The 57671-nt window shown below is 51.4% G+C and carries 52 protein-coding genes and 2 riboswitches; of the genes, 9 read left to right on the forward strand and 43 right to left on the reverse strand.

Going from position 1 to position 57671, the window contains the following annotated elements; translation table 11 throughout:
* Nucleotides 1–89: 89 nt before the first annotated feature.
* From ACFSDB_RS09535 to ACFSDB_RS09570, 8 genes are all read right to left on the reverse strand, one after another.
* Nucleotides 90–707 (reverse strand): TetR/AcrR family transcriptional regulator, encoded by a 618-nt coding sequence (locus ACFSDB_RS09535; RefSeq protein ID WP_204892068.1) that lies wholly within the window; start codon nt 705–707, stop codon nt 90–92.
* Nucleotides 708–852: 145 nt separating this feature from the next.
* On the reverse strand, nt 853–1377 hold the full coding sequence (locus ACFSDB_RS09540) for a FixH family protein (protein ID WP_204892069.1): 525 nt from the start codon (nt 1375–1377) through the stop codon (nt 853–855).
* A gap of 168 nt (nt 1378–1545) precedes the next feature.
* Complete coding sequence (locus tag ACFSDB_RS09545) at nt 1546–2934, reverse strand: sensor histidine kinase (RefSeq protein WP_204892070.1); 1389 nt, start codon at nt 2932–2934, stop codon at nt 1546–1548.
* On the reverse strand, nt 2931–3605 hold the full coding sequence (locus ACFSDB_RS09550) for a response regulator transcription factor (protein WP_204892071.1): 675 nt from the start codon (nt 3603–3605) through the stop codon (nt 2931–2933). The genes ACFSDB_RS09545 and ACFSDB_RS09550 overlap by 4 nt, the downstream gene beginning before the upstream one ends.
* Entirely contained in the window at nt 3583–4551 is a 969-nt protein-coding gene (locus ACFSDB_RS09555; protein ID WP_204892072.1) for a YncE family protein, read from the reverse strand. Before ACFSDB_RS09555 ends, ACFSDB_RS09550 begins: the two co-directional genes overlap by 23 nt.
* A 351-nt stretch (nt 4552–4902) precedes the next feature.
* The gene (locus ACFSDB_RS09560; RefSeq protein WP_377339881.1) at nt 4903–5592 is read right to left on the reverse strand and encodes a response regulator transcription factor; all 690 of its coding nucleotides are present in this window, start codon (nt 5590–5592) and stop codon (nt 4903–4905) included.
* The gene (locus ACFSDB_RS09565) at nt 5561–6967 is read right to left on the reverse strand and encodes a sensor histidine kinase (RefSeq protein WP_204892074.1); all 1407 of its coding nucleotides are present in this window, start codon (nt 6965–6967) and stop codon (nt 5561–5563) included. Before ACFSDB_RS09565 ends, ACFSDB_RS09560 begins: the two co-directional genes overlap by 32 nt.
* A 36-nt stretch (nt 6968–7003) precedes the next feature.
* A complete protein-coding gene (locus ACFSDB_RS09570) occupies nt 7004–7975 on the reverse strand; it encodes a F510_1955 family glycosylhydrolase (protein ID WP_377339884.1) in 972 nt (323 codons plus the stop codon).
* A gap of 139 nt (nt 7976–8114) precedes the next feature.
* Here ACFSDB_RS09570 and ACFSDB_RS09575 point away from each other — a divergent pair, with 139 nt between their 5' ends.
* The gene (locus tag ACFSDB_RS09575; RefSeq protein WP_204892075.1) at nt 8115–8705 is read left to right on the forward strand and encodes a YdhK family protein; all 591 of its coding nucleotides are present in this window, start codon (nt 8115–8117) and stop codon (nt 8703–8705) included.
* A gap of 252 nt (nt 8706–8957) precedes the next feature.
* Here ACFSDB_RS09575 and nagB read toward each other — a convergent pair whose 3' ends face one another.
* From nagB to ACFSDB_RS09595, 4 genes are all read right to left on the reverse strand, one after another.
* Entirely contained in the window at nt 8958–9704 is a 747-nt protein-coding gene (nagB, locus tag ACFSDB_RS09580) for a glucosamine-6-phosphate deaminase (RefSeq protein ID WP_204892076.1), read from the reverse strand.
* Nucleotides 9701–10870 carry an N-acetylglucosamine-6-phosphate deacetylase gene (nagA, locus tag ACFSDB_RS09585; RefSeq protein ID WP_204892077.1) on the reverse strand — a complete coding sequence of 390 codons (1170 nt, stop codon included), beginning with the start codon at nt 10868–10870 and terminating at the stop codon, nt 9701–9703. Before nagA ends, nagB begins: the two co-directional genes overlap by 4 nt.
* A gap of 249 nt (nt 10871–11119) precedes the next feature.
* A complete protein-coding gene (locus ACFSDB_RS09590) occupies nt 11120–12253 on the reverse strand; it encodes a M20 family metallopeptidase (protein WP_204892078.1) in 1134 nt (377 codons plus the stop codon).
* 114 nt (nt 12254–12367) lie between these two features.
* Entirely contained in the window at nt 12368–13105 is a 738-nt protein-coding gene (locus ACFSDB_RS09595) for an SDR family oxidoreductase (RefSeq protein WP_204892079.1), read from the reverse strand.
* A 137-nt stretch (nt 13106–13242) separates the two neighbouring features.
* On the opposite strand from ACFSDB_RS09595, the gene ACFSDB_RS09600 reads away from it, so the two are divergent.
* Nucleotides 13243–14130, forward strand: a complete 888-nt coding sequence (locus tag ACFSDB_RS09600) for a DNA-3-methyladenine glycosylase 2 (protein ID WP_377339890.1) — start codon at nt 13243–13245, stop codon at nt 14128–14130.
* Between the two features lie 295 nt (nt 14131–14425).
* Here ACFSDB_RS09600 and ACFSDB_RS09605 read toward each other — a convergent pair whose 3' ends face one another.
* Nucleotides 14426–15547, reverse strand: coding sequence for an NADH-dependent flavin oxidoreductase (locus ACFSDB_RS09605; protein WP_204892080.1), 1122 nt, complete (start codon nt 15545–15547; stop codon nt 14426–14428).
* Between the two features lie 150 nt (nt 15548–15697).
* Between ACFSDB_RS09605 and ACFSDB_RS09610 the strand changes: the two genes are divergently transcribed.
* Nucleotides 15698–16726, forward strand: coding sequence for an NADP-dependent oxidoreductase (locus tag ACFSDB_RS09610; RefSeq protein WP_204892081.1), 1029 nt, complete (start codon nt 15698–15700; stop codon nt 16724–16726).
* Nucleotides 16727–16795: 69 nt separating this feature from the next.
* On the opposite strand, the gene ACFSDB_RS09615 is transcribed toward ACFSDB_RS09610, so the two are convergent.
* From ACFSDB_RS09615 to ACFSDB_RS09670, 12 genes are all read right to left on the reverse strand, one after another.
* On the reverse strand, nt 16796–16918 hold the full coding sequence (locus ACFSDB_RS09615) for a hypothetical protein (RefSeq protein ID WP_377339894.1): 123 nt from the start codon (nt 16916–16918) through the stop codon (nt 16796–16798).
* Between the two features lie 48 nt (nt 16919–16966).
* Nucleotides 16967–17974, reverse strand: coding sequence for an LLM class flavin-dependent oxidoreductase (locus ACFSDB_RS09620; RefSeq protein ID WP_204892082.1), 1008 nt, complete (start codon nt 17972–17974; stop codon nt 16967–16969).
* Between the two features lie 202 nt (nt 17975–18176).
* Nucleotides 18177–21617: a methionine synthase gene (gene metH, locus ACFSDB_RS09625; RefSeq protein ID WP_204892083.1), complete on the reverse strand. Its 3441-nt coding sequence runs from the start codon at nt 21615–21617 to the stop codon at nt 18177–18179.
* Nucleotides 21598–23454 (reverse strand): bifunctional homocysteine S-methyltransferase/methylenetetrahydrofolate reductase, encoded by a 1857-nt coding sequence (locus tag ACFSDB_RS09630; RefSeq protein WP_204892084.1) that lies wholly within the window; start codon nt 23452–23454, stop codon nt 21598–21600. The genes metH and ACFSDB_RS09630 overlap by 20 nt, the downstream gene beginning before the upstream one ends.
* Nucleotides 23455–23526: 72 nt before the next feature.
* Nucleotides 23527–23633: riboswitch (SAM riboswitch) on the reverse strand.
* 228 nt (nt 23634–23861) lie between these two features.
* Nucleotides 23862–24707, reverse strand: a complete 846-nt coding sequence (locus ACFSDB_RS09635; RefSeq protein ID WP_204892085.1) for a DUF6544 family protein — start codon at nt 24705–24707, stop codon at nt 23862–23864.
* 810 nt (nt 24708–25517) lie between these two features.
* Nucleotides 25518–26573 (reverse strand): D-xylose ABC transporter substrate-binding protein, encoded by a 1056-nt coding sequence (gene xylF / locus ACFSDB_RS09640; protein ID WP_204892086.1) that lies wholly within the window; start codon nt 26571–26573, stop codon nt 25518–25520.
* Nucleotides 26570–28129 (reverse strand): response regulator, encoded by a 1560-nt coding sequence (locus tag ACFSDB_RS09645; RefSeq protein WP_204892087.1) that lies wholly within the window; start codon nt 28127–28129, stop codon nt 26570–26572. Before ACFSDB_RS09645 ends, xylF begins: the two co-directional genes overlap by 4 nt.
* Nucleotides 28122–29570 (reverse strand): sensor histidine kinase, encoded by a 1449-nt coding sequence (locus ACFSDB_RS09650; protein ID WP_204892088.1) that lies wholly within the window; start codon nt 29568–29570, stop codon nt 28122–28124. Before ACFSDB_RS09650 ends, ACFSDB_RS09645 begins: the two co-directional genes overlap by 8 nt.
* Nucleotides 29567–30547 (reverse strand): sugar ABC transporter substrate-binding protein, encoded by a 981-nt coding sequence (locus tag ACFSDB_RS09655; protein ID WP_204892089.1) that lies wholly within the window; start codon nt 30545–30547, stop codon nt 29567–29569. The genes ACFSDB_RS09650 and ACFSDB_RS09655 overlap by 4 nt, the downstream gene beginning before the upstream one ends.
* A gap of 285 nt (nt 30548–30832) precedes the next feature.
* Entirely contained in the window at nt 30833–32008 is a 1176-nt protein-coding gene (locus ACFSDB_RS09660; protein ID WP_204892090.1) for a sugar ABC transporter permease, read from the reverse strand.
* A gap of 13 nt (nt 32009–32021) precedes the next feature.
* Nucleotides 32022–33542: an ATP-binding cassette domain-containing protein gene (locus ACFSDB_RS09665; RefSeq protein ID WP_204892091.1), complete on the reverse strand. Its 1521-nt coding sequence runs from the start codon at nt 33540–33542 to the stop codon at nt 32022–32024.
* A gap of 86 nt (nt 33543–33628) precedes the next feature.
* Nucleotides 33629–34759, reverse strand: coding sequence for a sugar ABC transporter substrate-binding protein (locus tag ACFSDB_RS09670; RefSeq protein ID WP_204892092.1), 1131 nt, complete (start codon nt 34757–34759; stop codon nt 33629–33631).
* A gap of 760 nt (nt 34760–35519) precedes the next feature.
* On the opposite strand from ACFSDB_RS09670, the gene ACFSDB_RS09675 reads away from it, so the two are divergent.
* Both ACFSDB_RS09675 and ACFSDB_RS09680 read left to right on the forward strand, forming a co-directional pair.
* Nucleotides 35520–35843, forward strand: coding sequence for an ArsR/SmtB family transcription factor (locus tag ACFSDB_RS09675; RefSeq protein ID WP_204892093.1), 324 nt, complete (start codon nt 35520–35522; stop codon nt 35841–35843).
* A gap of 61 nt (nt 35844–35904) precedes the next feature.
* Nucleotides 35905–36405: an SRPBCC family protein gene (locus tag ACFSDB_RS09680; RefSeq protein WP_204892094.1), complete on the forward strand. Its 501-nt coding sequence runs from the start codon at nt 35905–35907 to the stop codon at nt 36403–36405.
* Between the two features lie 82 nt (nt 36406–36487).
* Here the strand turns inward: ACFSDB_RS09680 and ACFSDB_RS09685 are convergent, their stop codons facing one another.
* From ACFSDB_RS09685 to ACFSDB_RS09710, 6 genes are all read right to left on the reverse strand, one after another.
* Complete coding sequence (locus ACFSDB_RS09685) at nt 36488–37090, reverse strand: hypothetical protein (protein WP_204892095.1); 603 nt, start codon at nt 37088–37090, stop codon at nt 36488–36490.
* A complete protein-coding gene (locus ACFSDB_RS09690) occupies nt 37087–37713 on the reverse strand; it encodes an ABC transporter ATP-binding protein (protein WP_204892096.1) in 627 nt (208 codons plus the stop codon). Before ACFSDB_RS09690 ends, ACFSDB_RS09685 begins: the two co-directional genes overlap by 4 nt.
* Nucleotides 37714–37732: 19 nt before the next feature.
* Complete coding sequence (locus ACFSDB_RS09695) at nt 37733–38437, reverse strand: DUF2705 family protein (RefSeq protein ID WP_204892097.1); 705 nt, start codon at nt 38435–38437, stop codon at nt 37733–37735.
* Nucleotides 38434–39171, reverse strand: a complete 738-nt coding sequence (locus tag ACFSDB_RS09700; RefSeq protein WP_204892098.1) for a WxPxxD family membrane protein — start codon at nt 39169–39171, stop codon at nt 38434–38436. Before ACFSDB_RS09700 ends, ACFSDB_RS09695 begins: the two co-directional genes overlap by 4 nt.
* Nucleotides 39158–39868 carry a DUF2705 family protein gene (locus tag ACFSDB_RS09705; protein ID WP_204892099.1) on the reverse strand — a complete coding sequence of 237 codons (711 nt, stop codon included), beginning with the start codon at nt 39866–39868 and terminating at the stop codon, nt 39158–39160. The genes ACFSDB_RS09700 and ACFSDB_RS09705 overlap by 14 nt, the downstream gene beginning before the upstream one ends.
* Nucleotides 39869–40001: 133 nt before the next feature.
* Nucleotides 40002–40424: a DUF2712 domain-containing protein gene (locus ACFSDB_RS09710; protein WP_204892100.1), complete on the reverse strand. Its 423-nt coding sequence runs from the start codon at nt 40422–40424 to the stop codon at nt 40002–40004.
* 319 nt (nt 40425–40743) lie between these two features.
* On the opposite strand from ACFSDB_RS09710, the gene ACFSDB_RS09715 reads away from it, so the two are divergent.
* Nucleotides 40744–41643 carry a helix-turn-helix domain-containing protein gene (locus tag ACFSDB_RS09715; protein WP_204892101.1) on the forward strand — a complete coding sequence of 300 codons (900 nt, stop codon included), beginning with the start codon at nt 40744–40746 and terminating at the stop codon, nt 41641–41643.
* Between the two features lie 455 nt (nt 41644–42098).
* Here ACFSDB_RS09715 and ACFSDB_RS09720 read toward each other — a convergent pair whose 3' ends face one another.
* Complete coding sequence (locus ACFSDB_RS09720) at nt 42099–42617, reverse strand: YehS family protein (protein WP_204892102.1); 519 nt, start codon at nt 42615–42617, stop codon at nt 42099–42101.
* A 599-nt stretch (nt 42618–43216) separates the two neighbouring features.
* On the opposite strand from ACFSDB_RS09720, the gene ACFSDB_RS09725 reads away from it, so the two are divergent.
* From ACFSDB_RS09725 to ACFSDB_RS09735, 3 genes are read left to right on the forward strand one after another with little or no spacing between them, the layout of a single operon-like run.
* The gene (locus tag ACFSDB_RS09725) at nt 43217–43372 is read left to right on the forward strand and encodes a cytochrome c oxidase subunit 2A (RefSeq protein ID WP_204892103.1); all 156 of its coding nucleotides are present in this window, start codon (nt 43217–43219) and stop codon (nt 43370–43372) included.
* A gap of 36 nt (nt 43373–43408) precedes the next feature.
* A complete protein-coding gene (locus ACFSDB_RS09730; protein WP_204892104.1) occupies nt 43409–43876 on the forward strand; it encodes a cytochrome c oxidase subunit II in 468 nt (155 codons plus the stop codon).
* 18 nt (nt 43877–43894) lie between these two features.
* A complete protein-coding gene (locus tag ACFSDB_RS09735) occupies nt 43895–45592 on the forward strand; it encodes a cbb3-type cytochrome c oxidase subunit I (RefSeq protein ID WP_204892105.1) in 1698 nt (565 codons plus the stop codon).
* 85 nt (nt 45593–45677) lie between these two features.
* On the opposite strand, the gene ACFSDB_RS09740 is transcribed toward ACFSDB_RS09735, so the two are convergent.
* The 11 genes from ACFSDB_RS09740 to ACFSDB_RS09790 all read right to left on the reverse strand — a co-directional run bounded on the left by ACFSDB_RS09740 (nt 45678) and on the right by ACFSDB_RS09790 (nt 56922).
* The gene (locus tag ACFSDB_RS09740; protein WP_204892106.1) at nt 45678–46520 is read right to left on the reverse strand and encodes an ABC transporter permease; all 843 of its coding nucleotides are present in this window, start codon (nt 46518–46520) and stop codon (nt 45678–45680) included.
* On the reverse strand, nt 46517–47506 hold the full coding sequence (locus ACFSDB_RS09745) for an ATP-binding cassette domain-containing protein (protein ID WP_204892107.1): 990 nt from the start codon (nt 47504–47506) through the stop codon (nt 46517–46519). Before ACFSDB_RS09745 ends, ACFSDB_RS09740 begins: the two co-directional genes overlap by 4 nt.
* Before the next feature lie 239 nt (nt 47507–47745).
* A complete protein-coding gene (locus tag ACFSDB_RS09750; protein WP_204892108.1) occupies nt 47746–47955 on the reverse strand; it encodes a hypothetical protein in 210 nt (69 codons plus the stop codon).
* A 163-nt stretch (nt 47956–48118) separates the two neighbouring features.
* Entirely contained in the window at nt 48119–48280 is a 162-nt protein-coding gene (locus ACFSDB_RS09755) for a hypothetical protein (protein ID WP_204892109.1), read from the reverse strand.
* A gap of 278 nt (nt 48281–48558) precedes the next feature.
* The gene (locus ACFSDB_RS09760; RefSeq protein WP_204892110.1) at nt 48559–49419 is read right to left on the reverse strand and encodes a glycerophosphodiester phosphodiesterase; all 861 of its coding nucleotides are present in this window, start codon (nt 49417–49419) and stop codon (nt 48559–48561) included.
* Nucleotides 49420–49559: 140 nt separating this feature from the next.
* Nucleotides 49560–50498, reverse strand: a complete 939-nt coding sequence (locus ACFSDB_RS09765) for a sensor domain-containing diguanylate cyclase (protein WP_204892111.1) — start codon at nt 50496–50498, stop codon at nt 49560–49562.
* Between the two features lie 205 nt (nt 50499–50703).
* Nucleotides 50704–51549: a DegV family protein gene (locus ACFSDB_RS09770; RefSeq protein ID WP_204892112.1), complete on the reverse strand. Its 846-nt coding sequence runs from the start codon at nt 51547–51549 to the stop codon at nt 50704–50706.
* A gap of 226 nt (nt 51550–51775) precedes the next feature.
* Nucleotides 51776–52750: a tRNA dihydrouridine synthase gene (locus tag ACFSDB_RS09775; RefSeq protein WP_204892113.1), complete on the reverse strand. Its 975-nt coding sequence runs from the start codon at nt 52748–52750 to the stop codon at nt 51776–51778.
* Nucleotides 52751–53007: 257 nt separating this feature from the next.
* Nucleotides 53008–54213, reverse strand: a complete 1206-nt coding sequence (locus tag ACFSDB_RS09780; RefSeq protein WP_204892114.1) for an acyl-CoA dehydrogenase family protein — start codon at nt 54211–54213, stop codon at nt 53008–53010.
* Nucleotides 54214–54260: 47 nt separating this feature from the next.
* Complete coding sequence (locus ACFSDB_RS09785) at nt 54261–55088, reverse strand: MetQ/NlpA family ABC transporter substrate-binding protein (protein WP_204892115.1); 828 nt, start codon at nt 55086–55088, stop codon at nt 54261–54263.
* Between the two features lie 133 nt (nt 55089–55221).
* Nucleotides 55222–55349: riboswitch (SAM riboswitch) on the reverse strand.
* A 406-nt stretch (nt 55350–55755) separates the two neighbouring features.
* Nucleotides 55756–56922 (reverse strand): FAD-dependent monooxygenase, encoded by a 1167-nt coding sequence (locus ACFSDB_RS09790; protein ID WP_204892116.1) that lies wholly within the window; start codon nt 56920–56922, stop codon nt 55756–55758.
* Nucleotides 56923–57671: the final 749 nt, after the last annotated feature.

Genomic DNA, 57671 nt, shown 5'->3' on the forward strand with positions numbered 1-57671 from the left:
TAATTAATTGTATAATAGATTGACATGGTGTCAACTTCTCTTTTCCGATTTTTCATTCCATACAATAAAACCTTCCGCAAGGGAAGGTTTTATTTGAAAAGGCCGTATGTATACAGTTCCACAATATTGTGCGCGATTTCTTCAGCGGATTGTGCGTTTTTGCCGAGCGCGATTTTCCAGACGTATTTCTCGGCCGGGTAATACAACGAGCCCGCGATGACGAGCGAATCGTAATGAGGATTGCGGCTAAGCCCTTTCGCTTTTACGATGTCGACGTTTTTCGCGATGCGGGCGATAAAACGCTCCGTAATCTCATCCCAGCGGACGCGGACCATTTCGGATTGGCCGAACGCTTCGTAGAACAGCGCCAGCCAGTCGCGGTGGAGCGATGCCAGCCCGAGAAAGCTCTTCGTATTCGCCAGCGTGAAACGGAACGCTTCCTCTTTGGACGCCGGGGTGTATTCGGCAGTGGCGATTTCATAAAAGTCGCCCATGATGTCTTCCATGATTTCCAGCAGCACTTCGTCCTTGCCGGCCGGAAAATGGGCATAGACCGTGCCGTAGCCGATTTTCGCACGGCTTGCAATGAGCGATACCGTCGTATCCTTATAGCCGCTTTCGCTGAACACTTCCCGTGCCGCCCCGAGAATCTTTTCCCGTGTCCGGCCGCCGCGCTCCGTCATGCTGTCCTTTTTCGCCATTGCCATGTCCCCACCCCCTGAGTGTCATTATTTTAGCATAAAGCGGTTTTTGATAGGAAAGAAAATTCTGCACGGCGCTGGCAGCCAACGAAAAACGGCACCGGAATCACGGGGATTCGGGTGCCGTTTTTTATTGGACCGAGCCTTACGCTCAGTTGCCGCTATGGCCTTCGCCGGATTCCATGCCTTCCATGCCGGAGCCGTGTCCGTTCTTCATTGCCTCTTTCTCTTTCGCTTTCGCCATCGCTTCTTCAGCAGCACGGATTTCCTCGGCCGATACGTCGCCGACAATCACCTGCTGCGTCGGCATCGTATGCATACCGCGCGCCGTTACATGCGGGATGAAATAATAGACGCCTTCTTCCGCAAATGTGTGCTCCACGGAATAAACGCCGTCTTCCACATTCGCATAATCGATTTTCACGCTTTCGTCTTTCTTGCCGGCTTCGAACACTTCGAACTTCACTTCATCCGCATCGTCCACCGCTTCGCCGCCTTGCGACACATATGCTTCGAGCGTCCATTCGCCCGGTTCGCCTGCCGCTTCGGTCAGCACTTCGACTTCCAATGGATGCACTTCCTGCTCCGCCGCTGAGGCGCTGTCCGCGCGCTCCTCTTCCGCTCCGCAGCCGGCGAGCAGCAAACCGAACGCACCCAAAGCCAATAACTTCTTCATGAATTAACCCTCCATTAAACTGAAATTGTTCCAATACGATCAGCTTAATGGGCAATTGTGAAACGCTTGTGAAATAAATAAAATAAAATTGTTCTGACAACTCAAAAGAGGCATGGCGCGATTGGCGCCATGCCTCTTTTCATCCAAACTTTCCATGCCCAGCCGGAATCAGCTCAGCTCGGCGAGCGGCAGCCGGACCTCGACCTGCGTACCTTCGCCTTCTGCCGACGTTACGTTCAGGCGGCCGCCGTGGAGCTCGGCAATCTCTTTGACGATCGACAAGCCGATGCCCGCCCCGCCGCCGTTGCGCGTACGGCCCCTTTCGGCCCGGTAAAAGCGCTCGGCCACATGCGGCAAATGCTCCGCCGCGATTCCTGGTCCGGTATCGGTTATACGCAGCACGGCTTCGCGGCCTTCTGCTTCGAGGCGGACCGTGATCGCACCGCCGTCCGGCGTATAGGCAATGGCGTTGTCGAGCAGATTGACTACCACTTGGAGCAGCCGGTCTTCGTCGCCATAGACGAGTACTTCTTCGTCCAAGCCGGCTCCGAGCCGCTGCACTTTCCCTTGCCATTTCACGGCGGTGTTTTCGATGCCCGAGCGCACGATTTCACTCAGCGGCAGCAGGTCATGCGCCAGGTCTCCGCCTCCACCTTCAAGCTTCGCTAAATCCAGGATCTGGCTGACCATGCGTTCCATGCGCTCTGATTCCCGGTACAAGATGGCCGCGATTTGCCGCTGGTCCGCACCGGGCTCCTGCAGCCACTCGCTATAGCCTTTCATATAGCTGAGCGGCGTCCGCAATTCATGGGATAAGTTCTGCAGGAATTCGCGTTTCTTTTCATCTTCTTCGCGGATCGATGCGGCCATCGCATTGAACGACCGCGTGAGGTCGCCGACTTCATTGTTTACAGCGGGCGCCGCTCCGCCTTCAAATCGGCCCGCCGCCATAGCGTCCGAAGCATTCCGCAGCTCCACCACCGGTCCGATGAATTCTTTCTGGATGCGGCGGCGGATGGCGTAAAGCGCTGCAAGCGCAAGCGCCCCCGATGCGAGCAGGACCGGCAGCACATTCAGGAATGCCTCGCTGAGTTCCGATACCGGCCGGTACGTGAATACAAGTGCCTGCAAGTTCCCGTCCTTGATGACAGGCAGCGCCACGCCAATCAAGTCCGCATCGACATAGGCGTTGCGCCGCTCAACGACCACCGCTTCGCCTTGCGACAGCTTTTCGCGCTCTTCGAAATTGATGATGACGTCCCCTTCAGGCGCCTGCAGCGGCAAGGCCGCCCCCAGCACCATCGGGTCATCGATGGCGAGCGCGTCGAATCCCGCGTCTTGCAAAAAAGCGAGGATCCGTTCGAGTTCCGCTGCGTCGCCCGCCACATACGCCTCGCGCAGCGCTTCTGCCAAGTCGTGGAGCTGCCCGCGCTCCGCTTCGACGTAAACCTCGTCATAGACCGAATACGCGACGAACAGCAACAGCGCGATCCCGGCGAATGAAATCCCGGCGAACAAGAGCCATAATTTCGTTTTTACGGAACGGTACGGCTTCATCGTTTCACCAGCTTATAGCCGAGGCCCCAGACGGTTTCGATCGCCCCGCCTGCTTCGCCAAGCTTGATCCGCAGCGTCTTGATGTGGGTATCGACCGTCCGCGTGGTGACGTTATACGCCTGTTCGCCCCATAGCTTTTCCATCAATTGCTCGCGGGAAAACACCTGCTCCGGGTGCTTCAGCAAAAACGCCAGCAGGTCGAATTCGCGCCGCGTCAGCACGACCGGCGAGCCGGCGACCTTCACCATGCGCATCTTCTCGTTCAGCGCGAGCGGACCATTCGTCCATTCAGCGTCCGGGGCCGTTCCCCGGGTGCGGCGAAGAATCGCTTCGATGCGCGCGAGCAGCTCCTGTTTCGAGAACGGCTTGACCATGTAATCGTCCGCCCCTGCCCGCAGCCCTTTCACTTTGTCCGCTTCGCTTCCGGCAATGGCCGTCAGCATCAGGATCGGCACGGACGTGAAGCGCCGTATCTCCGCACAAGCGGCAAAGCCATCCATGCCGCCCATCAGCACATCGAGAATGACAAAATCAAACGCCTCCGCCTGCAAACGGCGGATGCCCTCTTCGCCACTGGCTGCCGCCGCAACGCTATAGCCAGCGCCTTCAAGCATGAGCCGCAGCAGGTCCTGCATTGTCCCTTCATCATCAATCACCAGGATTTTCATCATCTTCCTCCTCCAGCACCATCGCGTGCGGCCCGGAAGCCGTCGGAATCTCTTTTGTGACCGTAAAGCTTTCGGCGTCGATTTCTGTGACCACATCGGCGTCCATGCTGCTGACGTATAATTTGCCGCCGGACAGGACCGCGTAATACGGATTGTCGCCCACAGCCACTTTGCCTTCCGGCTCGAGCGTTTGTCCGTCCAGCTTCACGACGTCGTGCGATCCGTGGTTCAGCACGAAAAGGTTTCCGCCGCCCGCGATGATTTCAACCGGCATCAGCCCCGTCTTCACGGTTTGGACCGTCTTTTCCTCATCAAGCGAATAGCGGTAGACGCTGTCGTTCAGCGTGCCGTAAGGGCCGTGGCCGCCGACGACGATGCCGCCGTCGATTACGGCGATGCCGTTCGGCCGGCCGATGATGTCGTGGCTTTCTTCCACCGCCATGGTTTCCGTATCAATCGCCTGCACCGTATGGCCGTAGACATTCGTCACATACAGCGTCGTGCCGTCCACAGCCATCGAATGCGGATGGCTGCCGGTTTCTGCGGTTTCTTCAACAGCGAACGGCGCCAGCGCAATCCGGGAAATCCGATTGGCATCCGCATACGCCGCATACAGCTTGCCTCCGGCATACGCTAACTTCGTGATGCCTTCACCCGCTTTGCCGAGCGGCTTCAACTTCTGCGTCTCCAGATCAAGCGCATACAGTTCGTCCTCTTCTTTCGATGCTAGCACCAGCCTGCCGTCCGCCATCACCATGTCCAAGGCGATGAACGGCAGCTCGAGCTCCGCCTGCACTTCTCCGTTGCCGATGACTGTCAGCACCGGTTCTTTGATATGCGACACGAACAGCTGGTTCTCGCCTTCCGGCCATTCGTAGCTCTCTCCGGAACATGCTCCGAGCAGCAGCATGAGCGCCGCCGCGCCGAGCGCCCCTATTTTGTGTTTCATTCCAATCATCCTTTGCTCCATCATGTGGAAAGTATACAACGGAAATGCGAAATCCATGTGAAGTTCCGCTCAATTGCCACGGAAAATTGCGAAATGGTCCTGTCTCCGTGGTAGACAGCAACGCCACCTGCCAGTGCTGGCGAATAAACCCTTCTCATTGAAAAAGACAGCCCGCGTTGCGGACTGTCTTCTTTGAACTGAGCGGTTATTTGCGTTCAGCAGGATTTATTTGCGTTTGGAAAACTTTATTTGCGTTCAGGAAGTTTTATTTGCGCTTAACAAATTTTATTTGCGTTCACGGAGCAGTTATTTGCGTTCAACAAAATTCGACAAAAAAAGCCGCGCCCCGGTTCAGCGCAGCCCCTTGTGGTTCACCCATTTATAGCCGATGCCCCACACCGTCAGGAAATGGTCATCGATCGGAAAGCCGGAATGGCGGACTTTCTCGCGGATGTTGCGGACGTGCGAGTCGACCGTGCGCCCTTCGGTTTCCGAGTTGAATCCCCAGATGAGCTCGAGCAGCCGTTCCCGTTCGAACACTTTGTTCGGGTGCTTCATGAGGAGGCCGAGCATAGCGAATTCCTTCGGCGTCAGCCGAATCGGCTCCCCGCGGTACGCCAGCTCGAAGCGGTCTTCATCCCACACGAGCCCGTCCGTCTCTAGCCGGTTCACGGGGCCGCTCCTGCGCAGCAAAGCTTCCATCCGCGCGAGCAATTCCTCTTCGCCGAACGGTTTGGTCATGTAATCGTCCGCGCCGAGGCGCAGGCCTTTGACGATGTCTTCCTCCTGCTCGCGCGCCGTCAGCATGATGATCGGCACATTCGAGAAGCGCCGGATTTCGCGGCACACTTCCCAGCCATCCATCTCCGGCATCATGACATCGAGAATGACGAGGTCCACCGGCTCTTCTTCCAAGAGCGCGAGCGCTTCCCGGCCGCTTTGTGCTTTCAAGCACAGGTAATTATGCGGCTTTAAATAAAGCGCAACAAGTTCGAGCATCCGCTTTTCATCATCGACCAGCAATACTTTCCGCACTGCCATCCCCTCTTTCCAGCCGGATCGCGGCCACTGTGCCCGATCCGAGCTTGCTTTCAAGTTCAATCACGCCGCCATGAAGCTCGACGATTTCCTTGGCGATTGCCAGGCCGAGCCCGGAACCGCCGCTGTCGCGCGACCGTGATTTTTCGACGCGGTACAGCCGCTCGAACACATACGGCAATTCCTCCGCCGGAATCCCTTCGCCTTCGTCGCGGATGCGGATGTCGACTTTACCGTTTTCTTCCCTGCAGCTCATCGCCACTTGCGATCCCGCCTCCGAATGCTTGCGGGCATTGTCGAGGATGTTCAGCAGCACCTGCTGAATCCGTTCGGGGTCCCAATACACCAGTCCTTCGCTTTCGCAATCCACTTGGAGCTGGATGCGGTCGCGCTCAAACGCCGGTTTGACGAGCGCGGCGGCCGACTGCAGCAGTCCGCCGACATCGACCGCTTCCCGCTTGATTTCAAACTGGAGCCGGTCGAGCTTCGCCAATTCAAATAAATTCTCGATCAGCCGCGCCAGATGCGCCGACTCCTCGCGGATGATGCCGACGTATTCCTTCCGCTCGCTTTCGTTAAGTTCCGGCCGGCCCAAAATATCCGCATAGCCTTTGATATAGGTCAGCGGCGTCCGCAATTCATGCGAAATCGCCGCGAGAAATTCATTGCGTGCATTTTTCAGGCGATCCAGGTCCCCAGACAAACGGGTGATGGCGTTCGCCAGTTCCCCCAGCTCGTCGTTCCGGTCCGTCGACAAGTCGACGCGGTGATTTCCCCGGCTCAGCTGTTCCGTCGCTTCTTTCATGCGGATCAACGGCAAGGTGATGAACCGCGACAGCAGCAGCACCGTCACTACCGTCAACAGCACGGTGATCAACCCGGCTGCAAGAAACTGGTTCTGCAGCCCTTTCACCATGCGTTCGATGCCGGCCGTGTCCGAAAACATGAAGACATGCCCGGCATGTTCGCCGCCAATCGTAATGGGGCTGTCCGCCGCGATATAGCGCTTGTCGTCCCAGTCTTTCTCGATCACTTTGCCTTCAGGGGATTCCGAATCGTAATCGATGTGCCCGAGCACTTCCAGCATTTCCGGTTCCAAGGGATCGGAATTGATGAGGATCTCTCCGTTTTCGTCGGTGATCACTGCGACAAATGACGATTCCGCTTCCATCATGCCGACATGTTCAAGCGTCATCGGCTCAAAATTGTCCGCAAGCACCGCACTATGGGTCTCGCCGCGGGCGAGCAGGCTTTCCATCACTTCATCGACCCGCTGATTGACGAGCGTCACGTACAGCGTCGCAAACAGCAGCGCTTCGATCCCTAGCAGGAAGACGAAAAACAACAAGCCGATTTTCAATGAGAGTTTATTGAACATAAGCACCTCTTAAGGGCAACCCCGTTGCCGGCGGTTTTATTTGACTTGCCCGTCTTCCATAATCTGGGTCCACTCGGCCCCTTTGTCGCCGGAAATGAACGCCTGTCCTTTGACGGTGTAGATGGCCAGTTCATCCGGCTTCTGGGCGATGTAAAGAACGCCGTCCTCCGGCAGTTCCGGCAGCGGCAAGGTTTCCTTTTCGCCGCTTTCCAAGTTGTATTCCACCAATTCCGATGCCGTTTCATAGCTTGCGTAGTACAATGCATCTTCGCTGAATGAAAGCGCCGTGCCGAACTCCCCTTCGCTTGTCAGCGCTTTGAACGATTCGCCGCCGTCTTTTGACAAGTAAACACCGGTCGATGTGGCCGCAGCAATGATCTGTGAATCATCCGGATGCATCGCAAGGAACGACAGTTCGCCGTCCAATCCTTCAGCGGCCGTTTGGGTCCAGTCTTTTCCTTCGTTTTCACTGCGGTGGAATCCTGCCTCCATGCCCGAATTCGGCTGCGGGTTCATGACGAACATGTGGTGGCTGCGGTAGCCCACCGCCATGGCATGGAAGTCCGTCTCGCCCTGGAAGCCCATATGCTCGAGCGAACGCCCGCCGTCCATGCTGCGCTGGATGCCGATCGGGTTCATCATGCCAGAGCCATGCCCCGGATGGCCGGACGTGTAGAATCCGCGGTCCACCGCGTTAAAGCCCATATAATCGTTGTGCATGCCGTCCGTTTCAAACCATTTGCCGTCGCGATAAATCTTCAGGCCTTCATGCGAGGCGAAATACAGCCCGTCGCCTTCAACATAACCCATGCCGTGCACGTGCTCGAGCGTGCCGCTGAAATCCACGACAAAATCATCCGATTTCAGGCTGTCCGGAGCCGCCTCTTCTGTTTCATTTCCAGTTCCGCCTTCATTTTCTACTGAAGTCGGTTCACTTTCGTTTTCAGCCCCGCAGCCTGCAACGATCAACGCCGATAGCGAGACCGCCATCCATAACTTTCTGTTCATGAGAAATTGCCACCCTTCCGTATTCTGCTCCCTCCATTATACCGGAAAACTTTCGATTTTCTGTGCAGATGCCTCTGCACATATTCTGCACAAACGCTGGGTATAGTGGAAGGACACTAACAGCGAGAGAGGGATATCGATGATAAAGAAGAAATTTCAACTTAGCGCCTTATCAGCCGTTGCAGCGTTCACGCTTGCAGCATGCGGCGATTCCGGCGAACCGCAGATGACCCAGGAAACCGAAGTCGAAGCTCCGGAAAAAACGACTGAAGATGCCAGCCATGGCGACCACAGCACGATGGACCATTCCGGTTCCGGCGAGATTCCGGAAGGGCTCGAGGAAGCGGCCGATCCGACTTATCCGAAAGGCAGCACTGCCGTGATCACCGCTGACCATATGGACGGCATGGACGGCAGTGAAGCGACGATTGTCGGTGCATTCGATACTACGGTCTACGCTATCACATACACTCCGGAAACCGGCGGCGAACCGGTTGAGAACCATAAATGGGTCATCCACGAAGAGCTTGAGGACCCAGGCAGCGAACCGCTCGCAGCAGGCGATGAAGCCGTCATTGCAGCCGACCACATGGAAGGCATGAACGGAGCGAATGCTACGATCGACTCGGCCGAAGAGACGACCGTCTATATGGTCGATTTCAAAACAGCCGACGGCCAGGAAGTCACCAACCACAAATGGGTGACGGAAAGCGAACTGGCAGCCGAATAAACCCAGAAACCCCCGTGCCGAAAGACTGGCACGAGGGTTTTGTGTGCAGCGCTGGTTTTTTGTCCGGCGCTGTTCTATGAGCGGTTTCCTGATTTCTATGAGCGGTTCCGGAAAGTCTATGAGCGGTTTTAAAGCTGCTATGATCACTTAGCGGCTTTCTATGATCATTCACTCGGAAAAGGGCTGTAAATCACAGCCGATTTTCGGGTTTCATTTCCACATCAATGCCGCTGCCGGCGATCAACGGAGCGTTCACTGCCGCTTCTCCCGGACCAGCTGATAGGCCTCTTCATCGACAATCAACGTGACATCCGGATGCTTCCATAGGAACGAAGCCGGAAAGCTGCCGGTGATTCTCTGTTCCATGAACTGCTTGACTGCCGGCGCTTTTTTCGCCCCGGATGCCAACAACAGGATTTTCCTGCTTTTCAGAATGGACGCGATGCCCATCGTAATCGCATGCGTCGGCACTTCTTCCGGGGAAGCGAAGAAACGGGCGTTGTTCTCTCGGGTCGAATCCGTAAGGGCGACGCAATGGGTAACACTATTTTCGGGTGTTCCGGGTTCATTAAAGCCGATATGGCCGTTCGTGCCCAGCCCGAGAATCTGCAGATGGGGCGGCCCGATGCGGTCAATCAACGCTTCATAGCGCCGGCATTCCGCTTCGACCTCCACCGCCCGGCCGTCCGGAATATGGGTATTCGCGGGCGGTATATCAATCGCATTGAACAGGTGCTCGTTCATGAAGCTGCGGTAACTGTTCGGGTGGCCGGCCCCAAGCCCGCGGTATTCATCCAGGTTGATTGTTTGCACATTTTTATAGGAGACCCCGCGCTGCCGGCAGCCTTCCGCCATTTTTTCGTAAAGCCCGATCGGCGTCGAGCCGGTCGCAAGCCCCAGCACGGAATGGCTGTTGCCGAGGACTTGCTGTTCAACGATTGCCGCTGCCGCACTGCTCAATTCTTCGAAGTCCGCCACTTCGATCAATTTCACATTCATTGTACTCGCTCCTTCGCATAAGCGATGTTCCCCCGGCAAATGGTCATCTGCACATTCAATCCGTTGTCCAAAATGGCAATGTCCGCGTCCTTTCCCGCTTCGATCTTCCCTTTACTCGCGAGGCCCAGTTCTTTGGCTGCATTGGCTGAAGCCATCGCCACCAATTCCGAGAGTGTGCAGCCGGTCGCGGCCCGCACATTTTTCACTGCTTCTTCCATCGTCAAGATGCTGCCGGCGAGCCTGCCGTTTGCAAGCCGCGCGCCATCCGCACCGACTTCGACATTCTGCCCGCCAAGGTCGTACGTTCCCGGCACCAGCCCTTTCGCCCGCATGGAATCGGTGATCAGCACGAGCCGCTCCGCCCCGATTTGGCGGTACGCCAGTTCCACTGCTTTCGGATGGCTGTGAATAAAATCGGCGATGATTTCCACCATCAGCCCGTCTTCCAGCCAAGCCGCACCGACCACGCCGGGTTCGCGGTGGTGGAACGGGCGCATCTGGTTATAGAGATGCGTCACATGGCCCGCGCCCGCAGCCATTGCGGCTTTCGCTTCCGCAAAGCTTGCGTCCGAATGGCCGATCGAAACCATTACGCCTGCCGCTGCAGCCTGCTCGGTAAAAGCCAATCCGTTTTCAGTCTCCGGAGCAATCGTCACCATCCGGATCCGTCCGCCGCTTTGCTGCTGCCATTTTTTGAATTGCGGAAAGCTGGGAACCACGATGTGTTCGAGCGGCTGGGCCCCTGGCTGTTTCGCAGAAATGAACGGCCCTTCCAAGTGGATGCCGAGCATTTCCGCTTGTGCGCCATTGGCCGTGAATCGGGCGGCATTTTCAAGCGCCGCGGAAATGGCCGCATCCGATTGCGTCATCGTAGTTGCCAGAAAACCTGTCGTGCCTTCTCTCGGTAAAGCGCCGGCTAACCCGCCCAGTGCTTCCGGTGTGGCGTCCATCACATCGAACCCGGCCGCGCCGTGGATATGGACGTCAATAAACCCGGGCACCGCTGTCCAATCCTTGCCGCCTGCATCGATCCGCAAATCAGCGTCCGCGAAAATGGAAGCGGCCACTTGGGTGATCTTGCCTTCTTCTATTAAAATATCGCCGGTAAAGCTGTCGGTTTCTGAATCCGCAATGGTGATGCCGGTAATCAGCAAAGATTTCTCCATTTCGACCACTCCTTGCGAAAAGCCGGGAACACCACAAGGATCTTCCCGGCCTTGCCGCTGTCATTATCGGGCTTTTATTAATAAACGTGCTTCATCCTGTTCTCCGGCAAACCAGCTGGAGAGCAGGTTTGGTTATTTTCATCATACCCATCGCGCCATGGCGCTTCAAATCTTTTACATCGGCTTTGCCGGTGTCTTTTGCCGCCGGCCCTGGCTTCGATAGAGTTGTACGCGCAAGCATCTGCGGCTTTATTTTCGGCTCAAGCGTTCAATGACGTTTGCCGGCAGCAGCGTCCGTTCGGCCAGCGACGGGATGTATAAGTACTCGGATTCCTGATGGGCATCCGCGCCGCACGGGCCAAGGCCGTCAATCGACGGGATGCCAATAGCCCCCGTCAGGTTGCCGTCCGAACCGCCGCCGCTCTTTTCGTGCTTCAGGTCCAGCCCTATGGCCGCTCCTTCCTCGGTGATGATGCCGATCAGCGCTTCCGCTTCCGCCGTCAAATTCCAGGCCGGTCGCGTGATGTTGCCGGTCAACCGGAGCATGGTTCCCGGCACTTCTGAATAGCTGCAGATCTCCTTGATTGCCGCATCAACCGCTTCGCCGTCTTCCCGCGTCTCAATTCGGACATCAATCGCTGCTTCGGCAGACGGCGCAATCGTATTGACCGACGTGCCGCCTTTGATCAAGCCGACATTAACATTGATGCCTTTTTCGCGATCAGTCAACGCATGCAGTTTGATGATTTTTTTCGCCAGTTCTTCGATGGCGCTGATGCCGTTTTCCGGTTCGATGCCGGCATGGGCGGATTTGCCCTGCACAGCTAAAAAGTATTTGCCGCCGCCTTTACGCTCGGAGACCAAATTGCCGTTTTGTGCAGGTTCCAAAATCAATGCGTATTTCTTTGTCCCCGCGACGCGTTCGATCAGTTCCCGGGAGCCGACCGAACCGATTTCCTCATCGGTATTGAAAACGAGTTCGACGTTCTTATAAGATTCACTGCCGCTTTCCTGCAGCGCCTTCAGCGCATACAAAGCCGTGGCGATGCTCGCTTTCATGTCGATGACGCCCGGACCGTACGCGTAGTTGCCTTTTCTCGTAAACGGGCGCTGCCCCGCTGTCCCTTCGCCGAACACCGTATCCATATGCGCAATCATGACAATTTCCGGCGCCTTCGCATCGAGATGCCGGACCACGAGGTTATTGCCGAAGCGCGCTTGTTCATGCACTTCTGTTTCAAATCCGATTCCAGCGAACTCTGCACTGAGCACCTTTCCAACATGGTCGAGGCCTTCTTTCATATAAGATCCGCTGTCGATGTTGACGAGTGTTTCGATCAGCCTGAGCATATCGTCTTCCCTTTGATCAATAAACACTTTCATTCTCCACACCCCTTTTTCCCAATTATCCCATAAATCCAATTCCGGGTACCAGGCCAACACAAAACGCCCATCCGGCGCAGTGCAGGATGGGCGTTTTCATAATTTATTTATCCGTTATTTCTGTTGTCTCGGGCGGATCAGGATTTCATTGACATCGACGTACGCCGGCTGTTCGACGGCATAGGAAATGGCACGGGCGATGTCTACCGCCTCCAGGAATTTCATCTCGCCGCCGGATGCGAACATGTCGAGGATGTCCTGGTCGGTGATGTGTGTCGACAGTTCGGTTGCGACCGCTCCCGGGGAAATGATCGTCGCGCGGATGTCCATTGCCGGATCGAGTTCCTGTCGAAGACCTTCGGTGATTGCGCGGACTGCGAATTTCGTTCCGCTGTAGACGGCGCTGCCCGGCGTCACGTCATGCCCGGCGACCGATGCCACATTGATGATATGTCCGGAGCACTGCTCCTCCATTTGCGGAAGCACGGCCGCGATGCCGTACAGCACGCCTTTGATGTTGACGTCGACCATCTGGTCCCACTCGGCGATTTTCCGTTTGTTCATGAACGACAGCGGCATCAAGCCGGCATTGTTGACGAGGACGTCGATGCGGCCGAATTTTTCGATTGTCGCATCTGCGAGCGCCTGCATCTCGTCTGCTGACGTCACGTCCGTCGCTTTAAATTCGGCGGTGCCGCCCATTGCTTCGATTTCCTGCTTCAATTGGATTAGGCGATCTTCGCGGCGAGCCGCGAGCATCACTGAATAGCCTTTTCTGGCAAGCTCCTTCGCTGTCGCTTGTCCGATGCCGCTGCTTGCGCCGGTGATGATTGCTGTTTTTTGGTTTGCCATGTTTTATTCCAACTCCATTCTTCTAGTAGGTGCCTCTTGCCTCAAGTAAACTCTACCTTCTGCATCTGCCGCTGTAAACCTATCCGCCTGCAATGTGGTATGTTGGAAGGAACAACACTTGAAAGGTGGAAACGCCCGTGCACGCCCATCAACTTTTAACGATCGACTTGCCGCAGGAATTCGACTTTGCGGTGAACCTCGCTTATATGCAGCGGAATGCCAAGGAATGCATGTACGCGATTGACAATGAAACCATCACCCGCGCCTTGGAAATCGGCGGCGAACGCCTGTTGATCCGGGTCAGCGCGCATGAAAACCGGCAGCTGCTGGTGCATTTCTTATCCGGTGGCCCGGTCGACGGCGTTGAATCGTACATCCGCGACTGGTTCGACCTTGGCACGGATCTCGCACCGTTCTATGAAATGGCGAAAACCGATCCGCTTCTTCGAAGCACTGTCGAAGCCCATTACGGCCTCCGCAACATCGGGCTGCCGGACTTGTTCGAAGCACTGTGCTGGGGAATCCTGGGCCAGCAGATCAATCTGGGCTACGCCTATACGCTGAAGCGCCAGTTTGTCGAGAAGTTCGGCGAAGCCGTGGAACATGAAGGCGTACCGTACTGGATCTTTCCTTCCTACAAAAAAATCGCGGAGCTTTCGTCGGAAGATATGGGCGACATCAAGATGACCGTCAAGAAAAGCGAATACATCACCGGCGTCGCCCGGCTCATGGCGAGCGGCGAATTGTCGAAAGAAGGGCTGCTCGCGCTCGGCAGCCTTGGCGCCATCGAGAAAGAACTGATCCGCATCCGCGGCATCGGCCCGTGGACCGCCAATTACGTGCTGCTCCGCTGCCTCCGCTACCCGGATGCTTTTCCGGTCGATGACGTCGGCCTCATCAACGCCATCAAATTCCAACTCGGCCTCGACCGCAAGCCAACCAAAGCGGAAATCCTTGAGCTCGCTGTTCCGTGGGAAGATTGGAAAGCTTATGCGACGTTTTATTTGTGGCGATTGCTTTATTAGAAAAACCGGACCTCCAGCAAGCCTGGAGGTCCGGTTTTTATTTTGCATACGGTTCGGTTGGATGAGGGGATTTTTTGAAACGTCGATAGGAGGGCCAGAAACGCCGATAGCAACGCTGGAAACGTAGATAGAGACGATCGAAACATCGATAGAAACGCTAGAAACGTCGATAGAACCAGCTGCTAACGAGGATAGAACCCTCTCCAATAAATGAAAGAAAATGTAATAGCGACCCCCTGCCTCTTTCATTGCACAAAAAAACGCCAACGGCAAAATCATGCCGCTGGCGCATCCTTTATTCTTCCACTTTGACCATGCCATATGAAGTGATGGCGTTCCACATCGGTTCGGGGATGTCGAGCTTGCCGACCATTTCTTGCGGAATCGTTTCATGAATTTCCTGTTCCTTGCCTTGCTTCACTTTTTCGGTCCATTCCGGATCGACAAGCGCTTGGCGGCCCATCGCGACGATATCGGCGCCTTCTTCGAGCGCTGCGACGGCATCTTCCGGCTTTTTGACGCTGCCGACCACGACGAACGGCACGCGGCCGTTGATTTGCTTCGACAGGATTTCGACGATGCTGCCTTGCCCGGCTGCCCCGCGCGGCTGCTTCTTGAATTCGAACAACGACACGTGGATGTAATGGATGCCGCCTTGGATCAATTTCTCAACGAGCACTTTTGTTTCTTCAATCGTGTAGCCGACCGAGTCTTCGTTGTTTTCTTCCGGCGACAAGCGGTAGCCGATGATAAAGCTTTCGTCTGCATATTGTGCAGCTACCTTTTTGACTTCGTCCAATACCGCCATCGAGAAGCTCAACCGGTTTTCCAGGCTGCCGCCCCATTTATCTTCGCGCTGATTGAATGTCTTGGAGACGAATTGCTGGATCAAATACGTGTTGGCGCCGTGGATTTCCACGCCGTCAAAACCGGCTTCGATCGCGCGGCGCGTCGTTTCGCCGAAATCGCGGATGATGTCATCAATTTCAGCTTCTGTCAATTCGCGCGGCGTCGGTTTGCCTTCCGGCGCAGGTACGGCACTCGGCGCCACTGTTTCGTTGGCAGCGATCAAGTCCGGCTGGCCTTGGCGCCCGCCGTGCTGCATCTGCAGGATTGCTTTGCTGCCATTCGCTTTCATTTCCTGCGCCAATAACTTCAAGCGCGGCAGGGCTTTGTCGTCAAACCCGATAAATTGGTTCGGGAACGCGATGCCGTTTTCAGAGATCGCGATGCAAGCGGAAACGAACAAACTGCCGATGCCGGATCGGCGGTTGTAGTATTCCAATTCTGCGTCCGACACTGTGCCATCGGGATTTCCGGAATAAGTGGTCATCGGTGCAACGCCCAAGCGGTCCTGCAAGACAACACCGTTCGGCAAGGTAATTTCTTCGAATAAAGATTTATAGTTTGGATTCATGTGAATTCCTCTTTTCTTTGTCTATAGGTATATCAAAATAGCATAGGATTAGGACAACTACAAGAATACCGGCTTGCGGTGTGTAATTTTTGATTCCTTTCCTACTCAGTGGTAAGCTCCTCTACAGACAAATTAGAAGGAGTGTTTTACATGGCACCTACAACTTATAAAGAGATTCACTTGGTCAACCGTCCGGAAGGCATGCCCTCCGACGAGGATTTTAAATTCGTGGAACAAGAGGTACCCGCCCTTAACGATGGCGAAATCCTGTTAAAAACGCTTTACCTGTCGGTCGACCCGTATATGCGCGGCCGCATGCAGGATGCAAAATCCTATATCGCGCCATTCCAGCTGAACGAAGCCATCACCAGCGGCGTGCTTGCTGAAGTCATCGCTTCGGAATCGCCGCAATTCAAGCAAGGCGATATCGTCAACGGCAACCTCAAATGGGGCGAATACAATATTGCAAAAGCGGATGGACTTCAAAAAGTCGACCCATCGGTTGCCCCAATCACGACACGCCTCGGCGTTTTAGGGCTAACCGGCCTAACCGCCTATTTCGGTTTGCTGGACATCGGAAAGCCGCAAGCAGGTGAAACGGTCGTCGTGTCCGGCGCTGCCGGAGCTGTCGGCTCGATCGTCGGCCAAATCGCGAAACTGAAAGGCGCGAAAGCGGTCGGCATCGCCGGCTCGGACGAAAAAATCGATTACTTGATCAATGAACTCGGCTTCGACGCTGCCGTCAATTACAAGAAAGACAGCTTCGAGGCAGACTTGAAAGCCGCGCTGCCGGACGGCGTCGATGTCTATTTCGATAATGTCGGCGGAGACGTTTCAGATGCCGTCATGCGCTTGTTGAACCGCAATGCGCGCATTCCGCTGTGCGGCGCGATTTCTTCCTATAATGCAGCCGGCAAGGACCTTGGTCCGCGCATCCAGACCTCGCTCATCAAAACGAGCTCGATGATGCAAGGCTTCACGCTTGGCAATTACGCGGCCGAGTTCGAAAAAGGCGCAAAAGACCTTGGCCAATGGCTTCAGGCAGGCCAGCTGAAATACGAAGAAACGATTGTCGAAGGCTTTGAGAACACGCCGCAGGCATTCCTCGACCTCTTCAGAGGCACGAACCTCGGCAAACAGCTCGTCAAAGTCGCTGACCCGGAATTCGCTAAATTATAGTAAAAAAAAGCCGTCCAATGGACGGCTTTTTTATTTGCACAAAATGGCATATATATGGAAGCAATCCTTCTATAGATCTTTAAGAAACCGAAAAACCGTCCGCGGAATGAGGAAGATCAACTCCGCCAGGTTCCCTACAAACTCCAGCACATCCCAAATCCAGCCCTTGCTTTTCTTCTCTTTCTTTTTCATCCCGCATCCCCCTTTTAAAAGGTATACGCGGCAATCAACGAAAAGGTTTCATTCGCCCGGCAGGCCTAATGCTTCTGCCAGCAACCGCAGCGTCGCCAGCCGGTTGTCCGCACCGGAAATGTTCGGGATGACGGTGATTTCATCCGCATCGAAGAGCTCCGCAATCCGTCCGATTTCCGCTTTGACGGTATCGGGCGTCCCGATGATCATCCGGCTGCGGTTGCGGGCGATTTTCTCCCGTTCGCTTGCGCTGAAGCCTCGGCGCTCCGCCGTTTCCACCGATGGGTAGTACGGCGGCGGGGTGTCGGATTCCACAAACAGGAGCCACAGGTCGAATGCTTTCGCGAGCTGCTCGGCTTCTTCTTCCGTTTCGGCAACGACGACGAACACCGCAATGATCGTCATTGGCTCCTGTAACAGTTTCGACGGCCGGAAATTGCTGCGGTAGGCGGCAACCGCCTGAACGCCTGCATCCGACGGCTTGGCGAAATGGGCATAGGCGAAAGCGAGGCCGTTCTTGGCAGCGAGCCGCGCGCTGCCTTCGCCGGTTCCGAGCAGCCACATCTCCGGCGCCGTCTCCGTGACAGGCGTTGCGATGAGCTGCCGGAAGCGGTGCGTGCTTTCCGTGTCATCGGTGAAGTATTTCTGCAGATCCTGGAGCTGCTGTTCATACGACACTTTGATGCCCTTGCTTTCATTGAGCGCCGCATTGACGTCACGGTAGCTGCGCGAACGGCCGATCCCAAGGTCGATGCGGCCGGGATGGAGCGCTTCGAGCATGCGGAAATTCTCCGCGACTTTATAGGAACTGTAATGCGGCAGCATGACGCCGCCCGAGCCGATGCGGATGCGCTGCGTCGAAGCGGCCAGCTGCATCATCAGCATTTCCGGCGTGCTGCCGGCGACCGACATCACTTTATGGTGTTCGGCCACCCAGAAGCGCTTGAAGCCGTAGCGCTCTGCAGCCTGCGCGAGCGCCACCGACTGCAGCAGCGCTTCGCGCGCCGTCGCCCCTTCGTCGATCGGCGAGTAGTCGAGTACATTTAATGCAAACACATTTCCCACTCCTGACATTCTCTAATAGCTTATGTCTACCATAATCGGTTTTGCCGCCCCAATGCCAGCAGAACAACTCTCGATTCGGCTGTAAATCAAATAGGCACATAGAGAAAAAGAGCGGCTCAGTGATTCTGAGCCGCTCTTTTTTTCAGTTAACTGGGTGTTTCTCGGAAATACTATCCGCAAGCCTTCAACCAGTTCAATCCACCACAAAATATCGCGCATCCGGATGGGCGAAAACAATCGCCGACACGGAAGCTTCCGGGTCCATCATGTATTCTTCTGTCAACTGGACGCCGATGTCTTCCGGCTTGATCAAGCCGAACAGTTTGGCCTGGTCTTCGAGGTTCGGACACGCCGGGTAGCCGAACGAAAACCGCTGCCCCTGGTATTTCGCAGCAAAACGGTCGCGCATCGAGAAGTCGGTTGCGTCCGGGAAGCCCCATTGGTCGCGGATTTCCTGGTGCACGCGCTCGGCGAATCCTTCTGCGAGTTCGAGCGCCGTCGCCTGCAAGGCATGGCTTTCGAGGAATTTGCCGGCTTCCTTCAGACGCGCCGCCTCATCCCGCACTCCGTGGCCGGCCGTCACTTGCATAAATGCCACATAATCCATTTCGCCGCTGTCCACGGATTTCAAATAATCCGCAAGGCACAGGAACGGCTCTGCCGACTGGCGTGGGAACGTGAAGCGCTCGATTTCGGTCTTGGCATCCGCCGGGCTGTAGATGATGACGTCATCGCCGTCGCTTTGCGCCGGGAAAAACTGGTACATGCCCGACGGTTTCAAGATGCCGGACTGCAAAAAGCCGGTTGCCAGTTCGTGCAGCTCGACCGCGCGCGGATCGCCTTTGGCGAGCGTGTTTTCATTGAACCCTTTCAAGCCGAGGTGATGGCCGATCAGTGTCCGCATATTAACGTACGGATACAAATGCGCCACGGAATAGTCTTTCAGCACATGGCGGCGCAAATCGTGCGGTTTGTAGACCGGCACGTCTGCCCGGACCGTCTTGACCGGACGGACGGCAACTGCCACCGCCTGCTTCGATGCTTTTGCCGCTTCCGAAACCTTGCGTTTTTCCTGCTGGGCGTCGAGCTCATCCAATAGTACGGCTTTCCCGGCGCCGCTCTGCAGGCGGTTTGCCAGATCCAGCCCCTGCATGGCATCTTTTGCGTAGATGACCGGTCCGTCGTATTCCGCGGCGATCTTCGTTTCGGTGAAGCGGCGCGACAGCGCCGCGCCGCCGACCAGGATCGGCACATCGATGCCCGCTTCCTTGAAGTCCTGCGCCGTCAACACCATCTGCTTCGCCGATTTCACCAGGAGCCCCGACAAGCCGATGATGTCCGGGTTCTCTTTCTTGATGACATCGATCAATGTCGCCGGGGTCACCTTGATGCCGACGTCGATGACCTTGAAGCCGTTGTTGCTGAGGATGATGTCGACCAGGTTCTTGCCGATGTCGTGGACGTCGCCTTTGACAGTCGCGAGCACCACTTTCCCTTTGCCGGAATCGTCTGCTGCTTTCTTCTCCATAAATCCTTCAAGGAATGAAACCGCCGCTTTCATGACGCCAGCGCTTTGCAGCACTTCTGCGACAATCAGCTGATTGTCGTTGAACAAACGGCCGACTTCCGCCATCCCTTCCATCAACGGCCCGTTGATAACGTCAAGCGGCGTATCGTACATCTCAAGCGCCTTTTCCAGATCCGGAATGAGCCCTTCTTTCGTGCCTTCTAAAATATAATAAGCCAGGCGCTCCGGCACCGTCTTCGGAATGTCGTCTTCGCTTTTCTCTTTTTTCTTATCGCGGTAGAAATCAGTGAAGTCCGCAAGCGTCTGGTCCGTTGTCGTAAACAGCAGCTCATCCGCCATCTTGATTTCCGCTTCTGGAATCGACGCGTAGCGCTCCAATTTCTCCGTATTGACGATGGCGTAATCAAGCCCCGCCTGCGTGCAATGGTACAAGTAGACCGCGTTCAGCACTTCACGGCCGACCGGCGGCAAGCCGAACGACACGTTGCTGATGCCAAGGATGGTCAAGCTGCGCGGCAGCTTTTCCTTGATCAGGCGGATGCCTTCGATCGTCTCGACAGCCGAGCCGATATATTGCTGATCGCCCGTGCCGACCGGGAAGACGAGCGGATCGAAAATGATGTCTTCCGGTTCGAGCCCCCATTTGCCGGTCAATAATTCATATGAGCGCTCTGCGATTTCGAGCTTCCGCTCGCGCGTCACCGCCATGCCGGCTTCGTCGATCGTCCCGACGACAACGGCCGCGCCGTATTTCTTCACAAGCGGCATGACAGCATCAAAGCGCTCCTCGCCGTCCTCGAGGTTAATCGAGTTGATGATCGCTTTCCCTTGCGAGAATTTCAGCGCCGCTTCGATGACATCTTCATCCGTGGAGTCGATGACGAGCGGCACTTTCACTTTCTTCACGACTTCCTGCATGAACGCCGTCATATCCTCGAGTTCATCGCGGTCCGGGTTCGCGAGGCAGATATCGATAACATGCGCACCGTTCTTCACTTGCGCACGGGCGATTTCCGCCGCTTCCTCGATCTGGCCGTCGATAATGAGGCGCTTGAATTTGCGCGAACCGATGACGTTCGTGCGTTCGCCGATAAACAGCGGGCGCATCGTTTCATCGTATTGCAGCGGTTCGATGCCCGACACGGCATGGCCATGTCCGTCCGCGTCCGGCTTTCTTGGCGCCAAGCCCTCCATCGCTTCCCGCACCGCCTGGATATGGGCAGGCGTCGTGCCGCAACAGCCGCCGACCACATTGAGCCAGCCTTTTTCGGCAAAACCGCGAAGCTTTTTCGACAGCGATTCCGGCGTTTCGTGGTAATGGCCTTCCTCGTCCGGGAGCCCCGCATTCGGGTAGCAGCTGACAAAGCCGTCCGACAGCTCGGACAGCGAACGGATGTGGTCGGTCATGAATTCCGGCCCTGTCGCGCAGTTCAGGCCGACCGACAACGGCTTGATGTGCTCAATCGAAATATAGAACGCTTCGATGCTCTGCCCTGCGAGCGTCGTGCCCATCGGTTCGATCGTGCCGGACACCATGATCGGCAATTCCTTGCCGAGCTCGTTGAACGCCTCTTTGATGCCGATCGTCGCCGCCTTGACATTGAGCATATCCTGGCTCGTTTCCAATAGGATCAGATCCGCTCCGCCTTCGACGAGCGCTTTTGCCTGGACGTAGAAATTATCCTTCATTTCATCGAATGTCACCCCGCCGGTCACCGACAGCGTCTTTGTCGTCGGTCCGATGGCGCCTGCCACAAAGCGCGGCCATTCCGGCGTGGAGAATTTCGCGGCACTCGCTTTGGCTATTTCGACAGCGCGCCGGTTGATCTCAGGCGCCTGGCTGCCAAGGTCGTATTCATCGAGCACGATTGGCGTGCCGCCGAACGTATTCGTGCAGAGGATATCCGCCCCCGCTTCCAAATACGCATCGTGGACGCCTTCGATGACTTCCGGGCGGACGATGTTCAAGTACTCGTTGCACCCGTCGAATTCTTCACCGCCGAAATCTTCCGGCGACAGGTCGGCGTTCTGGATCATCGTGCCCATCGCTCCGTCGATGATGAGGATCCGTTTTTCGAGTTGTTGTTCAATGAGAGGTTTGGACATGGCTGTTATCGCTCGCTTTCTGCAAATCTATTTGTCGGATGTAATCGATCAATTCCACGCACATTTCATAGCGCAAAAACGGCGTGATCAGATAGATGCCGTTGAAGAGCCCGGCTGCGGTATCGATCAACTCCTTGGCAATCTGGATGCCTTCCGCTGTCGCCCGCTCCTTGTCTTCGCCGCATGCGCGCATGCGCTCGAGCGCATCTTCTGACAATTTGATGCCCGGCACTTCATTGTGCAGGAATTCCGAACTGCGGATGCTCGTCAGCGGCATGATGCCAAGGAAGACCGGGGTCTCCAAATGCTTCGTTTCCTCGTAAATTTCAATGATTTTCTCTTTTGTATAGACCGGCTGGGAAATGAAATAATCCGCACCGCTCTCGATTTTCTGTTCCAGACGCTTAACGGCCCGGCTGACGACGCGGACGTTCGGGTTGAACGCCGCCGCCACCGAGAAGTTCGCTTTCTTGCGCAGCGGCTTGCCGGAAAATGAAATGCCTTCGTTGAGCTTCTTGATCAACTGGATCAGTTCCATGCTCGAGACGTCATAGACGCTCGTTGCCCCCGGGAAATCACCCACTTTTGTCGGGTCTCCCGTCACTGCCAATATATCATGCATGCCAAGAGCATCAAGCCCCATGAGATGCGATTGCAGGCCGATCAGGTTGTGGTCGCGGCACGTTATGTGCGCGAGCGGCCGGATATTTTCCTGCTTCAGGATCGAGCCCATCGCCATGTTCGAGATGCGCGGCGAAGCAAGGGAATTGTCCGCCATCGTCAAGGCGTCGATGCCTGCCGCATCCAACGCTTTCGAGCCTTCGATGAACGTGGTGATGTCCAGATGGCGCGGCGTGTCGAGCTCGACAATGATTGTCCGCTCCGTCTTCGCTTTTTCGTGGAGCGGCTTGACGTCCAGCGCTTCCGCTTCGCGGATAACAATCGGCTTTCTCTCTGCCACTTTCTTCTCCGTCACCGGCGCCAAGTTCCGCAGGCGCTTCTTCGTTTCCGCAATATGCTTCGGGGTCGTACCGCAGCAGCCGCCGATCAAGCGTACGCCTTCTTCCCGGAGCAGCAAAGCCGCACGGCCGAAATAATCCGCTTCCGATTCATAGACGATGCGGCCGTCTTCGACGTCGAGCAGGCTCGCGTTCGGGTAGGCGGACAAGAATGCCTTTTTCAGCAGCTCGACGCCTTCGAACGCCTGGATCGTGTGATGGGGGCCAAGGCGGCAATTGACGCCGACAATGTCCGCACCGAGCGATTCCAGTTCCTGCAAGGCGTCGTTCAACAGCATGCCGTTCTGCAGAACGCCCGGTTCGTGCATCGACACTTGCGCGATGAGCGGTGTATCCGTGAGGGTTTTCAAGTGGGTGACGGTCGCTGCCAGCTCTTCGAAGTCGTAATACGTCTCGAGCAGCAGCCCGTCCGGATCGCCGGACAGGAGGTGCTGCGCCTGCTGGTCGACCATCGCGATGATTTCTGTTAGCGTCGCATCGCTTTTCCGGAAGCCCCGGATGCCGCCGATCGTCCCGAAGACGAACTGGCCGCCGGGCGCCGCGGCACGCTTCGCAATTTCAATCGCTGCCCGGTTGATGTCTTTCACCTGCTCCTCCAGCCCGTAGCGCGCGAGCTTATGCGCGTTCGCTCCGTACGTGTTGGTCTGGATGATGTCCGCTCCGGCCCGGATGTAGTCATGGTGGATCTTCTCGATGATCTCCGGACGCTGAATATTCAGCTCCTCGTTGCAGTATTCAATCCCGTACGAATACAGAAGCGTCCCCATTGCGCCGTCCGCCGTCAATACCCTTGTCTTCAACGCTTCCAATAACTTCATGCTGCTCTCCTCCTATACAAATAAAAAAGCCTTCCATAGAAAAAGAAGGCTTTACGATAACATACTCGTTCTTCTTCATCTCTCAGGCATGGAAATGCCTGCTGGATTTAGCACCTGACCGGTAACGGCTGGTTGCTGAAGCGTCATAGGGCCAGTCCCTCGACTTCTCTCGATAAGAATCAATTATTCAATTTTTTATATCCTAAAATATTAACCCCATATCGCCTCCAGGTCAAGGAGATCTGTCTAAAAAGAATGAAATTTCTGTTTATCTTCCTCTTTAAGACATAAATTCGACTCCAGTGCGCTGTCTTTGGCAATGCAGCTAAATCGTAGGAGAAGGCGTTTATCTAATAAAATCCCCTGAAGCGGAAAGACGTATGCAATTTCGGAATCAAAATCTGCCATCAAAATCCGGCCGGCTTCTTCACATTAAAAGCCACATCCTCCATCGTGAATTCGTACCAGGTGAACGGCCCTTCAGCCAAATCCCACGTGACCCCGAGTTCGGAAGGCGTGCGGATTCCGTCCATCGTCCGGTATGCCCGGATGTGGGCTGTGCACGGTACAAGCTCCGCATGCTCATCACTGTCCTTGAAGCGCATCGCCGTCACTTTCAGCAGTTCGCCGCCCTCCCCGAAATGGAAAGTCGCGCGGCCTTTGATCCAGTTGTAGGCCATCGTCGCTTCCGCCGTCCGATCGTCGATTGCGTGCCATTCGACATACCGGCTCAAAGCGGCGGAGGGAAATCCGCTCAGCTCCATTAAATACCGCTGCAGCGAGGACTGGTCGGCTTTCGGATTGCCGCGCGTAGTCGCCATCGGCACCAAGCCGGCCATTTTGATCCGCATCTCCGCCTTGCCTTCCTGAAACACATCCTTACCCGTCACAGAAAGCCCATTGCCCATCTTCATCTTCACTTTCCAGATGAAGCCGGGAGGATCAGAAGTAGTGTATTGCCAAGCTTCTGACGCCATCCATTTTTCCTGGCCGGGCTTGAGTTTCATCCGGCCAGTTTGCTTTGCATACACGCTCCGAATCTCTTCCCTGCCAGAAATGCCGCTCCACTCCATCCACTTCCGGACCGGGGCCGGCAGTGCAGCCAATTGTTCCGGTTCCACCCTCTTCAAAGGCGCCTCCAACTTTCTGAGCGGCGCCGCTTTTAATGATTCAGCCGGCGACTGGCGGTTCGCCCCTTTTACGACAAAGAATGCTGAGGCGAGCACAACAAGCACTGACAACAAGATTCTCATCTCTCCATCCCCTTCCTTTTTCGAAACGGACTTTCACGGACGGGCAGCAGCATCAACGGATTATCGTATCTATACCATACGACATCCAAACCTGTTCTCCTGCAATTTTGTACAGCTGCATGATTCCGCTTCTTTTAATCAGAAGAACCTTATTTCAGGAGATTTTATTCCCCTCTCTTTTTCCTTTAATAGATGAATTTTTCCCACCAAAAAAAGACAGGCTATCGAGAAACCTTCTTTAGATAAGTCATTAAAAAAATGAACTTTTCATCTCGCTTCGGCCGCTTTGGGCATGGCTTTCGCCCAGCCCGTGGACGCGCCGGCGCTGGTTTCGCTCTTTAAAAGCTGATAACTTAATCCGTTTTAGTAGTGCTATCTGAGATATGGAGCAAAACGGCGGAGAAAACCGTACTGTTTCTGCATCGCTTCGCTAGCTTCGAAACATGAAAGGACGCTGCTCCTGTCCCTGCATCGCTGCGCTAGCTTCGGGACATGAAAAACCGTTGCAGCGCTACGCGCTTCGTCGCAAAGTACCGGCCAAATGCTGTTTGGCCGGTACTTGCCTGCGGGACAGCGAGACAGCCGAGACCCCGCAAGTCGCGTAAGCGACTGAGGAGGCTTGGCGCTCGCCCGCGGCAAAGAGATGGCTCTAAGGAAGTTTGAGCCATCTCTTTGCGACGAGCGCATAGCGCGCAGGAGCACAGGGGTTTTACGAAGCTGTTTTGCGGAATATCGATTAAGAGACAAGTATTTTATATCTTTCTCAACAAGTTAAAAAAAGACAGGTGCATACCTGTCTTTTTTCATTTTCTAATCTCCCCCGTAAACATCCGCTTCGGTATGGAAGCCGTCCGCAATGACGGTCTCCCGGATATTGCCTTCATCGACCGCCACCGGTTCGAGCAAGACGGACGGCACTTCGCTTTTGCCGTTGTTGATGCTGTCGATGGCGCTGAACTCATTGCCTTTGGCCAGGTGGACGGCAAGTGCCGCCACCCGCTCCGACAAGGTCTGAATCGGCTTGTAGACGGTCATGGTCTGCGTGCCGCTGACAATGCGCTGCACGGCTGCCAGCTCAGCGTCCTGTCCGGCGACAGGAATTTCCCCGTCCAGCCCCTGGACCTTCAGTGCCTCAACGGCTCCGCCTGCTGTCGCATCATTCGCTGCAATGACGGCGTCAATCCGGTTGCCATTGGTCTCCAGCGCTTCGGACATGTTGGCAAAAGCATTTTCAGGCGCCCAGTCCTCGGTCCATTGGTCATAGACGATGCGGATATCGCCGCGATCGATGGCCGGCTGCAGCACCTTGAACACCCCTTTTTTCAGCAAATGGGCATTGTTGTCAGTCGGCGCCCCGCCGATAAAGACGTAATTTCCCTTCGGCACTTTTGCGAGCATCGCTTCTGCTTGGATCTCCCCGACTTTTTCATTGTCGAACGAGACGTACAGATCGATCTCGGCGTTTTTGACGAGCCTATCATAAGCGATGACTTTGATGCCTGCTTTATGGGCTTTATGGACGATCGCTGCTGTCGCTTCGGCATTATGGGGAACGATGACGAGCAGGTCGATGCCCTTTTGGATCATCTCTTCGGCTTGGGCGATCTGGCGCGCGTCGTCGCCATTCGCTGCAGTGATCTCCACCCGGACTCCGTGCGATTCGACCGCCTGGCGGAACAAGTTGCGGTCTTTCACCCAGCGTTCTTCTTTCAGCGTATCCATTGCGAAGCCGATCTTCAGCGGCTCGTCGGCTTCGGCAGCCACAGGTTCTTTCACCGCTTTTTTCACGACAGCTTCATCATCTGTGCAGGCCGCAAGCAAAAAGCCCAGCAGCACGAAAAGCCATAACCACTTCATGCGCTTCATGTCGCGGCCTCCTGGGTATCTGGGGCATTCAGCATCCCTTTGCGGTATTCCTTCGGCGAGACGCCGTTCATTTTCTTGAACACTTTGCTGAAATAATTCGGTTCGTGGTAGCCGACTTCCAAGGAAATCTCCTTCAAGCTTTTTTCCGGGTCTGCCAACAGCTTTTTCGCTTTCTCGATCCGGCTCTCCGTCAGGAAATCGATGTAATTGATCCCGAGCTTTTCCTTGAACATCTTGCTGATGTAGATCGGGCTCAGATCGACTTTCCGTGCAAGCGCATCGAGCGAGATGTCTTCATGCGAATGCTCCATGATGAACTGCTTGATCTGCTGGATCTTGTCGACTTCCAGCCGGCTGTGGTGCTCCGTATACGCCGCCTTCAGGCCATCCGCCAGCTTGCGGGTTTCCAGAATCAATTGCCGGTGGTCGTTCGCCGCAACCGAGTAAAACGGTGCTTCCACCTCGATTCCCATCTCTCCCATGAGCCGCGCTGTGATCCACAGGAATTCCAGCGACCGCTGCTGCGTCTGCAGCGCGTTTTCGCCGGTCCGCTCCATTTGCCGGATCAGGTCGAGGACGAGCGTTTCCACGGTCTCCCATTCGCCCAGGCGGACAAAGTCGAGCAAGCGCTTTTCTTCGTGCTTGATGGCTGAAATCCCGCCCGGATTGCCCCCTGCCAGTTCATCCGAATAAAACCGGTAGCGCGACGGCACCTTCAGATCCATCGTCGCGATAAGCGATTTCTGGTAGGAATTCCGGATGTCGCCGAGCGGCCCGCACACATCGCCGATGCCGACAAACCAGCCTTCCTGTTCTTTCGTTCGCGACACCGCTAAGATCTCCTTCGCAAGGCCGATCGCCTGCGAACGGAAGGATTGCGCCGGATCCCGGAAGACGACGAGCGGCAATTGGTTGCCGTAGCAGGCCCCGATCCAGGAATTGCTCCGGCGGCGGACGCGTTCCTTGATTTCCGGATAGAAGCGTTCCGTCCCTTCCGGCACCAGCACAGTCATGACGAATTTTTCTTCTGCCGGCGGATTGTCAAGCATGCCGACGAGCAAGTCGATATGCACTTCATGGACATGGTCGAACAGCAGCTGGGTGACGATATCGGTCTCGACGATGGCCAAGGCTTTTTGGAAGGCCGCCTGTTCCTGCTGCCGTTCAGCGTTTTCCTGCTCCCGCTGCTTCAGCCCTTCGAACAGCCGGCCGGCGGTTTCGGCGATTTCACTCGCTTTGCTCGGCTTGAGCAGGTAGTCTTTGACGCCGAGCTTGATTGCCTGGCGGGCATAGTCGAATGTATCAAATGCCGTCACCATGACAAATTGAGTGCGGGGGTGGAGGCGCTGGATTTCTTCGACCGCTTCCAGTCCGCTCATTCCCGGCATCATGATGTCCATGAACACCACGTCCGGCTGCCATTCTGCAGCCAGTTCAACAGCGGCCCGGCCGTTTTTCGCCTGTCTGACCTCCAGCTCTTCGAAGGCATGCTGGAGGATGGCCTGCATGCCTTCGCGTTCAATCGGTTCATCATCAACAATCAGGAGTTTAACCATGTTTCTCAGCCTCCATTACTTTTGGCAATTTCAACGTAATTTTTGTTCCGGCACCTTCCGCGCTGCTGATTTCCACCACATCTTCGCGGCCGTAGAACAATTGAAGCCGCTTGACCACATTGGCGAACCCGATGCCGGTCGAATGCCCTTCTTTCGGCACAATGCCGCCGCTGAGCAGTTCCTCGCGCTTTGCTTCGCTCATCCCTTTGCCATTGTCTTCGATTTCCACATGCACGCATTCCCCGGCATCTTTCACGCGGAACCACACTTCGCCGCCTTCTTCCTGGGGTTCGATCGCGTGGATCACCGCATTTTCAATGAGCGGCTGGAGCGTCAGGCTCGGCACCTGGTAAAGGAGCGCCGCCCCGTCAAGCTCCGCATGGAATTTCAGGCGGTCGCTGAAGCGCGCTTTCTGGATTTCCATGTACTGCTTCAGCACATAGGCTTCTTCATGCAGCGTCACCGCGTGGTCGAGCCGCTTCAAGTTATAGCGGAGCAGGCCTGCAACACTGACCAAGAGATCGCTCGTTTCTTCCGCACCGTCGAGGTAGGCTTTTTTCGAAAGCGTATTCAATGTGTTGAATAAAAAATGCGGGTTGATCTGGCTTTGCAGGTTCCGCAGCTGGCTCTGCTGCAGCAGCAATTTGCTTTCCTGCAGCTCGCTCTCCAGCTGGGCTTTCTGCTGGATTTCCAAGATCAGTTTATTGATATTGCCGCGCATATGGTCGAACGTTTTCGCCAGGAATGAAATCTCGTCATTCGAATCGACGCGGATCGGCTGGTCGAAGCGGCCTTTTGCCAGTTCATTCGCCGCTTTTGTCAATTGATGCACCGGCTTTGTGATGCTGAGGGAAAATAAATACGTGAAAAGGAGCAGCAGCACCGTAATGAGCGACAGCAGCCAGACGCCGAGCGTGTTCAGCTCTTCCGATTGCTGGATGATGCCGCGGTAGAACCGCTCATAGGTCTGCAGTTCTGCGTTGAAGATCGAAAGGGTCGTTTCGGATATATAAATCGAAATCCGGTTCGCTTCCGTGAATTCGGCCGTCGCGGCCTCGCCTTCACCTTGGCTGCGGAAGGCAATCGCCCGGTCCACGGTTTCGATGAAGCTTTCGATCATATTGCTGTAATTCGTCAAGGCGAATTCGTTTTCGACATTGCGGAGCTTGAATACCGATGACTGGGCATCGAGCAGGCGGTCCTTGCTCGCTTCGAGCCGCGAGCCGGCTTCTTCTGTCGGCTTCACCAAAAAGTCGTTGAGGTCCGTCACCGTTTGCCGGCTGGCATTCGTCACTTCGTGCATCTGCAGATAGCGCTGCAGAATATCGTTGTACTGCCCCTGCATTTTCTGATTATAGAAAGTGAGTGCGAGCCAAATGGCCACCATCATGACGATGACGACGCCCGCTAGCGTCCATATTTTTTTCTGGATTGTATTCACGGCTGCATGGCATCCCCTTCCACAATGCGGATGTCCGTAATATAGCCTTCTGAATCGAGCGGCACGACTTCATTGCGCAGCCACTTCATCATCAGCGCCACGCTCCGCTCGCCCATCTCTTCCGGCGACTGCTGGATGATGCCGTCCAGTTTGCCTTCCGCCAGAAGGTCCGCAGCATTGGATCCGTCGTCGAACGAGTAGATGTGATAAGGGTCCAATTGCGAGCGCCGGCTGATTTCCTGCATCATCGTGCCGGCCTGGTGGGCATTCAATGCGATGAATGCATCGACCCCTGGGTATTTATTGAGCGCATCTTGAGCCGCAGCGATGATTTCTTCGTCAGAAGCGCCGCTTTCCATATAAGCGGAAGCGATGCCGGAATAGCCTGCAAGGCTTTCTTCCACGCCTTTCAAGCGGAGCTGCTGGCTGTATTCGCGTTCACTGTCGCCAAAGAGTACGACTTGCCCTTCCGGTCCCATATCGCGCACCAATTGGTCTGCTAGCAGCTTCCCTGCTTCGTAATGATCGGAACCGACATAGGTTTTCCGCAGGCTTTTTTCCACCGGCACGTCATTGGCGACTGTGATGACCGGAATCCCGTAGGAAGCCGCCTTGATCCGCGTCAATTGCTGGAACTCTTCCGTATCGAGCCCTTGCACAATGACTCCGTCGACTTTTGAATGCAGGGCGATTTCCACCTGCTTCAGAAAATCGTCCTGGTTATTGCCATAGCTGCCCCAGACTTCAAGGCTGACCCCTTCTTGCATGGCCTGTTTCCCGGCGCCTGCTCCGACTTGTTTCCAAAACGGCGTATCCAGCTCCTGGGTGATGAGGACGAGGCGGAACCGCTCCCCTTCCGTTTCGACCGCTGCCGGCAGCTGCCAGTCAGACCTGAACGCTTTGTTCGCTGAAAGAAGTGTAAAGAACCCAAGGATGGCACAGAGCGAGCAAAGGACAATGATGACTTTTCTTCTCACGTTTCGCTCCCCTTTTTTCGTGTTGGACTTCCACCATCTTACCACTTAATGGAATATTCTCAATATGCGTAATTTGTACTTAAAATCATCATTTCTTAGATTGCTTCGGCGCTTTGGGCATAGCTCCCGCAAGAAGCCCGTTTGCGCCAGCGCTGGTTTAGCTCATCAAAAGCCGGCAACTATACACATGATTGCGATGCTCCCTGAGAGATGAAGCAAGATAAATTTTTCTACGCATAAAGCACCTTCGGAGTTCGAAGGTGCCCGCTTTTGGTTGTATGGAAATTATGCCCGCTGCTTGCGCGTCATGACGTCGAAAATGACGGCTGCGGCCAAAACGGCGCCGCGGATCATGTATTGGTACGAAATGCCGACGCCGAGCAAGTTCATGCCGCTCGACAGCGAGGCCATGACGATCGCGCCGATGATGGCGCCGGTCACTTTCCCCACGCCGCCGGCCGACGAGACGCCGCCGACATAAGCGGCCGCGATCGCATCAAGCTCGAACAAGGTTCCGGCAGTCGTCGTTGCCGACTGCAGACGCGCTGTAAAGAGGATGCCGGACAATGCCGCAAGCATCCCCATCGAACCGAAGACGATCAGCGTGATCTTGGTGACGTTGATGCCGCTCAGATGCGCCGCTTCCGGATTGCTCCCGACCGCATAAATATTGCGCCCGAGCACCGTTTTGGTCGTCAGGAAATGGTAGATGACGACGATGAGCAGCATGATGACTACGGTCCACGAAAACCCGTTATAGCCCGCAAGCACCCAGGTGATATAGCCGATAATGAACGACACGAACACCAATTTGAAAATGAAAATCTGCGGTGAAATCACCTCAAAGCCATATTTCACTTTGTTGCGGCGGTTCGATAATTCGCTGTAAATATAAAGGACGATTCCGATCAAGCCGACGATCAGCGACAGTAAATGCAGCCCGTTCACTTCCATGAGCGACGGAATAAAGCCGTTGCCGAGGGCATTGAACAGATCATCGTTGACGATGATCGTCCCCGTCGATTCCGTGACGTTCAATAGCGCGCCGCGGAAAATCAGCATGCCGGCAAGGGTCGCCACAAACGATGGAATCCCGATTTTCGCCACCAGGAATCCATTGAACAAGCCGATGATGATGCCGAACACTAAGACGATCGGAATGACGATCCACACGGACAAGCCCATCTGCGTCAAGAAGATCGCCGCTACCGCGCCGAGAAAGCCGGCGACAAAGCCGACGGACAAATCGATGTGGCGGATGACGATGACCAGCGTCATCCCGACCGCAAGCACCGCGATATAGCCGGCTGAATCGAGCAGGTTGCTGATGTTCCGTGAGGAGATGAACAAGCCGTCCGTCATGATGGCAAACGTCAGCATGATGACGAACAAGGCGATGTACATGCCGTAATCGCGGATGTTCGACTTGATCAGGTGTTTCGCTTCATTTAAAAATCCCATAAATAATTACCCCCTATTGCGTCGCCAGCTCCATGATGGCTTCTTGAGTCGTTTCTTCTTTTGACAATTCGCCTTTGATCGCGCCTTCCGCCATCACGTAGATGCGGTCGCTCATGCCAATGATCTCGTTCAATTCGGACGAGATCATGATGATGCTCAGCCCTTCGCGGATCAATTCGTTCATGATTGTGTAGATCTCGAATTTCGCGCCGACGTCGATGCCGCGCGTCGGTTCATCAAGGATCAAAATCTTCGGCCCCGTAAACAGCCATTTGCCGAGCGACACTTTCTGCTGGTTGCCGCCGCTCAGGTTGCCGACCAGCTGCTCGAGCGAATTCGCTTTGATGTGCAGGCTGTCCTTGTAGGAAGCGCCCACTTTCACTTCTTCGTTCAGGTTGAGGACGCCGCGCGAGGAAATCCCTTTCAAGTGGGCGGCGGTGACATTGCTTTTGATATCCTTGATCAAGAACAGCCCGTTGCCTTTCCGATCCTCCGTCACATAGGCGATGCCCGCTTTGATGGCGTCGCTCGTATGCTTGAACGATGCGCGCTGGCCGTTGACCTTCATCTCGCCCTGCAGTTTATAATTCTGCGGGTTGCCGAAAATGCTGAGCGCCAGCTCCGTCCGGCCCGAGCCCATCAATCCCGCTACGCCAATAATCTCGCCTTGCTTGACATGGATGTTCGCGCCTTTGACGACTTGGCGGGCAAGCTGGGGATCGTACGCCGACCAATCGTTCAACTCGAGCACCGTTTCGCCGACTTTATGGTCGACGCGTTTCGGATAGATGTCCTCGATTTCCCGCCCCACCATGTTCTTGATGATGACGCTTTCGGAAATCTCCCCTTTATGGGCATCCAATGTACAGATCGTCTTTCCGTCCCGCAGGATCGTCGCCTTGTCGGCGATCGAAATCACTTCTTTCAACTTGTGGGAAATCATGATGCACGTGATGCCCTGTGCTTTCAATTCCTTCAATAGCTCCAATAAATTCTCGCTGTCGTTCTCGTTCAGCGCCGCGGTCGGTTCATCGAGGATCAGGAGCTTGACGTTCTTGCTGAGCGTTTTGGCGATTTCCACCAATTGCTGCTTGCCCACGCCCAGATCCTTGACCAGCGTTTCCGGGTCCACATTCAGCTTCACTTTTTTCAGCATCTTCGACGCCTGGACGATGGTTTCATTCCAGTCCACGAACGGCCCTTTGCGGATTTCGTTGCCGGCGAAGATGTTTTCATATACCGTCAAATCTGGAAACAGTGCGAGTTCCTGGTAGATGATCGCGATGCCCGCTTTGACGCTGTCGTTGATTTCGTTGAACTGCTGAATTTGCCCTTCGAAGACGATGTCCCCTTCATACGTGCCGTACGGATAGACGCCGCTCAATACTTTCATCAGCGTCGATTTCCCTGCCCCGTTCTCGCCGATCAGGCAGTGGATCTCTCCGCGTTCCACCTTGAAGTTCACATCATCCAGCGCCTTGACGCCTGTAAATTGTTTCGTGATGCCGTTCATCTCTAAAATATAATCGCTCATCTCTTCGCCTCCCTTGCGAAAACGCCAAGGAATGGAGAAATAGTGATAGAAGGTTCTATCACTATTTCTTCGATCCTATAGTTTTATTACTCAAGCCCGGTGAAATCGCCCGCTTCGTAGTAGCCGGAATCGATCAGCTCAGCTTTCACATTTTCTTTGTCGACTACGATGACATCCGTCTGCTTCGCTTTCACGTCGCCTGCTCCGTTATCGTAGGAACCGGTTGTCTCAGGCTCATTGCCGTCAAGAACTTCAACCGCCATGCCCATCGCATCTTCGACCAATGTCCGTACATCCTTGAAGACCGTCATCGACTGCTTCTCGTCAATTACGTATTGGATCGATGCTTTCTCCGCATCCTGGCCTGTGATCAGGTAATCAGTCACAGCTGAATCCGATCCGAATACATCGGCGATCGAACGGGCAGTGCCGTCGTTCGGCGCAAGGATGGCCACATTGCCTTTCATGTCATCCCCGACTGAAGTCAGGTGGGTTTGTGCTTTGTTCTTGGACTCGTTCGGATCCCAGTTTGTCGTAACCTGGCCGATGATTTTGCTCAATTGGTCACGATCCAATTCCTTCGTGTCTTTTAATGCTTCCGCTTCGCTTGAGTTGGCAATCTTGAATGTGCCGTCTGCAATTTTCGGCTGAAGTACTTCCCAAGCACCCTGGAAGAACAAGAATGCGTTGTTATCGGAAGAAGCCCCTGCGTACAAGTAAAGCGGTACGCCCGTGCCTTCTGCGTTATCCACCAAATACTGTGCTTGTGCTGCCCCTACTGCCAGGGAATCGAATGTGACATAATAGTCGACCGCATCCGTATCCGTGATCAATCGGTCATAAGCGATAACCGTGACATCGTCCTTTTTCGCAGCTTCCACTGCGGCAGCAGCTGCTGCACCGTCATGCGGCGTGATGATTAAGACTTTGATTCCTTTGTTCAATAGAGCTTCTACGTTCTCTTTTTCTTTTGCTGAAGATCCTTGGCTGAATAAAATCTCAGTCGAATATTCGGAATCCGCTAAAGCATCCTTGAAGCGCTGCTCATCCTGGACCCAACGCGGTTCATCTTTAGTCGGCAAGACGATTCCGACATCCACCCCTGAACCCGAACCTGAGCCGCTGCCTCCTTCTTCTCCGCTATTGCATGCCGCAGCAACCATCGTAAACAGCGCCAAGACCATTAAAAACAGGAACCCTTTAAAATTCATTCTCATGTTTTTGCCCCTCTCCCTTTGGATCGAATTGTAAGTACTCTTTTATTATAAATTCTGAAAAATTGAATGATAGCGCTTTCACTAGCATTCTTTCAACATCACCTGTACTTTTTTAGCTTTCGGCCCCGTTTCTTTAAAAATTGCCAGTTTCCGGCTCTGCGCTGATAAAAAGTGATCCGCCGGCTGTCAAAGAAATTGGCAAAATAGTCTCTAGTAAAGTAACGGCGGCCTCTTTATGATGGGGGTAAGAAATGGATGTGCGGAGAGTAAGTTGAACTGAGAAATTGACAATCTGTCGAGAGACTTTTTAGACTGAAGTTGATAAACGAAAAAAATTCACACCGCTTCGGCCGCTTTGGGGAAGGGCAAAGACGATTGTTTCTGCATCGCTACGCTAGCTTCGAAACAGGAAGGGCATTGCTCCTGCGCAAGCTCGTCGCAAAAGAGGCACCCAAATGCTTTAGGCGCCTCTTTGGCTTTCGCGATGAGCCGGGAAAAAACACCCGTCTCATAGCTTCGCCGAGCCCGTGGACGCGCCGGCGCTGGAGAGGCTTTCTATTAAAGATTGTGCAGGTCGTGATCCTTGGCTACTTATAGTTTTCTTAGATATGGAGAAAACAGCGGAGTGTAGAGGCTCATAATCCCCCCTGAACCAGCAAATCTTATTGATTTATCTTCTATATAAATCGGCTTAGAAAAAAACTGAATTAACATCATATATTCCTTTACAGGAATATTCCATCAGGAGTATACTGTACTTATGAAAAACTTATTGAATTCCCTATCCGAACCGAACCGCTTGAACATCGTGGAATTGTTGAAGCAAGGGCCGCTGACGGTCGGGGAAATTGCGGAAAAGCTGGATCTCCGGCAGCCGCAGGTTTCCAAGCACCTCCGGGTATTGAGCGAAGCCGGCATTGTTTCTGTCCGCCCCGTTGCCAACCGCCGCGTTTACCAATTGAATCCGGAACCGTTTCAGGAAATCCGGGAATGGACCGATTCATACCGCCACCTTTGGGAAGACCGGTTCGACCGATTGGATGGCTATTTAAATGAATTGCAAAAAAACAGGAAGGAGGAATAGGAGCCGTAGCCGCCGGATCATGGAGCCTCTGGAATCAAGCAAACCATAAGGAGGAATTGCAATGTCCGTCAACAAAGGATCAAACGAAACCGTTACCCGTTCCGAAGGATTGGAACTGGTCATGGAACGATTTTTCATGGCGCCACGGGAACTTGTATTTGCTGCCTATACTGAACCTGATCACATCAAAAATTGGTGGGGCCCGAATGGCTGGATGACCACGAATTATCAGATGGATGTCCGGCCGGGCGGCATCTGGCATTATTGCATGCGCTCGCCTGAAGGGGAAGAAGCCTGGGGGAAATCGGTTTACCAGGAAGTCACCGCGCCTGAACGGCTCGTCTACCTCGACAACTTTTCCGACGAAAACGGCAACGATGTCGAAGGCTACGCCGACATGAGAATCACAGTGGACTTTATCGAGGAAGGGAACGGCACCCGCCTGGTCAGCCGCACTTTGTTCGCCAATGAAGAAGAGATGAAGAAAGTGATGGATATGGGTGCAGTCGAAGGCATGACCGAAACCTTCGACCGTCTGGAACAGTACCTGAATGGCATGTAAAACAGCAAAACAGCCTTCCTGCGATTCGGGGAAGGCTGTTTTTTGGGAAAGCCAGCCTCCTCAAAAGAGTAGCGCAGCTTTTTTATCCGTTCTTCTCTAAAATGATTTCGAGTCCGCTATTTTCTTCTAGCGGATTCTTTTCAATCTGCAGAAAAGTGCCTTCTTCAAGCTCTACCAGATGGTCGGCTTTATCTTGGAAAGAATAGGTTTCGAGCACTGTTTTTTCAGCATCGATAATTTGTGCAAATGCTGCGCCATCTTGTTCTTTATCGCCAAGAAACCGCAAATTGTAGGAGCCAGCACCGAGTTGTTCCCCGACTTGATAAAAGCCCGAATGAGCGATTGAATACCTTTGCCCTTCCATGAGCTGCAGTTTTTCAAAACGGGCAGGCACTAAGAGGACTTCTCCTTCGCCTTCCACATACAACAATTCACCTACCAAAAAAGGCATCGCTTTCACTTCATCTTGCTGCTGAAACTCCTTCCCTTGAAAAATGGGACTTCCAGAAAACTTCACATCGTAGTTTCCTTCAGGCACATCCTCCCCTACTTTGTATTCCCCTTGTTGAAGTACAGCTTCCTCCGCCATTTCTTCTTTCAAGAATCTTTTCTCTATTATCGGCGCCGCCGCCAACAGAATTGTCACAGCCAATAAGATCAGAAATACCCTCTTTTTCAAATTCATTCTTTTATTTCTCCGTTGCTCATCGTCAAGGCAACGTCGCAGAGCGGAAGCAACTCTTCTTTTTGATGAGATGCTACGATCACCGTGGCTCCCCGTTCCCTTTCTTCCCGCAGGATCTGCCAGACCAACTCCACTCCTGAATCGTCAATGGCATTCGTTGGCTCATCCAATAAAAGGATTTCCGGCTTTTCGAAGATCGCCTGGGCAATGTTTAGCCGCTGCTTCATTCCCAGTGAATATTTTTTCACTTTCAGCTTCGAATCCGGATCCAACCCTACACGCGCCAGTGCATGTTCAATGTCCTGTTGTGTCGCTGCCTTTTTTATTTCCCCTAAGATCGCCAAGTTCTCCGCACCGGTATACTGCGGCAGAAGCGACATGTTTTCAATAATCAGGCCGCAGCTTGGCGGAAATGAAAGCTCCTCATGCAGGGTTTTATCCCCGATCCGAACTTTGCCTTTTGTCGGGACAATCAAACCGGAGATCGCTCTCAGGAGCATCGTTTTTCCAGAACCATTCTTTCCGAACAATCCGTAGATTTTCCCTGCTTCAAAGCGATAGTTTATATTTTTAAGAACTGTTTCCTTTTTTATGTTTTTCTCCAAATTGACTATGCTGATCATTGTTCTCCCTCATTTCCGTTTAAATAATGTCCATTTTCCCAATTCGTTTAACAATCCAAATGACAGTCGCCCCGACCAGCCCAAGCAGCAAAATCCCTGTCCACAAAGGATCCGCCAAGGGCTGGCTCAAAGCCGAAGCGCTCAGCCCATTGGCCATTCCCATCGCTGCAGTAGGCAACGGGATAAAACCGCCAACTGCCCCCGCCATCCATTCTGCGGACAGGATACTGGCCACCACAAATCCATTGACCGCAAGCAGGACCACTTTGGGAGGCCAGTACAAGTCCAGCAGAGACTGAAAAGCTGTCAAACCGGTTAAAAGCAAGAAATACATCACCGCCGAATAGGCTATACGCCACGAAAGCTCTGTGCCGGCCTCAGTGCCGGCTGCAAAGATCAAACACTGCAAAGCTACAAGCAACGCAACATGTAGAACCATCCTTCCCAACTCCATCAGTGCCCACTTGGCTTTGCTGAAGTTTCTGGTGATTGCCGGTATGCCGCGCACAACCAGCGCTTCTCTCAAGAAACCGGAAAAGAATACCGAAATGAAAAATATCGGGAAATACCAGATCATTAAATACCGAAGCTCCTTTGAGTGGGAGACGCCGATAGGAACGCCATCCAAAAACGGAAAGGCGCTTGCCGAGAGACCGCTCTGCTGATAAAAGAAGGCTTGCAGAGCCATCAAGAAAACCATGAATAAATCTGCTTTCCTATTCATTTGATGTAATCCTTTCTCCCAGCGACAGATGACGCGAATAAAAATAAAATGATGGCTAAAATCGTTTGTTTTGCATAAATCCAAGCCACTCCATGCCAGGTGATCACCTGCTCAAAAAAGCGGGTAAGGAGGATAAGGTCTTTTAATGGCGTCCATGCATTAGGCATAAGCAGCTTGGTGAAAAAGAACAATCCTCCGATAAGGAGCAGCGTGCCTACCAAAGGTGCCCCTTCGGACAAAAACCAATCACGCTGGATGCTGTAAATCAGGCCGACCACACTATAAAAAAGGCTTAAACTTAGTCCGTTCATCAAGGAATACATTAAGAGATCTGAAGAAAGAACCAACGAAGTTTCGAACGCCAGAAAACTCGCCCCCACGTTGACTAGGCTGTGCACCACTCCGATGAACATCGCTGCAAAAGCGATTTCTCTGAACCTCAACAAGAATAATTTTTCACGTCCGCGATGCCGGATCACCTCGTGGGACTTTTCATTTTTAAAAAGCTGCTGCAACAGAAGAAGAAACGGAATCAAATAAACTAAACAATAGTTCTGGATGGAACTGTAGCCGGATGCACTGCTGTTCATGTAATACAAAAGTTCAATGAACTTATCCTCTGACACCGGTTCCCGTGCTCTATAAGCTGCTATATAAGGTTGGTTTTGAGCGTACCAGACCAGCGCAAAGAAAAGCAGCAGAAAGAGTGTATGTAGTTTGCTAAGCTGCCTCATTTTTTTTCACCTCAAAGAAATAAACCAAGCCGCTCAAGAAGACATAGGAGATGGAGAGCACGAGAAACACGGGGACAATCTCCTTCAAGCCGTACTCGGAAAACGGTTGGAAGACATACATGCTGGAGTTATCCTGAAGAATGAAAATGAACCATAAAAAGAATGCCGAAGCATAGGCATACTTTCTGTCTTTGAAAAACAAACTTGAACTGGCCCCGATCAATCCAGCAAAGCCTGCAAGCAGGGATGCGATTAAACTGAAGATAGCCAGCCCAGCATATGGATTCTGCATGACGAAATCCGTAAAACCGTCATTGAACGAAACATCCGACAATCCTTTTGTATAGGTTCCGTTCCGGAACAAAATCGATACCAAAAGAAAATTGAAGAACAGCGATAAGGCCATTGCGAAAAATCCTATAAAAAAGGAAAAAAGCATTTTTTCTATGTAATAGTATTTCTTTCCGACTTTCCCCATGAGAATGTTGGCATAGCCTGTTTCAAAATCCTGCAACGAATCTTCTGTACCGAGCAGCAAGAGAAACAGCGGCAGGAACCATAGCAGAATATATTGGGGAATATGGCCGATGCTCGATCCTGAAAGGAAAAAAGCATGCGCCGGATGAAGAATATCCCCGCCCACACGTTTGAATTCGGTATAGATCAGCAAAGCATCCCATGCCGGTATTAAAACCATAATAAGAAGTATACTGATTGAAAGCTTATTTTTACTCACACGCATTAAGTGACTCTTAAACATAAACGCCCCACCACCTTTTAAAATAGAAAATAGGCAAACCCTAATCGATTCGCCTAGCTTCTTTCCAGAATCAGTTTACTTCTTCATCCCATACGCCAGTAGCTGTATAACCGCTGGTGCTAAAGTTGTTATTTTCAGCTCCAAGACGTACATAGGACTGGCTGGCAGAAGAAAAAGCTTCACGGTAATAAGCTCCATTTCCTTGAACTGCATCAACTATGTTAGAAACCCGTGTACCTGACTTGTCCAGCCAAAAAGTGGTGATTGTTCCTTTACCTTCACCTGAAGTCTGCAGATTTACTTTCCACTTGTTATTCGTATTTGTAGTTTGGCGATATCTTTCACCGGAGTAGTTGTTGGCATGTTCCGGTTTAATGGTAAAGCTGAAACCATGGTTATCGTTGCTTGCAAATGTGGATCCAGCTGTCGCCAACAACGAAAGACTCAATACTGCCGCTGAAACCAATTTTACTGTTGTTTTGTTTTTTCTCATTTAATACACCTCTTTATGAGTTTTGTTTTTCAATTACTAAGAACATTTATCCGTTAGGAATTGCCTTCATTAAAGCAGAATTCTTTTTTAAAAGGACTAAATATGAGTGCATTGTTTCCCTTCAATATAGGGATCTTATATCTTCGTTGTTCATTTTATTAACAGCACCCGATCATCCAATCAATCATCATTCTAAACATTTTATCCCACCACCTATCCATAATTTGTAATAAATGTTCTTAAAAATTATATACAAGACAAGGACTTTCCGATTATTATAAGCTTATAAGCTTAATTCATAGCTAACGTGGAGGTCCCTATGCCTGATAAGGAAAATTACGGAGAGACATTCAAAGCCGTACGTTCATCCAAAAACTTCAACCAGTCCAAAGTCCATGCCGAGATCATGCACCAAACAAGCTATTCGAAATTCGAACTGGGCAAAATTGAAATCACGTTCAACAAGTTCGAGAAGCTCCTTGAAAACATCGAGATGAACTTTGATGAATTCAGTTTCATTCACCATTCCTATAGTTATTCGCCACGCAACAGCATTATTATGGATTTCAATAATCTGAAATTCATCGATGAATTTGTCATCCAAGAGCTTGTTTCTAAAGCTACAGCTTACTTGAAGAATCATGATGACCATCAGATTGAGGATATCCTGAATGTACTCCATGCATTGCTGAGCATCAAACGGGATAATAACTTCCAGCAGGCGAAGTTTTATGCAGAAAAAGTTTGGCAGCGTCTGCAAAATTTGAATACGTGGTATTTTTCAGAAATACGGTTGGTCAACAACATCCTTTTTCTTTTCCCGATTGAAACGGCCATTACGATTGCAAAATTCGCCATCGAACAAGGAAATAAGTATGAAAAACACATCCAATACAAACCGCTGATCCTGCCGTTCAAGTACAATTTGGTTCATCTGCTCATGCGGGAAGGTTATTTGGAGAATGCCTATAAAATTAATGAAGAAATAATACAGGATTTTAAAAAACAGAAATCGTATGTTCAGATTGCCCTGTGCTATATTCGGAAAGGCTGTCTCGAAAAGCAATTGGACATCTTCAGCGAAAAAGATTATATCCAACAAGCCTATCGAATTGCGGACACTTTGGAAGACGAAAATCTGAAGAGACAATTGCAGAGCGAAGCCGATTACCTTTCCAACTTATTTTCAACTGTTCCTGTTATTGAAACAAAACAATAAACCAGCCATAAATAGATAAAAACGCAAATCTTGAAAATACAAGATTTGCGTTCAGACTGTAGACAAAGTCGAATTATGATGAATAGAGATGTACAAGCCCGATCGGGAGCGTCACCTGTATATATAAAAAGGGATAAGACGCCTATCCTGCTTTGTGTAGCTAGTTCCAAGCTGCTGGCTTTAGGATCCGCAACGGAAGGCGGCGTCTCCTGCGGGAAAGCGAAGTGCCGAAATCCACTCGGACGCGAGTCCGAGTTAGTTCGGCGCGAGCCCGCGGAATGCGTCCGCCTGAAGTGAAGGATCCGGGATAGCTTCTCTCAAAGGTAATTTCATTCTTAAAGAGGGACAATTATTCTTTTGTCTACAAGCTCAATGCAAATCTTGAAAATACAAGATTTGCGTTTTTATATTTTTGGCCGAACCTATTGAAATTTGAATCGGCTATTTGCCCAGTTTCATTTCCGGTACTTGATTGCCAGGCCTTTCAAGAAGTTGCGTGCATAGCGGTCGCCGCAGACGCTGTAGTTTTTGTGGCCTTGCTTCCGCAGCATGGCACTCATCTCGCCTTTGGTCACGGTGACGCCGGCGAGCGCCAGAATGTCGATCATGTCCTCGCTCGTCAATTGCAGCGCAATTTTCACTTTTTTTAACAACAGGTTTTTCGAGGGTTCGTTCGTAAATTGCGGCTTTTCCGGCTGCCCCGGCTTCGGCTCCTGCTTCCCTCTTTTGAAAATGATCAGGCCGTTCAGGAACGACTCGAACATCGTATTGTCGACAGGGATATAATCCTCTGTCTCCGGCTCGTCATAGATGCCGGCATCTTCCTCTTCGTAATCATCCGGCGTCTTTGTCAGCACCTTCTGCACTTCTTCTTTTGACAGGCTGATGCCCCCCAATTTGAAGATTTCGGCAACGTCGCTGTTTTTGATATCCAGCGCATACCTCAAACGGATCAGCAGATCGTTATTGTCCATCGGTCATCCTCCTCTATTCCTTCCGAAACGGCGTTCGCTTACTACGTTTAATCCACTCTTATGATAGCACAAATGCCGCTTTAGCCAAGCGCGGGCCGCAGAAGCCGCTTCTTCGGAAGCCACCGGTCCACCCCTGCAAAGAACCCCTAGCAGCGGCCCTTGTTAGAAGGCGCGGTGCCAGAGGTTCTTTTATCGGCTAACCCCCTCGGAATAAATTTGGATTTGCCTCATTCGTTCGTTTCGCTCACTTCAGTTGAAATGATTAATGTCAGAACCGCAGTAACGATAAGCACCAATGCCATGACGAATAACATGCTGATCTCCTCCTAATGAGTATGCCGGTTTTCCGGCTCCGTTTTATCTTCATCTTTACTATAGCTCCTGGATGGACCCGTGTACTTGACGTGCATCAAGGTTGCGCCTTTCATCTTTGCATATAATTCAATTAGGAGAAGAAGGTGAATTACTCAGAACGAGACTATTTATTCAATAACTTATACAAAGGATAGTAATTGTCAGAATATTTGATATAGTTAGGTTGAGGAAAGGGAGGATCTTCCATCCTTTAGACCCAAATACGGTGAAGGGAGGAATTGCAGATGAACAACGCTTCTTCTGATCCAAAAGGCGAAAAGAATCCTGCCGGTTTGCCGGAAACTTCTTTGGCCGGCACTTTTGTCTCCGTTCTCATTTTAGCGGCTTTTATGCTGCTGGCATGGTCAGGTGTATTCCTATTGTTCTTGTCGCGCAACTAGTCCGGCAAACCGTTAGCAGAAAGGGGAATCCGTTTTATGCATATCCACCGCTACGAGAAAATCTGGTTGATCATCGGCTCTCTTATCCTTCTTATCTTTCTGACCATCCTGGCCATCCAGACGTTCTTCCTTGAAATGGGACCGCCAAGCCATGCGGAGACGATTGATCCGCAAAGTGTCCGGGAATCGGAGATCTTTGCAGATCCGGAATTGAAGGAAATCGGCGATAACGAATATGAAATTGCTATCATTGCGGAGATGTTCGCTTTCCAGCCGGGCGATCTGGAAATCCCGGCCGGCGCCACGGTCCATTTCACCCTTGCTTCACCCGACGTCACGCATGGCTTTAAAATCAGCGATACCAACGTCAACGTGATGGTCGTGCCCGGCCATATCTCCAAAGCCAGCCATACGTTCGATGAACCTGGCGAATACTTGATCTTGTGCAACGAATATTGCGGACTGGGGCATGAGTACATGGCAAGTACGATTACAGTCAAATAACAGAAAGTAGGGGAAAACATGACGCACATTACTGATGCATCAGCCTTTGATGAACGAAGAGCAGCAGATGCCGATCTCGTTGCCGGCATTCCGAAACGCGATTTCCGCTTGTCGCTGGCGAATCTGCTCATCGCTTTCATCGCGTTATTGTTCGGCGGGATCGCCGGATTGCTGCAGGGGTTTGTCCGAAGCGGCTTTCTGGAACTCCCTTCCTGGATCAGCTATTACGCTTTGTTGACGGCCCACGGCGTTCTGCTCGTTCTGGTCTTGAGTTCGTTTTTCAGCATCGGCTACCTGTACGCCGGGACCTCCCGGGTGCTCGGCGGCCTGGCCCCTAAAACGATCGCGTTCGGCTGGACAGGTTTCGCCCTGATGTCAGTTGGCACCGTGATCGCTGCATTTTTCATTCTATCCGGCGATGCCAACGTCCTCTATACGTTCTATACACCCATGCAGGCCCATCCGTGGTTTTATATCGGACTGGCGCTTCTTGTCGTGGGCATCCTCCTAAACTGCGTCGGCATGTTCATTACCTATCAAAGCTGGCGCAAGCGGAATCCGGGCGAACTCACACCGCTCTTCGCATTTTTTGCCAATGCCGTATTTGTGCTATGGGTGCTCGCTTCCCTGTTCATCGCGGTCTTTGTGGTCGGCATGGTCATCCCATGGGCATTCGGCTGGGTGCCGACGATCGACCCGATGATCGGGCGGACGATGTTCTGGGCGTTCGGCCATACCCTCGTCAACATCTGGATGCTGACATCGATTTCTGCTTGGTACGTCTCGATGCCGAAAATCATCGGCGGGAAAATCTTCAGCGATTCCCTTGCCCGGGTCGCAGTGGTGATCCTGGTGGTTGCCAACGTTCCCGGCGGCTTCCACCACCAGATCCTGGATCCCGGCTTGTCGGTTGAGCTGAAATTCCTGCACGTTATCCAGACATTCATGATCATCTTCCCTTCCCTGATGACCGCGTTCGCGATGCTCGCGACGATGGAACGGACCGGCCGGGCAAAAGGCGTTACGAGTCTCCTGGGATGGTGGAAAACCCTGCCTTGGGGAGACGCCCGCTTCTTCGCCTTGATCGTAGCGATGTTCGCATTCATCCCCGCGGGGCTTGGCGGGATCATAAACGCGAGCAACCAGGTCAACCAGGTGGTCCATAATTCCATCTGGGTGACGGGCCACCTGCATTTGACGGTCGGCACGACCGTCATGCTGACATTTTTCGGTGTCTCCTATTGGCTGATCCCGTTTCTGACTGGCCGGACGATGACCAAGACGCTCAATAAGCTGGCTATTTCACAGACGATCATATGGGCGCTCGGCATGCTGCTCATGTCAGGCGCGATGCACGCCAACGGGCTTTTGGGAAGCCCCCGCCGTACTGCCAACACTTCTTACAACGGCCATAGCGAAGCTTCCGGCTGGGCTATGTATGAAACTTTGATGGCCATGGGCGGCGTTATCCTGTTTGTCGGCATCCTCCTGCTGATCTACATCTGGGTACAGCTCGCCTTTATGGCACCGAAAGGAAAGACCGATTTTCCGATCGGCGAAGACTACAACGAAAAAGACCGCTCGCCTTTGTTCATGGACCGCTGGTCGATCTGGGTGACGCTATCGCTGGTTTCCATCGCCATCGCGTACGGTATCCCGCTATGGGACTTTGCGACCGGACACAACCCGGGGTCGCCTCCATTCTTGATGCCCTAGGCGCAAACCATAGAACCTTCATCTAAAAAAGCACAAAAGCGCGCAACTGCGCGTTTTGTGCTTTTTTCATATTCTGTACAGGCTTTCACTTTTTATGGCGGTACAAATAAATGGTGAGCGGCGCAAACACCGCGGTCAGAATCAGCGAGACGATGAATACCCAGACTACCTGCTGTACAGTCACCGTTCCGTGCATCGCACCGCGGACGCCGGTCGCCAGGACCGAAATCGGATTGAGTTCGACAAACCCCTGCAGCCAAGACGGCAGTGTCTGCGGATCGACAAAGACGTTGCTGACGAATGTCAGCGGCATCAAGACCAGGAAGCTGATCATCATCAGCGATTTCTCGGAACGCACGATCAAACCGAAGACGGTCCAGACCCAGGACAGGCTGAACGAAAATACCAGGATCAGCCCGACCGCTCCCAGCACCCCGATCATCCCGCCTTCTGGACGGAACCCGAGCAGGAAGCCGAGACCGATCATGATGGCAGACGCCAACGAATAGCGCACCACATCGACCAGCAGCGATCCGATCAGCGCGGACGGCAGCCAGATGGGAAGCGTCCGGAACCGGTCAAAGATGCCTTTTCGGATGTCATTGTTCAAATCGATGCCCGTGTACATGGTGATCTGGGCTACCGTCATGACAAGTATCCCAGGCAGCAGGAATTGCAGGTATTCTTCCGTTGATCCTGCAATCGCACCTCCGAATAAATACGTGAACATCAACAGGAAAATGACCGGAAATACAGTCACATCAAACATCTGCTCCGGCACATGCTTGATGCGGAGCAGCGCCCGCCCCGCAAATGTCATGGTCGAGGAAAACGCGCTCGGCGGTTTCGGCCGCTTGCTTGAAGCGATGGAATCCCCGAGCCGGCGGTCAGTCGCTTCCCGTTCTCTCTGTTCGATAAAGTCGATCATGATGCTCCCTCCTCGTTTGTTCCATCGGTCGCCGCATGGCCTGTCAAGGTCAGGAATACCTCGTCAAGGCTCGGCCGGCCGAATGAAAAGTCACTGACGGCAATTCTTTCCTGCGCCAGCTCGCCCAAGGCATCCGCAACTGCCAAGGAATCGTTCATCTGGGCAGTCAACGATGCGGAATCAGACGTGAAGTGGACCGGGACAGCCAGTTTCTGTTCCAGCAGTTCCACTGCCCGCGAGCGGTCCTTCGCATTCACCAGCTGGACGTTCAGCGTACCTGTTCCGACCGACGCCTTCAGCTCGCTGCTGGTCCCTTCCGCAATAATCTTGCCTTGGTCGATGACTGCAATACGGTCTGCCAGTTGATCCGCTTCATCCAGGTATTGGGTCGTCAGCAACACCGTCGTTCCAGCGCCGGTAAGCGCCCGGATAATATCCCATACCTGGTTTCGGCTTCTGGGATCCAGTCCGGCTGTCGGTTCATCCAGAAACAATAAATCCGGTGTCACCACGATGCTCGCTGCAATATCGATCCGCCGCCGCATGCCGCCCGAATACCTTTTCACTTGCCGCTTCGCTGCATCCACGAGCCCGAAAGCCTCCAGCAGGTCTTTTGCCCGCACCTTCGCTTCCTTGCGCCCATACCCCATGAGCCGGGCCATCATGACCAGGTTTTCCATGCCGGTCAAATCTTCATCAATAGAGGCGTATTGGCCGGTCAAACTGATCCGGCTGCGGATTGCATCGCCTTCTTTCTCCAAATCATGCCCGAAAATCCGCGCAGCTCCTTCATCCGGCTTCACCAGCGTCGCCAGCATGCGGATAGTCGTTGTCTTCCCTGCTCCGTTCGGCCCCAAAAAGCCATACACCGTCCCTTTTTGCACCGTTAAGTCTACACCGTCCACCGCACGCTGTTTGCCGTAAACTTTCACCAAGCCTTTTGCTTCGATCGCCCAATCCTGTGGCAGTTGTCTTGCTGATTGCATAGTATTCACCCTTCCCTAGTGGAAATCCGGATGCCGTTTGAACAAAGGGATATGTATAATCATTTTCACTTTAAGTATTTGAAGGTGTATTAAAGGAACATTTGTTCTCATTATATTCTACACCCCAAACTCGGAAATGTAAAACAATATTATCTAATTATTCAGTTTTTTAATTTGTTGCATAAAAAAACACCAACTTCCCTTTCGGGGAAATCGGTGCATCGTCTACTTTATTTAGCTCAGCGCGACTCTTTTGGCGGCTGGCACACGTCGCATTTGCGCTGGTTGTTCTTGTTGAATTTCGTGAACGTCTTCTCGAAATTATTGCCGCAAGAACATTTGAAGAGCAACTTCTGTGAAAATCCGTGATACTCCGTAGACAGCAATTTGCTGTCGGAGTTTTTCTCTGTAAATTCCCTGATTTTATCGATCGTCCATCGTTTGTTCATTTGTTTACACCTCTGTGGTTTATTGGTAGGCGCCAGGCAAATCCGCTATGGGCAAAAGCCGTGATCATCCTAAGTTCCCTATTATAGCACGGAAGCGTCTGGATCTTTAAAAATAACTTCGCGGAAACAGCTGCACCAAAAAGGATAGCCAGCGCGACGGCATTCAATATGGATTCTGAGCGTAAAGGTACATGTAGACCAGGAGCAGGATGGTCAGCACGATCATTCCGACAATGGAGGCCATCACGATTCTCCTGTTGTTCTTCGCCATCCCGTAAATGATGCCGATAATCCCGATCAATGCAAGAATAATAACCAAAACCATGAGTGAACACCCCTTTAAAATGAGATGATGGCGACCAACTCTGAATGTTACCAATACTTCTGAATTACCTAGTAAAGTAGATAGAATAGTCTGTTAACATTTATTTACCTCTATTCTATCACTTTCGGATCAAGGCCGACCATTTTAATGTATTTGCGTATCGTGTCGTTCCCTTCGCATCGTTCGGCGGTTCACAAAAGGTTTACGCCATGCCTTTCTGCGGCAGTAATTGAATTAAAAAAGCATCGGTTTTTCACACCGATGCTTTCTGGTATTGATCAATTATTTTTTACTGGATGGTAGTATACATGCTCCGTGTAATCGGTAATGATTCCATCTACATTCAAATCGAATAGACGCAAAGCTTGCTCTTGGCTTCTTGAAGTGTACGGATAAATCTTCATCCCCGCTTCGTGGACATCGCTGACCAATTCCTCCGTCACAATGTGCATAGAGGGATTGAAATAATCGGCGTACGCAGCGAATTGAGCCAGTTGTTCTTCCGTTACATTCGCCCATCCCGCTCCTGCCAGAATACCATGCGGAAGATTCGGCAACAGCTCTTTGGATTTCTTCATGGATTCATGGTTAAAGGATTGCAGGATGATTTTTCCGTTATTTGATCTATCCATATTTCGTTCAACCAAAGCGTCCGCAACTTTCTTTTCGATCCCCGGATAAAGTTCCGGTGCCTTCAACTCGATTAGAATGCCGACTTTCCCGCGAAACGCATCCAATACTTCATCAAAAGTCGGAACCTGCTCGCCCGCATAAGCTTCACTGAACCAGCTGCCGGCATCCAACTGCCGGATTTCCTCAAATGTTAAGCTCTTCACTTTGCCCGTTCCATCTGTAGTACGGTCGACCGTAGTGTCATGGATCACGACAAGCTCACCGTCTTTTGTCATTTGCACATCAATTTCGATATAATCCGCCTTCATTTCAACCCCTTTGTGGAAGGCTCCCATCGTGTTTTCAGGCGCATGCCCCGAAGCCCCGCGATGTGCCACGTTCACCATTTTTTGCTGATCCTGCTTCGAAATCATGTTGCTCACTTCTCCGTGTTCAGCAGCAAGTACAGGTCCGCTGAAAGACGCCGCCGCCAAACTGACCGCTAAAATCGTAACCATCCGTTTCATCCAATCACTCCTTATGTAGTATCCCCCTTATTGTAGGCAGGGGATGTTGAGTGGGTATGAATAGAATGTTAAGAAATAAAAAAGGGAAATATTTACTCCTTGGAAATAGTCTTTTTAAGAATTCAAACAGATCTTTGCAGCTAATAAAACTTGTAAGTATTCTTTCCGGCTTGCTTGGCCCGATACAGCGCTTCGTCCGCATTTTTAAGAAGCGCCTTTAAATCTGCACTGTTGTCTTCGTACGTGACGATTCCAATGCTGGTGGAAAGCTCATAGCCAGTATCCCACGTGCTCAAGCTGCCGAGCAATTGCTCCGCCCGTTTATGCATGTCTTCGCTTGAGGCGTGGCTTGAGAAATGCACGACGAATTCGTCGCCGCCCAACCTGACCGCCAAGGCATCTTTATGCTCCGCCGCGAACTTTTGCAGCTTTAACGCGACTTCCTTCAGTACCAAATCTCCTGCATCATGCCCATGGATATCGTTCACCTTTTTGAACCCGTCCAGATCGAGGAAGAAAATCACGCCTTCCCCTTCCCTCTGCTCTTCAAATAGCCGGGAAAGATAACGTCTGTTGTACAAATCCGTCAACGAATCCCTATAGGCAAATCGTTCAAGGTTCAGATAATAGGAAAACATCCGGACAATCCGCTGCAGCAGATCGATGCTTTTCTTATCAAATTGACTCTTTTCATCGTGGATGGCACACAAGGTCCCGAACGTTTCACCGTTCCCCAGAGAAATAGGAATGCCCAGATAAGAGCGGATATTGGCTTTGTCGAGCACGTTTCTCATATCGGCCAATCTATCCTCTTCCCGCACATCTTCGAAAATTGCCGGATGATTTTTTTCAAAGTCGACAAACTGGCACAGCGATTGATTTAGATTCAGCATCATGCCTTCACTCACCGGAATCGTTGTTTCGTCACTCGTAATCTTAAGAATGATCTGCTGAGTCCCATCGATCGAGCTCAAATAAAGCAATTGGTCTGGCAGAATCTCTTTTGCCAGGTCCAATACATCCTTTGACAGCTCCTCAAAATTCGCATACATTTGCAGTTCCTGAAATGTCATTCCCATAAAGCACCTCGATTGTCGTCATCTCTAGTTTGCCAATTAGAGCATATCCCTTCTTAGCAATCCAATATTTTCTTTATTGACTAAAGTTTAACATAGCAGGCTATTGGGTTTCCTCTTTAAACAGCGGAAACCCCGGATAGCTGCACGCAAAGAGCGCCTCCATCCGGGGTTCTGTTTTCCATGTTTTATTGATCAAATCGGCCCTTCAATAAGCCACCCAGCTAAGTCCGGTCGTCCCTTCACCCGCATGCACGCCTACGCACACACTGAGCTGCACCACTTGGACTTTCAGATCCGGAAACTCCTGCAAGAGCTCGTTCTTCCAGATTTTCGCATCCGCGGCATTATTGCAGTGATTGACCGCAACTTCCGGCACGCTGCCCGCCGCCATATCCGCGCGGAGTGCATCCATGACGGAGTTTTTTGCTCGCTTGTTCGAGCGGACCTTCTCTTTCATGACCGTTTTGCCGTCTTCAAATGTGATGACCAATTTGATGTTCAGGACATTGCTCAAAAACGCCTGCGTCCCGGACACACGCCCGCTTTTATGCAATTGGTTCAGGCTTGAGGGAATAAAGGACAGGTGCGATTTCGCCGCCATCCCCTTAAGCGTGGCAACGACTTCCTCTGCCTCCTTGCCTTCAGAAAACAGCTTGGATCCGGTCTCGATCATCTTCACCATCGGAAACGATCCGATCAGCGAATCGATCGGATACACCTTGAAGTCCGCCATCTCTGCAGCCGACTGCGCCGTCGCGAATGTCCCCGATAGCCCGCTCGACAAATGCAAAGCAACCGCAAAATCGTATCCTTCCGACTGCAGCTTTTCATATAAGGAAAGCATGTCGCCGATGGCAGGCTGTGACGTTTTAGGCGATACTTTCGCCATGCGCAATTTATCGTAAAATTCCTCTTGTGTCAAATCAATCGATTCCTTGTATTCGCCATCCCCGAAAATGACGCTAAGTGGAAGTACATATATATCATGCTTTTCGATGAATGCTTCATCCAGCTGCGCTGCCGTGTCCGTAATCCAAGCTATTTTCTTCATCTATAAATTCTCCTTTGAATGCAATTCCGTATCGGAAGCAGCTTTCTGCTACGGATAATTTACCTGACGGAACAAGGCGCGGCTAGTGATAACTGTCATATAAGCTGAAACTTTTGTAAGCGTTGACATAATTTGAACTTATTCTGCTTTCAGGGGCATTTTTTGCACACAAAAAAGCCCCGCACCATTTATTGGTGTGAGGCTTTCCTGATAGAGCCGGTTTTATTCAGCGAACGGCAATCCGTTGCTCGAACGCCTGAAGCAATGCCCGCACTTCATCGGTCGAATCCGTCTTCAGCAATCGGCTTCTTAAATCATCGGCATCCGGAATCCCGCTCACATAAATCTTGAAGAAGCGGCGCAGCGGACGGAACGGCAGCGGCTCTTCTTCGTTGGAGTATTTGTCATGCAGATCCAAGTGCAGCTTTAACAGGTCCAGCATTTCCCCAGCGCTGTGACCGCGCGGCTCTTTTTCGAAAGCGAACGGATTCTGGAAAATCCCCCGCCCGATCATAACGCCGTCGATGCCGTGTTTTTCGGCCAGTTCCACACCGGTCTGATAATCCGGAATATCCCCGTTGATCGTCAGCAAGGTATCAGGCGCCACTCTATCCCGCAAAGCCTTGATCTCCGGAATCAGCTCCCAATGCGCCGGCACCGCGCTCATTTCTTTTTTCGTGCGCAAATGGATCGACAGATTGGCGATGTCCTGTTCCAAGACATGGGTCAGCCAGCCCCGCCACTCTTCGACGTCCGTATATCCAAGACGCGTCTTCACACTGACCGGCAAGCCGCCCGCTTTGGCGGCTTGGATAACTTCCGCCGCATTATCTGGATAACGGATCATGCCGCTGCCTTTGCCCTTCGCAGCCACGTTCCCTACCGGACAGCCCATATTGATGTCGATGCCTTTGAAGCCCCGCTTCGCCATCCCGATGCTCATTTCCCGGAATTGCTCCGGAATGTTCCCCCAGATGTGCGCGACGACCGGCTGTTCATCTTCTTCGAACGTCAAGCGCCCTTCTTCACTGAAAACCCCATCCGGGTTGCAATAGCTTTCCGTATTCGTAAACTCCGTAAAAAACACATCCGGCCGAGCCGCTTCCGCTACTACTTTGCGGAATACCACATTCGTGACTTCCTCCATCGGCGCCAGGATAAAAAACGGCCGCGGCAACTCACGCCAAAAATTCTCTTTCATATCCAAATTTCAATCCTTTCACTGCAGGATGCAAGGCACGCCCTGCATCCAAAAATCCATCGTGCATCTATATTGAAAATAAACCCTACCAATTTTATCGGCTGAATCATTTCGTTTTTCTTTAACCTTGTATAGTTTACATGAGTCGCGCGATTGTGGAAAGTGACGTGATTTTCTTCACACAGAAAGCGCCAACTCCCGGTAAAGGAGTTGGCGCTTTTAAGTTTCGGAACTCTTAGGAGAAGTAAGAATAAATGTTATACATGCGAATTACTGTTTAATGACTTGTGTTCACTTAAAGTTTTTTTAAAAGCCTGATTTTCAATCGCAAATTCAGCAAGCAACGGAATAATCATATCTTCCATAGGCGGGTTGTGAAGGCCCGCTCTCACATCCCGATAATATCTTTGCAGAGGGGTCTTTTCTGAAAGACTATGAGCACCCGCTATCCTCATTGCTAAATCAACAATAATGACTGCTGAATTGGTGACAGCTACTTTTACTGCTCCCAATTCCGGCGTCATTTTTGATTTTTCTTCTCCATTTGACTCATCCCACTTCTTAGCTACAGAATATAGAAAATGCCTTGCTCTTACTAATTCCAATTCAATCTGGCCAATCTTTTGCTTAACAGTCGGCAATTCTATGATTGAACCGGTGATGCTATTTGGCGAGTATTCTTTTGCAAAACTGATTGCATAATCCTGTGCTGCTTGTGCAATTCCGAGGTAGCATGCTGGAATATGAAGTAACCATCCAGCTGCCCGTTTTTGTCCAGGTTCAAGAATTTCGACTAAAGAGTCTTCCGAAACCTTAACGTCATTTAATATCAAATCATGACTCCCGGTACTTTTCATCGCTACACTATCCCAAGTTTCTTCTATTTCTACTCCCGTTTTTGATTTCGGAATGAGAAAACATCCAATTTCTCCTGTCTCTTCAATCACCGCTGTTACGTTAAAATAATCTAGAACTGGAGCCATTGTCGTAAATGTCTTCCTGCCATTAATAACCCAATACCGCCCATCCTTTTTAGAGGTCGTGGAAGGTTTCCCTCCTCTTGTCGGGCTTCCTGTTTGTTTTTCTGTAGCGGCATTATTGATTAATGCTCCATTTTCTTTTACATCGTCAAACAAAGTTTTTTGTACGGAATCTTTCCATCTATTTGTTTCTCCCAAATCTTTGATGATCCCCATATGCCAGCCGATCGACAACCCAGTTGATCCATCTGCCTTACTAATAACTTCTTGATAACGTAGTAATTCATATAAGGAAATCCCTTGTCCTCCATATTTAGTGGGAATCGTCAATGCAGGATAATTAATATCCTTTAAATCTTCAATATTCTCAAACGGAAATCTTCCTTCAAGATCATTTTGAACTGCTCTTTCTGAAAAAGAGGCGACCGTATTTGTTAATATATGTAGACGTTCTTCAAAGGTCTTAGCTGCTATGAGATCCATGTCCACTTCACCTCTCTCTTCTAAATTACGAGTATATATTCAGTTTATTAATTCCAAGCTTCTAGCATAATAAACCCGTCATACTCTTCATTGGATTCAATATATTTTTTAAATTCGTCTGATTCATATGCTTCTTTTAGATCTCTCGCCCATTCTGTGTCCTCATTCTCTTCTTCGATAGATACAATGATCCGATGCTGTTCAGGTGTATTTTCAATTTTTAAAGCATCTGTAATTTTTCTATCCGGGGCACTTGCAATATAATTACCATTTACTATTCCGAAGTCAATATCCTGAAGTGACACAAGAATTTGAGCAGGGTCTAAGACTTTAATGTCAATGTCGTAATCGGCTGGTTTAACACCACTAAGGTTAAAATCAGTTACATCAGCACCATCTGCGACAGTCACCCACCCTAACTCCTCAAGAATATTTACTGCCCTTTCTTGATTTACCGGATCATTCGGTACCCCTACTGTCGATCCATCTTTCACTTCATCCAGTGAACTATGATGTTCAGAATATAACCCTTGAGGAGCACTCGGCACATAAACAATACCTGTCATATTCATATCTAGTTCATCATTGATCCCTTCCATATAGGCTGTACTTTGAAAGATACTCGCATCAATTGAACCTTCTTTCATAGCCGGATTTAATTGCATATTCTGAGAGAATGTTGTCATGTCAACGGTGTACCCTTTCTCCTCTAAGATAGGCAAGATACCTTCTTTGAATTGTTGTTCATAAGTGCCGACTCCAAAACCGACTTTCACTTCTTTTTTATTTTCTCCTGAGGCTTGGCTCTCATCGCCACATCCCGCTAATAACAAAGCAACCGAAATTCCTAATGCACTACCTAAAAGCTTTTTCATCACTCATCTCTCCTTATTTATAATTCCTTCTAAAACCCAAAGCTTCTTTTCGGTCTTACTCCCATTCTCTCAAATTTATTTAATAGAAAAGAGCCCCTCTCAAAAATAAGAAGAGGGACTCTCGAATCGGCTCTTCTCATCTTTCAAGTGCATGGATATCGCACCTGCTGGATTTGGCACAGTTTCAAATCGGAATGTTTTCCAATTAGATCCGCTGCCGAGGCATCAAAGGGCCAGTCCCTCCACCTCTCTAGATAAGAATTAATCTCTATTCAATTTTTAATACTTAGTAATTTGATATGATTAATAAGATAACATATGAATAATTGCATTACAATACTTCACAGTAAATTCATTTACTATTTCGTTTATATAAGAACAGCAGAAATTATGTTTTATCTCTTTTGATTCTACTTAATATAATCCAAAAGAAAAAAAACTCCTTCTCGTATAGTGAGAAGGAGTTTTTTGAAGTTGCTGATGATATTACATCCTGCCGCCCATATCAGGCATTCCCTCCATTGGTGAAACTGGTTCCGGGATGTGTGCTACGACTGCTTCAGTCGCTAGGGAAAAACGATTTGACGCTTATTTCCACATCGTATTCTTGTACTGAGCAATAAACAAATCTGTTATTTTTCTCTTCGTGCTAATTCAATATGGAACATTATTTTGGCACTCTAATGCTTTTGAATTTCAGAAAGTTTCTAATGATTGGCATGACTGATGCACGCATCGTTATATCTCGAAACATTAATTTCCATTTCGACTCTGGCAAAAAGAAACTTGCAAATTGGCGAGCTGATTTCTGGATTTTAGTTACTTGGGGAACCATTAATGAATCATACTCAGAAAGAGCTTTTTTAATATCATTTTTTGATTCGCCTAAGCTACGGGCTAATGTGTAGGCCCCTGCCATAGCTAACGATGAGCCTTGCCCTGCAACTACAGATACACAACCGCAAGCATCACCTACAAGTGCCACACGCCCTTTTGTCCATGTCGGCATTTCAGTTTGAGCAACGTCATCAAAATAAAAGTCAGTTGCCTTCTCGCTTTCCTGAAGAAGACCAGGGACTACCCAGCCCATATCCCCGAAGTTTTTCTTTAATTCCTTCATTCCCTCTTGATGTGAGTAGTGTTTTAGTGAGCTCCCCTTACTTGAAAAAAGGAAAAATGTTGCTATCCGATTTCCCCTTATAGGATATATACTAACTTGTCGTCCAGGCTCAGTAATCGTATCAAATGTATGATCAATTTTATTATATTTGGATGTTTTATCAAATGTAAATGCCACCGTTTGATACCCCATTGAATGAACATAATTTTCTTCTGCACCAAAAACAAGTTTTCGAACTTTTGAATGTATGCCATCTGCTCCAACTAACAAATCACAGTTGAGTTTTGTGTCGTTTGAAAGCTTTACGAGGATTCCCTCCTCATCTTGTTGCAGAGATTCAATCGTTGTACTATTTGTTACTGGTACTCGATCTTTTATGCGCTCATAAAGTACCCGTTCTAAATCTCCCCGCATGAAATTAAAGTGGCGGTCATTTAATAATTGGCGTAACGATTGATACTTTAGAGAATATTTAGTTGTTCCGTCAGTTCTTTTAATATTGAGTGCTTCAATAGGATAATGAATCTTCTCTAGTTCTTTGAGTAGACCCATTTTTTCGGCAACGTCATATCCAGCTCCAAAAAAGTCCATCATGTAACCCTCTTTTCGAAGCCCCGGAGCTTTCTCAACTATTTGAACCGTGTAGCCTTCACGCTCTAATTGATCGGCTAAAGTTAAACCCGCAATACCCGCACCTACAATCAGAATTTTCATTATATACCCTCTTTTCTTTTATAATCCGGGTTTTGAGTCTTCAAATTTCCCTAAAAGATAAATTCGATCCGAGGTTCAAGTTCAATTAGAAATTAGCCATAATTCATTTGATCACCGTAAACATAAAGCATCACCAGCCTCATCGCAGCTCCATACACAGCGATACTTGCTTCCTTACTCTCAACACTCGAAAAAAATCCGAGTGTTCTTCAATAGAGGAATAGTAATTATAGATGGTTCCGACTCCTGCCAGAGCTTGTTTAGCTATTTCAGAAATCGCAATCAGTTGAAATCCTTTATTAGAAAAGAATCACTGGCTACTTTGATAATCTTGTTTTGAATTTGTAGATGATATACTAAATCGAACGGTTAGAAAATAAAAATAGCTCAAGTGGGTAACACAGTAGTTAACGCGAATCAACTAAAGGAGTGTCCCTAAATGAGCTTTGTTCATATCGTACCACGGGAAAGCATGGTAATCGAGAGTTATTGCTCGGAAGAGAAGCCGCTGTCTTACATCGTTAGGAATTGAACCGTAGCAAGAGTACGATCAGCTATGAGCTGAAACGCTGTAACTTTGAATTTAAAGTACTGGCGTTGTTCCCCTTCTCCTGACACTCCATGAGAAAACCTTTAACGTGATTAGAAGTCATAGTTTTAACGTTCAGAACACCATTTCTATGATAGTAATCGATGAAGCCGCCTAACAATACTTTGTAATTCTAAATATTACTCTTAGTAGTATTGTT

The sequence above is a fragment of the Planococcus chinensis genome (assembly GCF_042681545.1).
GTDB lineage: Bacteria > Bacillota > Bacilli > Bacillales_A > Planococcaceae > Planococcus > Planococcus chinensis.

Coding starts and splice junctions, on each gene's coding strand:
- ACFSDB_RS09645 (WP_204892087.1), bottom strand. CDS start 28,129: ATGGTTAAACTCCTGATTGTTGATGATGAACCGATTGAACGCGAAGGC.
- ACFSDB_RS09755 (WP_204892109.1), bottom strand. CDS start 48,280: ATGGTTTTGGTTATTATTCTTGCATTGATCGGGATTATCGGCATCATT.
- ACFSDB_RS09560 (WP_377339881.1), bottom strand. CDS start 5,592: ATGGCAGTGCGGAAAGTATTGCTGGTCGATGATGAAAAGCGGATGCTC.
- ACFSDB_RS09700 (WP_204892098.1), bottom strand. CDS start 39,171: ATGAGGCAGCTTAGCAAACTACATACACTCTTTCTGCTGCTTTTCTTT.
- ACFSDB_RS09550 (WP_204892071.1), bottom strand. CDS start 3,605: ATGATGAAAATCCTGGTGATTGATGATGAAGGGACAATGCAGGACCTG.
- ACFSDB_RS09615 (WP_377339894.1), bottom strand. CDS start 16,918: ATGAAAAAGAAAGAGAAGAAAAGCAAGGGCTGGATTTGGGATGTGCTG.
- ACFSDB_RS09610 (WP_204892081.1), top strand. CDS start 15,698: ATGGCACCTACAACTTATAAAGAGATTCACTTGGTCAACCGTCCGGAA.
- ACFSDB_RS09765 (WP_204892111.1), bottom strand. CDS start 50,498: ATGGGAATGACATTTCAGGAACTGCAAATGTATGCGAATTTTGAGGAG.
- ACFSDB_RS09775 (WP_204892113.1), bottom strand. CDS start 52,750: ATGAAAGAGAATTTTTGGCGTGAGTTGCCGCGGCCGTTTTTTATCCTG.
- nagA (WP_204892077.1), bottom strand. CDS start 10,870: ATGGAGAAATCTTTGCTGATTACCGGCATCACCATTGCGGATTCAGAA.
- ACFSDB_RS09535 (WP_204892068.1), bottom strand. CDS start 707: ATGGCAATGGCGAAAAAGGACAGCATGACGGAGCGCGGCGGCCGGACA.
- ACFSDB_RS09680 (WP_204892094.1), top strand. CDS start 35,905: ATGTCCGTCAACAAAGGATCAAACGAAACCGTTACCCGTTCCGAAGGA.
- metH (WP_204892083.1), bottom strand. CDS start 21,617: ATGTCCAAACCTCTCATTGAACAACAACTCGAAAAACGGATCCTCATC.
- ACFSDB_RS09750 (WP_204892108.1), bottom strand. CDS start 47,955: ATGAACAAACGATGGACGATCGATAAAATCAGGGAATTTACAGAGAAA.
- ACFSDB_RS09735 (WP_204892105.1), top strand. CDS start 43,895: ATGACGCACATTACTGATGCATCAGCCTTTGATGAACGAAGAGCAGCA.
- ACFSDB_RS09730 (WP_204892104.1), top strand. CDS start 43,409: ATGCATATCCACCGCTACGAGAAAATCTGGTTGATCATCGGCTCTCTT.
- ACFSDB_RS09605 (WP_204892080.1), bottom strand. CDS start 15,547: ATGAATCCAAACTATAAATCTTTATTCGAAGAAATTACCTTGCCGAAC.
- ACFSDB_RS09555 (WP_204892072.1), bottom strand. CDS start 4,551: ATGAAACACAAAATAGGGGCGCTCGGCGCGGCGGCGCTCATGCTGCTG.
- ACFSDB_RS09665 (WP_204892091.1), bottom strand. CDS start 33,542: ATGAGCGATTATATTTTAGAGATGAACGGCATCACGAAACAATTTACA.
- ACFSDB_RS09715 (WP_204892101.1), top strand. CDS start 40,744: ATGCCTGATAAGGAAAATTACGGAGAGACATTCAAAGCCGTACGTTCA.
- ACFSDB_RS09770 (WP_204892112.1), bottom strand. CDS start 51,549: ATGAAGAAAATAGCTTGGATTACGGACACGGCAGCGCAGCTGGATGAA.
- ACFSDB_RS09660 (WP_204892090.1), bottom strand. CDS start 32,008: ATGGGATTTTTAAATGAAGCGAAACACCTGATCAAGTCGAACATCCGC.
- ACFSDB_RS09575 (WP_204892075.1), top strand. CDS start 8,115: ATGATAAAGAAGAAATTTCAACTTAGCGCCTTATCAGCCGTTGCAGCG.
- ACFSDB_RS09695 (WP_204892097.1), bottom strand. CDS start 38,437: ATGAATAGGAAAGCAGATTTATTCATGGTTTTCTTGATGGCTCTGCAA.
- ACFSDB_RS09745 (WP_204892107.1), bottom strand. CDS start 47,506: ATGCAATCAGCAAGACAACTGCCACAGGATTGGGCGATCGAAGCAAAA.
- ACFSDB_RS09720 (WP_204892102.1), bottom strand. CDS start 42,617: ATGGACAATAACGATCTGCTGATCCGTTTGAGGTATGCGCTGGATATC.
- xylF (WP_204892086.1), bottom strand. CDS start 26,573: ATGAAGCGCATGAAGTGGTTATGGCTTTTCGTGCTGCTGGGCTTTTTG.
- ACFSDB_RS09685 (WP_204892095.1), bottom strand. CDS start 37,090: ATGAATTTGAAAAAGAGGGTATTTCTGATCTTATTGGCTGTGACAATT.
- ACFSDB_RS09565 (WP_204892074.1), bottom strand. CDS start 6,967: ATGTTCAATAAACTCTCATTGAAAATCGGCTTGTTGTTTTTCGTCTTC.
- ACFSDB_RS09540 (WP_204892069.1), bottom strand. CDS start 1,377: ATGAAGAAGTTATTGGCTTTGGGTGCGTTCGGTTTGCTGCTCGCCGGC.
- ACFSDB_RS09760 (WP_204892110.1), bottom strand. CDS start 49,419: ATGAAACGGATGGTTACGATTTTAGCGGTCAGTTTGGCGGCGGCGTCT.
- ACFSDB_RS09570 (WP_377339884.1), bottom strand. CDS start 7,975: ATGAACAGAAAGTTATGGATGGCGGTCTCGCTATCGGCGTTGATCGTT.
- ACFSDB_RS09710 (WP_204892100.1), bottom strand. CDS start 40,424: ATGAGAAAAAACAAAACAACAGTAAAATTGGTTTCAGCGGCAGTATTG.
- ACFSDB_RS09690 (WP_204892096.1), bottom strand. CDS start 37,713: ATGATCAGCATAGTCAATTTGGAGAAAAACATAAAAAAGGAAACAGTT.
- ACFSDB_RS09740 (WP_204892106.1), bottom strand. CDS start 46,520: ATGATCGACTTTATCGAACAGAGAGAACGGGAAGCGACTGACCGCCGG.
- ACFSDB_RS09675 (WP_204892093.1), top strand. CDS start 35,520: ATGAAAAACTTATTGAATTCCCTATCCGAACCGAACCGCTTGAACATC.
- nagB (WP_204892076.1), bottom strand. CDS start 9,704: ATGAATGTGAAATTGATCGAAGTGGCGGACTTCGAAGAATTGAGCAGT.
- ACFSDB_RS09635 (WP_204892085.1), bottom strand. CDS start 24,707: ATGAGAATCTTGTTGTCAGTGCTTGTTGTGCTCGCCTCAGCATTCTTT.
- ACFSDB_RS09630 (WP_204892084.1), bottom strand. CDS start 23,454: ATGAAGTTATTGGAAGCGTTGAAGACAAGGGTATTGACGGCGGACGGC.
- ACFSDB_RS09670 (WP_204892092.1), bottom strand. CDS start 34,759: ATGAGAATGAATTTTAAAGGGTTCCTGTTTTTAATGGTCTTGGCGCTG.
- ACFSDB_RS09780 (WP_204892114.1), bottom strand. CDS start 54,213: ATGGATCTCATAGCAGCTAAGACCTTTGAAGAACGTCTACATATATTA.
- ACFSDB_RS09790 (WP_204892116.1), bottom strand. CDS start 56,922: ATGAAAATTCTGATTGTAGGTGCGGGTATTGCGGGTTTAACTTTAGCC.
- ACFSDB_RS09725 (WP_204892103.1), top strand. CDS start 43,217: ATGAACAACGCTTCTTCTGATCCAAAAGGCGAAAAGAATCCTGCCGGT.
- ACFSDB_RS09545 (WP_204892070.1), bottom strand. CDS start 2,934: ATGAAGCCGTACCGTTCCGTAAAAACGAAATTATGGCTCTTGTTCGCC.
- ACFSDB_RS09595 (WP_204892079.1), bottom strand. CDS start 13,105: ATGGCAAACCAAAAAACAGCAATCATCACCGGCGCAAGCAGCGGCATC.
- ACFSDB_RS09785 (WP_204892115.1), bottom strand. CDS start 55,088: ATGAAAAAGCTTTTAGGTAGTGCATTAGGAATTTCGGTTGCTTTGTTA.
- ACFSDB_RS09590 (WP_204892078.1), bottom strand. CDS start 12,253: ATGAAAGTGTTTATTGATCAAAGGGAAGACGATATGCTCAGGCTGATC.
- ACFSDB_RS09705 (WP_204892099.1), bottom strand. CDS start 39,868: ATGGTTTTAATACCGGCATGGGATGCTTTGCTGATCTATACCGAATTC.